Source organism: bacterium (assembly GCA_024228115.1).
Lineage (GTDB): Bacteria > Myxococcota_A > UBA9160 > UBA9160 > UBA6930.
The window spans coordinates 1-56,547 of sequence record JAAETT010000061.1; the positions used below are offsets into that span (position 1 = coordinate 1).

The following is a 56,547-nucleotide window of genomic DNA, read 5'->3' on the forward strand; positions in this document are numbered from 1 at the left end:
CGGTCGAGCCGGGAGGGCGTTCGCCCTGGGTCAAGGACCTTTCGACCCGGAAGATCTGAATCGGAATCCGGAACGGCGGGCTGCGTCGCCCCCCGGCCAAATGATCAGATTTCTACGCTTCTGAGTGAGCGTCTACACTTGTATGGCATCGATGTCATCGCCCTGATGTCCTACGACCAGGTCCAGTTCACGACTCAGGATGCCCTTTCACTGACCTATTGGACGATCGTCGGGGCCTACATCGTCCCCGCGGAGAAGAACGACACCCACACGTTGATCGACGCCGCCGTGTTCGACATCGAGAGTCGGAAGATGTTGTTCCGCGCGCCGGGCACCAGCCTCGTGAAGGGTCGAGCCGCGCCCATCGACCTTCAAGGCAAGCTCAAGCGCGATAGCGTCCGGGGTTTCGAGAAGGCCGGCGAGGACCTGATCGCAAACCTCGATGTCGCCCTCGCCGATCTCCAGCAGCGCGTGAAGGATCGGCCCGACGACTACGAGATCTCTAGCCGCCCCGGATACAGCGGTGACGCGGGCGCACTCATGGCGGCTCTGACCGCCGGGGCAGCGCTCGCTGCTCGCCTCGGGAGCACTCGCAAACGTGCGTGACCCGTTTCCGCGCAGCGTCCTGATCTCCCTGGCCGCTGTCGTCGTCGCGGTCGTCGTTCACGTGCTTCCCGACGTTTCGAGTGTGTGGATTTTCGAGCGGGACGCCATCGAGTCCTGGCAGCTCTGGCGGATCTTGACGAGCAGTTGGGTCCACTACTCGTGGACCCAACTGGCCCACAACGCCCTGGTCATCATCGCGTGTGGTGTGCTGCTCGACGACGCGGACTGGTGCCGTTACGCCGTGCTGGTGCTCGGCGGCGGCCTCGTCGTGGGGCTCGGCGTGTTCCTGCTACGGCCCGATGTCGCCCGGTTCGCGGGACTGTCTGGCGTCGCCTGTGGCGCTACGGCCTTCGCGGCATTGCGCGGGATGCGATGCGACGGCAGGATGCCCAGACTGCACTTGGTCCTGCTCGCGAGCCTCGCCGTAAAGCTCGGTTTCGAGCTGGCTACCGATACCTCGCTCCTCGACCTGGGACGACCGACGGTCGCCAACCCCTTGTTGCCGCTCAGCCACGTTATCGGCGCCGCGTCAGCGCTGCTTGTCGCCTTCGACACGGGTTCCGCACCGTCCGTCACACGCACTTGAAGTACCGCTGCCGTTGCGGCACCGGTTTCGAAACCGCACTCGTTCCCGGCAACGGGCTTGCCCCCCTCGTGTCGGGCAGACGCAGTCTACGGCGAGTCACCGGATCCGGGTGGTACCACCCGGGTACCGCCAACCGCTATGATCGGTGGATGGATCCGCTCCACGCTCTGCGCATCTTCCTGGTTTCGGTTGCCCTCGGTGGCATCCTGTACGCGTGCATCAACACAGGGCTCGGCTCACGCGAGCAGACGAACTGGTGGGGCGAACTGCCGAAGCACAAGAAGATCGCGTTCGGCGCAGGCATCGCAGCCACGATCCTGCAGACCTTCATCTGAGGGCGCGGCCACTTCCTCCTCGTGTGAGATGACGGACGCCGTCGACCGCCCTCCACCGCGCCTCGGGAACCCCAGACCTGGAGTCCTTCTCGACTTTTTGTCTGTCGTTGGATAGTATGGCGCCGAACCATTTACCGCCGGACATCGGGTCCGGCCCCACGTCCGACCCTCGGGCGGACAGTCGGCTGTCGATCCTCGATCGGAGCCCATTCCATCCATAGAGGAAATCCCCCCCCATGCGTGAAGTCGTCATCGTCGAAGCCGTGCGCACCCCTCTCGGGCGTCGCAACGGCGGTCTGTCCACCTGCCATTCGATCGACGTGCTCGGTCAGGTCCAGAAGGAATTGTTCGAACGCAGCGGTGCGGATCCCAAGGAAGTCGGCCAGGTGGTCGGCGGTTGCGTCGGCCAGGTGGGCATGCAGACCATGAACGTGGCGCGAAACGCCTGGCTCACCGCCGGGCTTCCGCTGGACGTTGCGGCGACGACCGTCGATACCCAATGCGGATCTTCCCAGCAGGCGACCAACCTCGCCTACTCGCTCGTGGCTTCGGGCGTCGTCGATTCGGCCGTTGGCTGCGGCGTAGAGCTCATGAGCCGCGTGCCCATGGGCGCCACCATCCCCAAGGGCAGCACCGGCATGCCGGTGAACAAGAACTACTGGGAGCACTATGAGTGGACGTCCCAGTTCGAGGGCGCCGAGCGCATCGCCAAACAGTGGGGCATCACGCGCGAAGACACGGATGCCTTCGGCAAGCGCTCCCAGGACCTCGCCGCCGGAGCCTGGGCGGAGAATCGCTTCGACGGTCAGATCCTCCCCATCGACGCGCCCGACGTCGACGACGAGGGCAATGCGCTCGAGACGACCCATCGGGTCGCGCGGGACGAGGGCCTGCGCGAGACCACGCTCGAAGGGCTCGCAAAGCTCAAGACCAACCAGGAAGGTGGCGTCCACACGGCCGGCACCTCGTCGCAGATCAGCGACGGCGCCGGCGCGATCCTGCTGATGACGAAGGAAAAGGCCGACGCCCTCGGCCTGAAGCCACTGGCCACGATCGTCGACGCCTGCCTCACGGGCAGCGACCCGGTCCTGATGCTGACCGGGCCGATCGGTGCGACCCGGAAGATGCTCGAGAACAACGGCATGCAGATGAGCGACATCGACATCGTCGAGATCAACGAAGCCTTTGCCTCGGTGGTGCTGGCCTGGGAGCGCGAACTCAAGCCCGACATGGCGACCGTGAACCCGAATGGCGGCGCGATTGCACTCGGCCATCCGCTCGGTGGCACGGGTTCGGTGCTCATCACCAAGGCCGTGCACGAGCTGCAGCGCAGCGGCAAGGAGCACGCGCTCGTGACCATGTGCTGCGGTGGAGGCCTCGGGACCGGAACGCTGCTGCGCCGGGCCTGATCGCAGCCCAGCGTTCGCATCCGCCATGAGCGAATCCAGCAAGCACGAGCTCGATGCACCGCCGTGGCTCCGGGTCGAATCGACACTCATGTCGCTCGCCCGGGGCATCCGGCGGGCGTACGACCTGGGCTTCGAAGAGCTTGGCCTCAACCTCTCCGAAGCCAGCGTGCTCGCCTATGCGCAGGAGCGCGGCCCTCTGATGCAGGCCGAACTCGCCAAACACATGGGCCTCGGACGCGCCGCGATGGGATCAATGGTCGACTCCCTCGAGGCGCGGGGCCTGGCGGAACGCCAGCCCAAGCCCGGCGACCGCCGCGTGTGGCTCGTCGCCGTGACGCCGGACGGCGACCAGCTGGCGAATCAGGTCGCGAAGATCGACGAGCGTCTGCGCGGAGAGTTTCGCGCGGGCATCTCCCGCAAGGAACGTCGCGAACTCGCCGGGCTACTCAATCGCCTGCGCGAGAACGTGAAAGGCGTGATTGCGGAAACCTCGGATTGAACCCCGGGCACCCCGTGTGCCCGAACCAGGAGAACTGAAATGGATGTTTCGAATAGCTCTGCCATCGTCACGGGTGGCGCTTCCGGCCTCGGCGAAGCGTGCGCGCGCCGGCTGACGGCTGCGGGCGCGAAGTGCGTGATCCTCGACATGAACGAGGAGAAGGGAAAGGAAGTGGCAAGCGAACTCGGTGGCGAGTTCGTGAAGGCCGACGTGGCCGATCCCGATCAGGTACAGATCGCCTGCGAGACGGCCGTTGGCATGGCGCCCCTTCGCGCACTCGTCAACGGTGCGGGTATCGGCAGCGCCGGCCGAACGGTCGATCGCCAGGGCGAGCCGTTCAAGCTCGAGGTCTTCGAGTTCGTGGTGCGCGTCAACCTGATCGGCAGCTTCAACTGTCTGCGGCTTGCTGCGGCCATGATGGCCAAGCAGGAGCCCCTCGACGAGCAGGGCCAGCGCGGTGCGATCGTCAACATGACGTCGGTCGCGGCCTTCGAAGGCCAGATCGGTCAGTGTGCCTACTCGGCTTCGAAGGGCGGCGTGGTCGGCATGACGCTTCCGATCGCGCGCGACCTCTCGGCAATCGGCATTCGCGTGAACACGGTCGCGCCGGGCCTGTTCGACACGCCCATCTATGGCGAAGGCGAAGGCAGCGAGGCCTTCAAGGCCAAGCTCGGCCAGAGCGTGCTCTTCCCCAAGCGCCTGGGTTACGCGGACGAACTCTCCCAGATGGTGATGCAACTCATCACCAACGACTACATGAACGGTGAAGTGGTGCGCTGCGACGGTGGCGTTCGCCTTCCCCCCAAGTGATCGAAGGATTGAATCATGGCAAATGAAGTCCTGACCGAACGACACGACCGCATCCTGGTCATCACCCTGAATCGCCCCGAGGCCCGGAACGCGGTCAACGGCCCGTTGGCCGACGCACTGAATGCCGCGGTCGAAGAACTCGACAACGACCCGGGGCTGACGGCCGCCGTACTGACGGGCGCCGGAGGCGGGTTCTCCTCAGGCATGGACCTCAAGTGGTTCGCCACCCAGGGCCCGCCCGTGGGTTTCGGCAAGTTCCTGCAGGCCGGCGCCAGGAAGCCGTTGATCGCAGCGATCGAAGGCTTTGCGCTCGCGGGTGGACTGGAACTCGCACTCACCTGTGATCTGCTGGTGGCGGCCAACAACGTGAAGTTCGGCATTCCCGAAGCGAAGCGCGGACTCTTCGCCGCCGGTGGCGCGCTCATGCGCCTTCCGCGCGTCGTGCCCCACGGCGTCGCGATGGAGATGGCGCTCACGGGCGATCCGATCAGCGCCGAGCGGGCCCTCGAACTCGGCTTGATCGCGCGCGTATCCGAACCGGGCAATGCACTCGACGTGGCGCTCGACCTGGCGAGACAGATCGCCCGCAATGCACCGCTGTCGGTCGCCATGTCGAAGAAGCTGATCGTCGATTCCTACGGCCGCACGGAAGAGGAATTCTGGTCCCACCAGGGCCCGGAGAGCGGCAAGATCTTCACATCGAAGGACGCGCAGGAAGGCGCCCGGGCGTTCGCGGAGAAGCGCGAGCCGGAGTGGACGGGGAGCTGAGCCGACTTCCCCCATACAGGCACGGAGAGCGTCTCCGCTAGAAGTTGTCCTTCCGAAGCCTCGTCTCGGTGAATACCGCGACCGGCGCTGCACCCTCCAGCCCGATCGCCTTCTGCAACCCCGACGTCGCGGGGCGGAGGAAGGGGTTGGTGCGAAGCTCGAGATCGATCGTGGTCGGGAGCGTCGGCTGGCCCGCGGCGCGGGTCTCGTCCACCTGCTGAGCCCGGGCTTTCAGGTCCGTGTTGTCCGGGTCGACACTGAGGGCGAAGGCAGCGTTGGCCTGGGTGTATTCGTGGCCACAGTAGACGCGGGTCTCGGGCGGAAGTTCCATCAGCTTCTGCAACGAGGTCCACATCGTCTCGGGCGTTCCCTCGAAGAGGCGACCGCAGCCCATCGCGAACAATGTATCCCCGGTGAACACCAGCCGGTCGTTCGGGAACCAGTAGTTCACGGCCCCCGCCGTGTGACCGGGCACATCGAACACGTGGACTTCGTGACCACCGAGATCGAAGACATCGTCCTGGCCCACGGCCTTCTGGATACCCGGGATCTTGTCCTGCTCCGCCCGGGGCCCGATGATCTCGGCTCCCGTCTTCTTCTGGAGTTCCAGGTTCCCGCCCGTATGGTCCGGATGCCAATGCGTGTTCAGGATATGGGTGAGGCTCCAGCCCTTGGCTTCGAGAGCCGCCTCGATCGGCGCGACCTCGGGTGTATCGATGACCGCCGTCACGCCGGAGTCCGCGTCATGCAGGAGCACGGCGTAGTTGTCCGACAGGCAGAGGAACTGATGGATCTCGAAATCGGCCATGGGGTCTCCCGGTTGCGAAGGCAGCGGAAAGTAGCGCGGCTGCCCACGAGAAGAAGGCGGGCCGGGCTGCGGCTGCGCCGCGGGCTACGGTAGGGGAAACTGTCCAGATGCACGATCACGATCATGGGCACGCGCATGGGCCTTCGTCGGCCCTCTCCCGGCCCCAGCAGCGAAAGCGCCTGGCATGGACGCTGGCCCTGGCAGCCACCTATATGGTTGCCGAGGTACTCGGTGGCCTCTGGACCGGCTCCCTTGCACTCCTGGCCGACGCGGGGCACATGCTCTCGGATGTTGCCGCCCTCGCCCTCTCCCTGGCGGCCCTCTGGCTGGCCGAACGCCCCGCTCCCGCAGCACGCACCTTCGGCTATCGGCGTTCGGAAATTCTCGCGGCCCTCGCCAATGGAACGGCCCTGGTGGTCGTCGCCATCTTCATCCTGATCGAAGCCTGGGAGCGAAGCGCCGCGCCGCCCGAGGTACTCGGCCTGCCAATGCTCGCCATCGCCACCGGCGGCCTCGTCGTCAACGTCCTCGGCTTGTTCCTGCTCCAAGGCGGCCGGGATGCCAGCCTGAACATGCGCGGCGCCTGGCTCCACCTGATGAGCGACGCCCTCGGCAGCGTAGGCGCAATGACCGCTGGCCTCTGCGTATGGCTCTTCGATTGGACGCTGGCCGACCCGATCGCCTCGGCGGTGATCGCTCTGCTGGTGTTGGCTTCGGCCTGGACCCTGCTGAAAGAAACCGTCGACGTGTTGCTGGAGTCCGCACCCCGCCATCTGGATGTGGCCGAGATCGGGCGGGAACTGGCGAACGCGAATGGTGTGGCCTCGGTGCACGATCTGCATGTCTGGACGATCACCAGCGGCATGGTCTCCCTCTCCTGTCATGTGGCCTGCCGCGAGGACACGCCCCCGGCCGCGCTGCTAGGCGAACTGCAATGCCTCCTCCGCGATCGGTATGCCATCGAACATGTCACGATCCAGGTGGAGCCAAAGGATTTCGAGGAGTCGGTCGAGGTCTGTTGATGCATCGCGTCCGTCCTCTCTTCCTGTTTCTGATGGCCGGGCTCGTCGCCCTTCCCGGCGCAGCCAACGCCTGCGGCAACGTCGTGACGACCCTCGTCCCGCTCTCGTTCCTCGTCCAGGAGATCGGAGGGGAACGCGTCGACAGCCTGGTCCTGGTGCCCTCGGGTGCGAGCCCTCACGCGTTCGAGCCACGGCCCTCCGACGCCGCTCGCGCTGAAGCGGCATGCCTGTTCGTTTCTGCAGGAGACGGCTCGGATGCGTGGGCCGCGCGGCTCGGCGACACACTCGCTACCGGCCGCCATCTCGCCCTCGCTGTCAGCCTCGGGTTGCCGACCCACGCCTGGCTCGACCCGATTGCGGTCCGTGACCTGTTGGCACCGCGACTTGCCGATGCGCTGGCCCTTGCAGACCCGGACGGAGCGGCAGCCTACGCCGAGCAGCTGCGGGCTTTCCAGGTCCGGCTGACGGCCCTGGATGCAGGCGTGCGCACAGAGCTCGCCGATACGGGCGGCCAATTCGTTGCCTTGCATGATGCCTGGGCAGCCTTCGCCGAGCGCTACGGCCTCGAGGCCATCGGCGTGTTGCGCCACGCAGACGGAGGCGAGGTGGGCCCGCGGAGCCTCGGCAAACTCGTCGCCAAGGCCCGAGCGGCCGGCATCCGGGCGATTCTCGTGGAACCTCAGCTTCCCGGCCGCATGGCGGAACGTGTCGCTGAAGAATTCGGAGCGAGCACGGAGAACGTCGATCCCCTCGGCGACCCGGCGGACCCGGCCCGCGCGAGCTATGAAGCGTTGCTTCGCTTCAACGCGGCGGCGTTCCGCCGCGCCATGGGGGGCCCACGATGAACGAGCGCGTCCCCCCTGTCCTCCACGTCCAGGGGCTCTACGTCAAGCGCGACGGACACCCCGTCCTCGAAGACATCACGTTCGACGTGGCGCCGGGAGAGTTTGCTGGCATCTGCGGCCCGAACGGTGCCGGCAAGACGACGCTCCTCAAGACGCTGCTCGGCAGTTTGAAGCCCGACGCGGGCGAGATCAGCGTGCTCGGTGCGACGCCCGGCCACCAGCGGGACGAAGGCATCGGCTACGTGCCCCAACGCAACAACGTGCCCGCGGGCTTCCCGGCTCGCGTGCGGGATATCGTCGCCATGGGAGGGTTGCGCGGACGGGGTTGGCGGGGTCGGCTGGGGTTGGCGACAGCGGAAGGCGAAGCCGTAGAGGAGAATCTCGAGCGGGTCGGAATCCTCCCGTTGGCGGATCGGCCGATCGGGCAGCTCTCCGGCGGCGAGCAGCGCCGGGTGGTGCTCGCCCAGGCCTTGTGCGCAAGCAGCCGCCTGTTGATTCTCGATGAGCCGACCGTAGGTCTCGATCTTCCAGCGGAGCAGGCCTTCTATCGGCTATGCCGCAAGCTCCAATCCGAGCTCGGTCTTTCCGTGATCGCCGTCTCCCACGATCTGGTGGCCCTGGCCGGCGAGGCCGATCGACTCCTTTGCATCAACCGCCATATGCATGTCCACGGCAATCCGGATGAAGTCGTTCACAGCCACGCCCTCAAGGAAGCCTACGCTTGCGAATTCGACTTCCTGCGCGGCGAAATCGACCACCACGGCCGTCACGGCCCGGGGCACTGAGCCGAATGCTCGAGCTTGTCTTCATGCAACGGGCGCTGATCGCCGCGATCGGTGTCGGCATCGTATGCGGCGGCCTTGGTTTCTTCGTCGTCCTTCGGGGAATGGCCTTTGCAGGCATCGGCATCTCTCACGCGGCCATCGGCGGCATCGCGATCGGCCTCTTGCTAGGCATGAGCCCCACCTGGAGCGGAGCGGTCTTCGCGGTCGGGACAGCCGTCGCGATCGCCTGGTCGAGACGGCGCAGTGAGCTCTCCCAGGATACCGTGATCGGAGTCTTCTTCACCGGCGCGATGGCCCTCGGCCTCGTCCTGGTGAGCCTGCGACGAAGCGCCCAACAGGATCTGTTCGGCTACTTGTTCGGCAACGTCCTGGCGATCTCGCCCTTCGAGTTGACGGCGCTGCTCGGCCTCGGCGCGTGCGTGTTGATCCTTCTCGCACTCACGTTTCGCGCGCACCTCTTCGTCGCATTCGACGACGAGATTGCGGGCGCTTACGGCCATCCGGTCGAGAAGCTGGAAATGCTCTTGCTCGTGTTGCTGGCCATCACGGTGATCCTCGGCGTCCGGCTGGTCGGTGTCCTGTTGATCGAAGCCCTGTTGGTCGTCCCGGCCGCCACCGCCGCACTCTGGGCCCGGGATTTTCGAGGCCAGGTTGCGCTGGCCATGGGCCTGGGTGCCATATCCGGTGTCGTGGGCCTTTTCGTGGCCTACCAATTCGATCTGGCAGCGGGCGCGAGCATCGCCCTGGCGACGGTTCTCCTCTTCCTGATCAGCCTGCCGCTTCGAAGAAGTGCCTGAACCTTCGAGGTCAACCCATCCATGAACCGAGCCCTCCGAACCCTCGGGTTGCCTCTGCTCCTCCTCGGGGCCCTGGTCGCCATCGGCTCCCAAGCGTGGACGGCGGCTCGCGTCGGTGCCGGGATGAGCGCCCTGGTCGCCTGCGGCCTGGTGCACCACACCGGCCTCGATCCGGAGTGGGTCATGGCGCACTACGTAGGCCCCCTGCTCGGTGCCGGCGCTAAACTGGTCGAACTCCAGCACGACCCTGGGACGGGAACCACCGGAAGCCGGGCCGCAGCCTGGGCCCGCGGACGAGCCATCGTTCGCGGCGGCGTTGGCTGCACACTCGTTCTCGACGAGGACGAGGCTGCACTTCGCAGCTTCGAGGATCCACCCCACGCGCCCCCCCTTCGACCCGATCTGCCGTGGCCGGAAGGCAGTGCCCCCCTCGACGGCCCTGCGAACCCCGCGCTCGTCGCCGCCCTCGATGAAGCCTTCGCCGAGCCTGAGAACCAGCCCGGGCGGATGCGCCAGACTCTCGCCGTACTCGTCGCCCACGGCGGAAGGCTCTTGGCCGAACGCTATGCCCCCGGCGTCGATCGCGATTCCCGATTGCTCTCCTGGTCCGCTGCGAAAAGCGTGATCGCCGCGCTGCTTGGTGTCGCCGAGTTCGAAGGCCGGCTCGATCGGTTCGGCCCTGCCCCGGTTCCCGAGTGGCGCGGGCCCGCCGATCCCCGCGGCTCGATTACCGTCGACCAGCTGCTGCGCATGTCGAGCGGCCTCGCCTTCGATGAAACCTATGGGGCCGTGAACGACGTCTCCCAGATGCTCTTCACCCACCCGGACGCAGGCGCATTCGCCGCAGGCATGGATCTCCTCCACGAACCCGACAGCGAATGGGCCTACTCGAGTGGCACGTCGAACATCCTCGCCCGCATCTTGCGTGATCTCTTCGGGCGCGACGTCGAAGCCCAGGTGAGCTGGAGTCGCACGTCCTTCTTCGACCCCATCGGAATGCGCAGCGCGGTGTTCGAAACCGACGCGTCCGGGAGCTTCATCGGCTCCTCCCTTCTTCTACGCGACTGGCAGGGACTGGGCACGCTTCGGCCAACTCCATTTGCAAGGGGGGACATGGAACGGCCAGCGCATCCTTCCCAAAGACTGGATCCGGTACGTGAGTACACCCACGCCGAAAGCACCCGAGGGCCGATACGGCGCGGGGTGGTGGCTGAACGCAGGCGATCCAGCCGACCCGACCCAGCGCATGTGGCCGTCGGTACCGCCGGAGGCCTATGCGGCCCGCGGCATGAGCGGACAATACGTGGTCATCGTCCCTTCGGCAGATCTGGTGATCGTGCGCCTGGGGCTTACCCAATCCGGCCAGGATGAGTTGCAGGGAATCGAGCCGCTCGTGCGGGCAGCCATCGACGCCGTGCAGGGCGGGCCCACATCGGGCGAGTAGGCCGAACGCGTCCGACGGTTCGCGGGCAGGCCATTCGATTCCACTCGCGCCGTCGGATCCTGGCATCCCCAGGGGACTCATGCCCCCCCCCCCGATGCCTGCGTGTTTCGAATCCCCCGCGCAAGAAACGCGCCACGTCATGGCCTTTCGGGGCACCCTTCTTCCATATGTCTCGCGTACTCCTGCGCTCTCGTAGGCTCTTCCTCCTGCTCGCTGCGTGCCTGATCGCGACTGTCGGCCCCCCGACCACGGCCTCCGCCCTCGCTGTCGTCGATCCGGGCCAGACGCCTGTCGTCATCAGCGGTGCAGGAAACGCGGAATTCTCGGGAATCGCTCACACTGGTGGCGGCCAGTTCCTCTCGGTCGCGGATTCCGGAGGGACACTCCACCCCGTTTCGATCAGCATCGATCCGGTGACGGGCTTCGTAAGCCAGGCCAGCGCAGGCACACCCGTGATTCTCGCCGGCGGGGTCGATCTGGAGGGCGTCGCCTGGCGCAGCGCTACCGGGAGCGTTTTCGTATCGGACGAGGTCGGCCCGGCGATCCGGGAAGTCGATCCCACCACCGGCGCGTTGATCCGCAACGTCACCTTGCCGCCGATCTTCGCCAATCTGAGGCCGAATCTCGGCCTGGAATCGCTGAGCCTCGCGCCGGACGGTTCCGCCTTGTGGACCGCCAACGAGGCCGCCCTCCTGGTCGACGGCCCGGTCGCGAACTTCGTCGACGGTACCTGGGTGCGCATCCAACGCTTCGACGGAACGGGAACCGCCGCCGGGCAATGGGCCTATCGGACCGAAGCCCAGGGAAGCTTCTCGGGCGTGGTCGATCTCGTGGCGCTCCCGAGCGGGGAGCTGCTCGTGCTCGAACGCGCGCTCGCCCTCGGCGGATTTCAATCGCGGCTCTTCCTGATCGATTTCAACGGCGCGACGGATACCAGCAGCCTGCCGGCCCTGGCGGGTGCCAGCTTCCAAGGCGTCGGCAAGACCCTGCTCTGGAGCCGGTTGGGCGGCGCACTGAACATCGAGGGCATGGGTCTCGGCCCGACCTTGGCGAACGGCGATACGAGCCTCGTCCTGGTGAGCGATGGGGGCGGAACGTCACCACCGAATACACTCGCCCTGCGGCTCTCCGTCCCGGAACCGGGGATCCTGCTGCTGGTCTTGTTGGGCACCGCCGGAATGCTCGGCCGATCCCGTGCCGCGTTCGCATCCCAGCTGGGCAAGTTCCATCGCAATCCCTCGCGCAGCGAGGCGACCTGCGAAGCGCTACAGCTGGACCTGATCCGATCGGGCGGGTAGGCCCATCAAGCCGAGGGGGCTCCCCCTTCCGACCAGCGAGAGAGCCGAGCGAGCGCCTCGCGTAGATCCGCCTCGGGCGCCGCATAACAAAAGCGAAGCCAGCCCTCCCCCGTGGAACCGAAATCAATTCCTGGAGTGGCGGCGACGTGCGCGCGTTCGAGCAACGCATTCGCCAAGGCGAGCGAATCCCCACTGAAGGCGCCCGCATCCGCGAACACGTAGAACGCACCCTCGGGCTCGACGGGAATGACGAAGCCGAGCTCGCGAAGACCATCGATCAGCAGCCGGCGCCGGGGCGCGAGGCTCGCCCGGGCTGCCTCGACGGTGGCGTCCCCTTGCTGGAGGGCTGCGATCCCCGCCCGCTGTACGAATTCGCTCGCGGATATGAACAGGTTCTGCTGCAGCGATTGCAAGGTGCGGATCGCGGCTTGCGGGGCGATCACGTAGCCGAGACGGAAGCCTGTCATGGCGTAGCGCTTCGAGAACCCATCCAGGACGAACGCCTGATCGGTGATTTCCAGCGCAGAGACCACGCGGGCTTCGTCGTAGACGAGCCCATCGTAGATCTCGTCGCAAACCAGAGGCACACCGAGGCTGGCCAGGGCTTCGAGCGTCTCGCGGCTCTGAATGGCACCGGTCGGATTGGCCGGTGTGCCCACCACGATGGCCTTCGTCCGGGAGGTGACGGCACTTCGCACCGCGTCCACGTCCACGGCATAGCCAGCCTCCGGAGCGCAGGCCACCGCCACCGGCTTCCCACCGCAGAAACGCACGAAGTTCGGATAACACGCGTAGTGCGGCGACGGGACGATCACCTCGTCACCAGGCTCGAGCACGAGGCCGAACACCATCAGCATCGCCGGGGATGTGCCACTCGTCACGATCACCTGGGCCGGATCCACCGAACTGCCCGTGCGGCGCGTCTTGTCCGCTGCGATCGCGTCGCGGAGTTCGGGAAGGCCCCGGCTGTCCGTGTAGTTCGTGTGTCCGGAGCCCAGGGCTTCGGCGCAGGCGCGCAGCGCCGCAGGCGGTGGATCGAAATCCGGCTCGCCGACTTCGAGGTGCACCACGTGGATCCCCGCCCGCTCCATCTCCTGCGCACGCTCCATCAACTCCATCGCGAGGAACGGCTGGACCGCCCGGATGTGAGGAGGAATTCGCACACCGGCGAGGTAGCCGTGGAGCTAGAACATGTCAACTGAGAGACGCTTGCAACCCATCGAATTTCCTACGCTTTCGCGCCTCCCGGGGTTTGACGGAAACCGGTCGAGGGGATAGCTTGCGGAGCATGTCCAAGGGGGTCCAGATCGCCATCGGCGGCGTCTTGATGGCGTTGCTGCTCGGCTGGTACGGCTCGACGCAGGTCAGCGAAGCGTCGTTTGCCTACTACCAGACCCTCGAAGAATTCGCGGCCGCAGACGGCGAAGCGAGCCGCGCGGTGCGCGTGCACGGCTACGTCGCTGATGGCTCCATCGAGCGCGACGTAGACGCCAAACAGGTGAGCTTTCGCGTACAGAGCACACCGCCTCACGCCGGAGAAGCGGACGGCCGCATGATGCAGGTGGTCTACGCGAGCCTCGAGACGCCGGACCTCTTCAAGGACGGCGCCGAGGTCGTCGTAGAGGGCCGCTTGCATCCTGCCGAGAGCGGCGGGAACACCTTCCACGCCACCAATGTCCTCGCCAAATGCCCGTCGAAGTTCGAGGGTCAGGAACCCCCGGGCTCCGGCACTTCGAGCTAGCCCGGATGAGCGAGCGGCAACCCGCCGATGAGCGGGCGACAACCCGCAGACGGGTGAGCGGATACCCGCAGATGAGTGAGCGGATGCCCGCAGATGAGTGAGGTCGGCGCCTCAGCCCTGGGGTTTGCTTTCGTGGTCGCCCTCGTCGGCGCCGTGGCGGGCGTGGTGGGAGGCGTACGCCGGGACGCGGCCTGGGCAGAAGTCGCGCGAATCGCCGTCCTCGTCCACTTCGTGTTGGCGAGCGTTGCCATCGGCAGCCTCTTCTGGGCCTTTGCCACCCTCGATTTCCAGCTCTCCTATGTGGCAAGCCACGCGGCCCGCAGCATGGCCACCCACTACCGCCTCGCCGCGCTCTGGGGCGGCCAGGCCGGCTCCCTGCTGCTCTGGCTTTGGATGTTGGCGGCCTACGCGGCGGTTGCGGTCGTCGTCAACCGCCGCAATCAGAGCTTGATCCCCTGGGTGAGCGCGATGCTGATGCTGAACGCGGTCTTCTTCGGCGTGATGCTGAACTTCGTGTCCGACCCCTTCGAAGCGGTCGCCCCGGGCCAGGTGCTCTCCGACGGCAACGGCCTCAACCCGCTACTGCAGCATCCCGTCATGATGATCCACCCGATCGTCCTGTACACGGGGCTCGTCGGTTTCGCTGTGCCCTTCGCCTTCGCCTTCGCCGCCATGGCGACAGGCGAACTCGGAACCGCATGGATGCGCATCACCCGCCGGTGGACCTTATGGGCGTGGTTCTTCCTCTCGGTCGGCATCCTGCTCGGCGGACGCTGGGCCTACGAAGTGCTCGGCTGGGGGGGCTACTGGGCCTGGGATCCGGTAGAGAACGCGTCCTTCATGCCCTGGCTCGCAGCCACTGCCTACCTGCACTCGGTGATGGTGCAGGAAAAGCGGGACATGCTGAAGGTCTGGAACCTGGTGCTGATCGGGCTGACCTACACGCTCTGCTTGTTCGGCACCATGCTCACCCGTAGCGGCCTCGTTCGATCCGTCCACGCGTTCGCCCAGACCGAGATCTTCGGAATCCTCTTCCTGGGCTACGTCGTAGCGACCGTCGTCCTCTTCTTTGGCATCCTCGCCTGGCGCTCCCCGGAACTCCGAGCCAAGCACCAGCTCGAATCCGTGCTGTCCCGCGAAGCCGGCTTCGTCGTGAACAACTGGCTCTTCATGGCGTTCCTCGGCGTGGTCTTCTGGGGCACCCTCTTCCCGAAGGTCTCGGAATGGATCACCGGCACCGAGCTCTTGATCGGTCCCGCCTGGTTCAACGGCCTCGCCAGTTTCGTGGCGCTTCCGTTGTTGCTTCTCACCGGCATCGGACCGCTGATTGCCTGGCGCCGCGCGTCCGGAGCAAACCTGCGGCGCCAGTTCGTGTGGCCCTCCATTTGCGGTTTGGCGGTCGGCTTCGCCACCGGCATCGGCACAGGCCTCTCGGGCGGTGTGTTTCCGGTGCTCGTCTGGGCGGTTTCCGGGTTCGTGGTCGGCACGATCTCGCAGGAGTACCTACGCGCGGTTCGCGCGCGTATGCGCCGCGGCGAGAACCCGGCCCGGGCGGTTGCAACGCTGATGCGAAAGAACCAGCGGCGGTACGGCGGCTACGTGGTCCACCTCGGCGTGGTGTTCATCTTCATCGGGATCGCTGGAGCCGCATTCAACGAAGAACGGCTCGAGAACATCCGTGTCGGCGATTCGATCGAAATGAACGGGTACCGGCTCGAATACCGCACGGCCCGACCGATTCCGGCCCAGCACTACGGTGGAGCGATCGCCCGGATTGCTCTCTTCCAGGACGACGAGCCGCTCGTCACCATGACTCCAGAACGCCGGGTCTACTGGCTGGAACAGCAGCCGGCTTCGATCCCGTCGGTCTACTCGACTCTCCTCGAAGACCTGTACGTCATCCTGACGGCCATCGAGCCCGACGGGTCGGCGACGGTGAAGGTCTACCGCAACCCGTTGGTCAACTGGATCTGGATCGGCGGCTACACCTTCGTACTCGGCACGATCCTCATCCTCTGGCCTCACCCGCCGTTGCGGAGCCGCTCGGAAGAGAACGAAGCGTGAGCCACGCATTTCGGCGATTCCGGGCCTGGCGGCGTGAACTCTTCATGGGCGGCCTCATCATGGCGCTGGCTTTCGCGGCGACAGCCCAGCCCCAGAATCGAACGCCGGACGTTCCGATCGGGGATGGCGTCATCCGCGGACGCGTCCTTCAGGCCGAAGGCGGCACACCACTGCCCGAGGTCGAGGTCGCCCTTTACGCGCTCTCTGCCGAGGGGCTCCCGGGAATGCGCAGGGCGACCAGCGATTCCCAGGGACGGTTCGCATTCGAGAACATCTCGCGCGATGGCAATCTCGCGTACTTGCTAGGTGCCAGTTTTCGGGGCATTCCGTTCCCCGGCGGGCGCATCACCTTCGCCGCGGGAGAGACGGAGCGTCAGGCCGACATCCGGATCGCTCCGATCTCCGCGGATTCCAGCGCGCTCACCGCCGGCACGGCAGAGCTTCGGCTGCAACGGACGGGCACGGGATTGCGCCTGATCGAAACCCTGCAGATCGAGAACCCGGGTCCCCACACATTTCACGTGGGTGCGGCTGACCGCCAGAGCGCCGCGCCCGCCCTCCGCGCGCGGCTGCCGGACAGCGCCCGCAATTTCCAGATGCCTCTCGGAGTGATCCCGGATGGCGTCGAGAGAAAGGATCGCGACCTTTCCTGGTGGGGCCCCGTGCATTCGGGCAGCCAGGAACTGTCGTTCTCGTTCGAGGTCGGAATCCCGGATTCCGCGAGCAACGAGCGGATCGATTTCACCTGGGAACTGCCGAGCGGCGCCTCGGCGCTCCGGCTCTGGATCCCGGTCGGTGCGGAACTCGAGACCCCGGGCTTCACCGCGGTCGAACTGAAGCCGGGCGAGGGCTCGGGCTTTCTGGCCTTCGAGGCTGGCCCCACCCCACCGGGTACCCGCCTGGCCATCGCCCTGAGCGTTCCCCCGGCGAAGCTCGCAGAAGACGCAGTCGTGCTGAAAGAGGTGCGAGACCTTCTGGCCGTCGACGATGCCGCCATGGCGGTGAACGAAACCCACGTCCTCGAGATCACTGGCGAAGCCCGTGTACTCGGCACGGCCGACGCGCCTCTGCATTTCATCCCGATCCCATCAGGCATCACCCGGTTGCGATTTGGCGCGGACGGGCGCGGCATCTCGTTGCTGCCCGACGAACGTGGCGGACTGGCCGTCATCGGCGAAACGCCGCCCGGCACACTCACGGTCGAAGTCACCTACCAGGTGCAGGTCGATGCATTCCCCATCGCCTTCGATCGAAGCTGGCCCGTGCGGGTACCGTTGCTGTCGATCTTCGTGGCCGATCCGGGAAATCTGGCCCCGGCATCGGACCGTCTCCACCGGCGGCGCCCGGTACGCACCTCCGACCTGACCTACATGCACCTGGAGGCCTACGAGATCGCAGCCGAGGAGGCCGTGAACCTGCGCATCGATCGCCGGCCGCCAAGAACCCAGTTGCCGACGGTCGTGTTCCGGGGCGGTATCGCGTTATGCGGCGCCCTGGTTCTGGTCCTGCTCGTGACGCCGCTGTGGCGCGAGCACAGCGGTGCAGGCCTGGCCGGCGACACGGAAACCGCGGCCGGCCGGGAACGCGAAGCGGTCGTTGCCGCCCTGCGCGATCTCGACCACGACTTCGAGACCGGCAAGGTCGAAAACGAAGACTACGGAACGCTGCGTGACGAGCTGCGCGCTCGTGCGATCGAACTGATGCGGGAAGAACGCGAAGTGCCAACATCGGCCGCTGCCCCCGGGAGCACCGCCGTCTGTAGCGAATGTGGCGCCGCGCCCGATACCAGCCACCGTTTCTGCGCCCGATGCGGAGCGGCGTTGCCGGCGGCCAACGGGTGAGCCAGGCCACCCACGCGATCGAGGCCCGCGGACTCAGCCGCCGCTTCGGTCCCCTGGTGGCGTTGCAACCTCTGGATCTGGATGTCCCCTGCGGCTCGACGTTGGCCGTGTTGGGCCCGAACGGTGCTGGCAAGTCGACCCTGTTGCGGCTCATCGCCGGCCTGGCGCGGCCCTCCGCTGGGACGATCCGCCTGGGCGGCGCCAGCGGGCATGGGGGTGCAGCCGATGATCGGATTGCTCGCCGCCGCCGGATCGGTTTGATCGGCCACGCGACCTTCCTGTATCCGGCCCTCACGGCGCGCGAGAACCTGATCCTGGCCGGCCGTCTCTGGAGCGTCGACGATCCGGAATCCCGAGCCGCGACCCTGCTCGATGAACAGGATCTCAGCGCATCGGCCGACCGCCCGGTGGGAGGCTTCTCCCGAGGGATGGCTCAACGGGTCGCCATTGCGCGGGCGCTGGTCCACGACCCGGCCATCCTGCTGTTGGACGAGCCGTTCACCGGCCTGGACCCGACCGCCGCGGATCGTCTGACGGTTCAGCTCAAGGCCGCGCGGGACGGTGGGCGAACCTCCGTGCTCGTCACCCACGATCTCTCCCGAGCCGCCGACCTGGCGGACCGTACGCTGATTCTCAAGCACGGGGCCGTCAGATCCATCGTGCCCGAGGCCCTGGCCAATCGCGACAGCCTCGACGCGGCCTATCGTGAGGCGATCGCGAGCCCGTCACCGTCATGAGTGTGTTCTGGACCGTGCTCTGGAAGGATCTCCTCACAGAGTGGCGCAGCCGCGATCGGTTGGTCGCCATGCTGGTCTTCGCCTTGCTCGTCGTCGTGGTGCTCTACTTCGCCGCGCCTCCCGGGCAGGCCGGCTCCGCACGCGAGCATGTGCCGGGCTTGCTGTGGGTGGCCTACGTCTTCGCCATCGTGCTGGGGCTGAGCCGCTCGTTCGGCATGGAGCTCGAGAACGAGGCTTTGTCGGGCCTTGCCCTCGCCCCGGTCGATCGCGGATGGATCTTCCTGGGCAAGGCGGGCGCCAACCTGACGCTGGTGCTGATCATGCAGGCCGTCGCGGCCTTCGCCTTCGCTCTTGCCTTCGGCCTCAACCTCTGGCCGGTCGCGCTACCGCTGGCCGGAATCGCCTTCCTGGGCGCGGTGGGCCTCTGCAGTCTGGGCACCCTGTTCTCGGCCATGGCCGTGCGCACCAGCAACCGGGAAATGATCCTACCCCTCCTCATGCTGCCACTGATGGTCCCGGTCCTGCTAGGAGCGGTCCAGGCGACCCGCGGGCTACTCGCGGAAGGTGAGCTCCCGTTTTCGGCCCTTCAGCTGTTGCTGGTGACCGACGGCGTGTTTCTGATAGTTTCGTTCCTCGGCTTCGAGTACGTCCTCGACGAATGACCAGGGCATGACGGCAGACTCCTCCCCCTCTCGCGCGCACACGATCACGACGCTCCTGTTGATCGGCTGCGTGGCCACCTGGGCCTTCCTCGCCTGGAATGCACCCATCGACCGGGTGCAGGGCGTCATCCAGAAGATCCTCTACGTCCACGTGCCGATGGCCATCGGCACGTACCTGGGCTTCATCTGCACGGCGGTTGGAGGCGCCCTCTACCTCTGGAAGGGTGACGAGCGCTGGGATCGTTTCGCTCTTTCGAGCGCAGAGATCGGCGTGCTCTTCGCGGTCATGATGCTGATCAGCGGCCCGATCTGGGGCAAGGGCACCTGGGGAAAGTGGTGGTCGTGGGATCTGCGTCTCACGGTGACGCTGCTGCTCTTCTTCGTGTACGTGGCCTACCTGTTGCTCCGTTCCTTCACGGAGGGCAGCGAACGAGCGGCCCGCTTCGCTGCCGTCTACGGCATCGCAGGGTTGACACTCATTCCCCTCAACTATTTCGCGATCAAGTTGGCCGCCGGCCGTTCGATCCATCCGGAGAACCTGGGGGGAGACAGCCTCGGCGCCGGAATGGGCTGGCCCTTCTTCATGGGAATGGTGGCGATGGTCGCGGTCTTCGCCTTCCTGCTGGTGCGCCGCCAGGAGGTTGGCAGCCTGCGTGCCGAGCGGAACCGCCAATTGGCCCTGGCCAACCGGGAGGGAGTGGCGTGAGTTACGTCATTGCGGCCTATGGCCTCACCGTCGCAGGCATCGCTGGCTACGCGCTGTACCTGGCACGAGAGCGTGCAGCGCTTCGCCGCGAACTCGCCTTTGGCGAAGAATCAAATCCTGGTTGACAAACAGGCGGCTCGCGGATTATAAGCAGAGTGTCCCGTAAGTCGTCGCGACAGTTCGCCTTTTCCCCCAACCAAGGCGTCCGGAGAAAAAATCCGGACCTGGTGCGCGGGAACTTGCGGACCCGCCGCGTACGGCCCGGGAGGAGGGGAATCGGATTCCCCGTTTGAGTCACACGGGATGCCTGCACAAGCAAAGTGCATGCATCCCGGCATCGGCAAAGGATCTGCAGCTAGACTCTCAAGAGCGGAAGAACGCTAGAACATCGCGCCGCGGTGCTCCCCCCAGAGCTGCATGGCACGGGGCTTGCCTATAGAAGTCGCAAGACTTCGGAGGCTCGAACGGAGCTCGCGCAAACCAAGGCGAGAGCCGGAGGCGAAACTCATGGCAAGCATGAAACGTGGCGTTGGGTATTGCGAAAATACCGACTGCGAGGATTACGCGAAGGGCGTCTTCCTCCTCAACCACGGCGATACGTTCTACTGCCCGCGCTGCCGCCAACTTGGCAAGGTGGAAAAGGAGCGCGGTTTCTACACCGGCAACTCGGACATCTTCAAAGAGGTCCGCGTCGAGTACAACTTCGATCCGATCAACAGCGTCTACCGCGAGATCGCAATCGTCCGGGACGAGAGCCTCTGGGGCCGCAACAACGTCTACACCCTCCAGTCGCCGCTGATCAAGACGGAGAAGCGCGCACTGAAGGTGGCCGAAGCCATCCTGGCCAACTTGAACCGCTACCGCGGCTTGCTGAACGGCGATGAGATCCCGCGCACCACCGAGATCATCCTCTCCTTCGACGACGCCTTCGACGAGTTCAAACGCAAGGTCCAGCAGTTGGGCAAAGAACTCGAGCAGAGCGGCCTGCGAGAGACCGGATCGTAAGCACTCGCAAGCGGGAACGTTCTTTCCGCTACCGGGCCTCGTCGTCGCTGAGGCGCATGCGCAGATCGATCGCCATTCCGGCGGCGATGGCGCGCAAGCCCTGGTGTTCGTGGCGTTCGACTGGCGGGCCCGCCTCCGCCAACCCCTGAGCCAGAGGCTCCCGGTACCAGGGAAAGAGCGTGCCGGGCAGCTCCCCAGGATTCCACCATGCCACCCTCGGCGTCTCGGGGCTCGGTGTGAGCACTCCGCCTAGAGGCCTGCACCGGAAGATCCAGGCGGCATGAGGCAAGAAGCCTGTGCGGGTCCAGCTGCCGACCTGCCGCTCGATTTCGACCGTGAGGCCCGTCTCCTCTCGCACCTCTCGCACCACGGCGGCCTCCGGTGATTCGCCCGGATCGACCGTTCCACCGGGGAGTTCCCAGCCGCGCAGGTCGGACCGGACCGTCAGCAGGACACCCTCGGCTCCGACGATCACGGCCTGGGCCACCTGGCGCGAGCCGCGTCCAGGCAGCCTATGCCCGAAAGCCCCTCTGAACGCCGTCTCGGCGTAGTCCGGCAGCAGCTGCGCCAGCCGGAGCAACCGGTTCAATGAATGATCTTGTTGATCGGGTACTCGACGATGCCTTCCGCCCCGAGCTCGACGAGCTCGGGCAGGAGATGACGCACCACGGTCTCCTCGACGATGATCTCCAGGGCAACCCATTCGTCGTCGGCGAGGGCGGAGATGGTCGGTGTACCCAGGGCGGGCAGCACTGCGAGAACCGCGTCGAGATCCTTGCGCCGCGTGTTCAGCTTCAGGCCGACACGTCCAGCGGCTGTAATCGCGCCTTTCAGCATCAACAGCAACCGATCGAGCTTGGCCTGTTTCCAGGCGTCCTTCACGGACTCCTTATTGGCGATGAAACGCGGGGTGGTCTCGAGCACCGTATCGAGGACTCGCAGGTTGTTCGCGCGAATGCTCGAGCCCGTCTCGGAGACGTCGACGATCGCATCCGCCAGGATCGGTGGCTTCACCTCGGTGGCGCCGTAGGAGAACTCGATCTCGGCCTTCACGCCGTGCTTCTTCAGGTAGCGACGCGTCAGACCAACGGCCTCGGTGGCGATCCGCTTCCCTTGTAGATCCTTGACGGAGCGGATCTTCGAACCGTCCTTGACGGCCAGGAGCCAACGAACGGTGCGGTAGTTCGGCCAGGGCGCCTTCAGATCGGCCAGCTCCTTGACCTTGGCGCCGTTCTCCTGCACCCAATCGACACCCGTGATACCGGCGTCGAGAACGCCTTGCTCCACGTAGCGCGCCATTTCCTGAGCTCGGATCAGGATGCACTCGATCTCCAGATCGTCGATCTCCGGATAGTACGAGCGCGAGGGAAAACGGATGTTGTAGCCGGCCAGCTCGAAGAGCCGGGCGGTCGTCTCCTGGAGGCTGCCCTTTGGCAGGCCCAGGCGCAGAATGCGGCGGCGTTTGGAACTCACTTGCCGTACACCTCAGCAGGATCGAAGACCTGCTCTCCATCGTCGTCCCAGTCTTCGCCATTCCAGGCCCGGAAGAAGCAGCTGCGCTTGCCCGTATGGCAGGCCGCGCCGCCCTTCTGCTCCACGCGGACGAGTACCGCGTCGGCGTCACAATCGATCCGCAGCTCCTTCAGGATCTGCGTGTTTCCGCTGCTCTCGCCCTTGTGCCACAACTCGTTCCGTGAGGTGCTCCAATACACCACCTCACCAAGCTCGAGGGTTTTCTCGAAGGCGGCCTCGTTCATGTAGGCCACCATCAGGATCTCACCGGTCGCGTGATCCTGGGCAATGGCCGTGACCAGGCCGCCCCGTTTTTCGAAGTCCGGGGGGTTCGGGCAGATCATGGGGCGGCGAGACTACCGGGAGCCCAGGGCCCCCGCCAGCCGACCGAGCAGCACCGAGAGATCCCCGTGAGCCTCGCCCGGCACATACAGAGCATCCGCGCGACCCTCGGCCGGTTGCTTCTCCACGATGCCGCGTCGTGCCAGGAGTTCCAGCGCGTTGCGGAACGTCACCGGATTCCAACCCTCCGCGCTATGCACTTCCGTAATCAGGTTGGCGCGGCGAAAGATCTCCTCGGCGGCCTTCTCCAGATGCTTGGCCGTCTGCGGCGCTTCATTCTCCGCGATCGCCGAGAAAGCCGCGTGATACGTCTCGAGCAGGCTACGGGTCTGTTCAGCAAGGAAACCGAAATAGGGCTGGCCCTTCTCGGTCGCTCGCAGTTGATCCTCGCGGCGTTCCAGCACACCGATGCGCTCGAAGTAGTCGAGGAAGGCACTGCGCTGCGCGCTCTGGACCAACGCTTTCGGCGCATAGAACTCCCCGTACAGGAGATCGAGCCAGAACTCGAGATCCCGGGTCAGCTCTCCTTCCGTTCCGCCACGCAGGAGTTGGCGAGCGATCAGGCTCGGAGCCATCAGGAAATGGAAGAGCGTGTTCCGGTAGACGATCAGGGCTCGGCGCGTGGAACCCTCGAAGTAGAGGATCTCGCCGCGGGGATCGTCTTCGGATTTGATCAGTCCGGAGCGCAGCATGAACGAGATCGATTCCTCGAACTCGGGCTCGTCGGCAGCGAAGGCCGGCGTCAGGCGGACGTCCTGGAGGTTGAGGAGTTCGACGACCTCCGCCATGCGCCGCACCAGCTCGTGACGGAAGAGTCCGCGGCGGGGCTCGCCGAGCAGCGCACAAGCGGCGACGGACGTTGCGTTGGCCACGATCGACCAGTTGATGCGCTCGACCAGATCGTTGGCGAGCCCCTCGGTGAAATCACGTCTGGCCGCAACGACGGCCGGATCATCCTCAGTGACTTCCGAGCCCTCTCCAGTGCGGAACAGATGCTCATGGCCTTCGAGAGCCTTGGCGAGTGAAACCGCTTCTCCGAAGCAGAGAAATACGCTTCCGAAACGGCGCTGGAGAACCTTCCGGGCCCGCACCAGGGCCACCATGCTCTCCTGCTGCTTACCGCCCCCCTCGAGCTCGTCGATCATCGCGCTCTCTTCGACGAGACGCTCGTAGGTGATGCCGACCGGAACGAAGATGAGATCCTTGCGGCCGCTGTCGAGGAACGCCTGGATGTTCCAGTTCAGCATCCCCATCCGCGGCGCCATGCTCTTGCCCGTACGCGAGCGCCCGCCCTCGATGAAGAACTCCTGGGTGAAACCCTCCTTCACCAGATAGGCGAGGTAGGCACGAAACACGGCCTTGTAGAGCGGATCGTCGAAGCTCTTGCGCATGAAGAAGGCGCCGGCACGACGGAAGATGAAACCGAAAGGACCAAAGGCCATGTTGTCGCGCGAGGCGATATGTGGCGGCATCGTATGCTGACCGTAGAAGAGCCACGTCAGGATCAGGAAGTCGAAATAGGAGCGATGGCTCGGCACGAGCACGACCGCCTGGTCCTTCGCATATTGCGAAACCCGTTCCATCCCGGATGTCTCGATCGATGCAAAGAGCTTCCGGAAGATCCAAGTGGCGGCAACGTTCAAGATCGCCAGGAACGTGGAGTTCATGTTGGCTGCGATCTCGCGGAAGATCTTCTCCGCCTGGGCTCGGGCAGCCTCCGGCGTCGTCTTCGGATCGCGTGCTCGCTCGGCCACCGCCTGCCCGACCTCATCGCTCGCCAGCACCAGTTCCTGGACGCGGTGCCGGGGCCGAAGCGTCGGGCCCTCGACGATACGCTCCTCCCGGAACAAGAACACCTGGATCGCGCGGCGAAGTTTTCGCACGAGCCGCGCATCGCCGTCCCCGGAGCGCGACGCCGCGAACGCCCGCACATCGATCGGGACCCCGGGCCGGATCGCGAGATCCTGATACGTCATCAGGAAGGACGTGACTTTCGCAATATCCGTCGGACGAGTCGGCGCGCCGTAAGTGAGGTTCAGGAAGCCACGGGTCGCCCGCGGACCCTTGCGCCAGAAGAGCGCCAGGGGCACGAGAGTCACCTGTTTGTCCTCATCCCGGGCCGTCTTGAGAATGTCCTCGAGGAGATCCTGGTCACGTCGCCCCTCGGCCACGGCCGCCTCGCGTCCACGTAGCAGGCTCCCGAGTCGCTGGGTTCGCAGGAAGAGGAACATCGATTCGCCGCGGCTCACGACCGCGCGTGCCTTTTCCTGCGCGCGGCGCCGGTCCTCCTCCCGTCGCTCGCTCCCGCCCACCCGGCGGCGCTTCCACCAGCATTTGATCGCGGGCCAGAACGGCTGGTAGTAGTAGAACGAAAGGCCGTTGGCGAAGGCCGAGAGCCGTAGGCCACGCCGCGCAAACAGGGTATTGAACAGGAAATAGTCGAGACGGCTCGCGTAGCGCATGACGTACACGACAGCGCCCCGCTCTTCGACGGACTTCAACGCGGTGGTCGTCGCCTCATCGAAATCCAAGTGGCCGATGTAGCGTCGCGCGAACCAGCGGAAGAAGAAGTTGTAGCGAGCTGTCATCGCCGAGTAGGGGTCGGCGACCTCCGCATCCGGAAGCCGAATCTCCACCTCCCCAGGAGGCGTGGAAACCTCCGCGCCCGTCTCGTCGTTCCCACCCAGCTCGCTCACCATCTCTCCTCGGGCCGCGCTCGGCCCTCCCCCGGAGAACGTACCGACCACGACGCAAATTGAGAAACCTGGCGACGGGCCTGGGCTCCCTGACACACCCCAGGGGCCCAGCAAGGGGCCCCGGGGGTGTCGTCTGCAACTACTCGGGCAGGAGAATCCCGTCCATCTGGTCAGCAATCTCTTGCGCCGTCCAGAGCCCGCCGTCCGCCTTCTTGGTGACACCCTCGGCCGTCACCACCTTCATCTCGGCGATCCGACCACCGCCCACATAGAAGGTCTTGTTCGTCTGATCCTTCGAGAGGTCGCTCGCCAGGTACGTCACCAGCGGCGAAACCAGGCCCGGAGCAATGCGATCCTTCAGCGAATCATCTTGCATCATCGGCAGGTCTTCGGTGAGCCGGGTCAGCGCAACCGGGGCCAGGATGAAGCACCGAATGCGGTAACGCTGGCCCTCGATGGCCATGCAACGCGTGAATCCAGCAATCCCGGCCTTGGCCGCACCGTAGTTCGCCTGGCCGAAGTTTCCGTTCAAGCCAGAAGTCGACGAGGTGTTGATGATCACCCCGCCCTGCCCCCGCGCCTTCATGTGATTGAAGGCCGGCCGGGAGACCGCGTAGGTTCCCTTCAGATGCACAGCGATCACCGGATCCCAGAGATCCTCGGTCGTCTTCGAGAGCGTCTTGTCCCGCAGGATGCCCGCGTTGTTCACGCAGATATCGAGCTGGCCGAAGGCATCGACCGCCGATTGAACGATGCGCTCGCCACCCTCGACCGAGGCCACGTTCTCGTAGTTGGCGACCGCCTCGCTACCCAGGGCCTTGATCTCATCGACGACGTCGTCGGCCATCGACTGCCCGCCGCCACTGCCATCCCGCGAGCCACCCAGATCGTTCACGACGACCTTCGCACCCTCGCGTGCCAGGGCGAGCGCATGCTCACGACCCAGTCCGCCACCAGCACCCGTGACCAACGCAACTCTTCCATCCAACAATCCCATCGGTTCTCCTTGTTGCGGGGACGTTCTTTCCGCTGTTTCCGTTGTTCCGTTTCCGCTCTGCGGAAACGGAACAACGGAAACAGCGGAAAGAACGTCCCCACCCCTTCAGACGAACAGTAGCGTTCGCAGGCGCGCGTGCGGCTCGAATCCTAGCCGAGCGTAGAGCTTCTCTGCAGCGACGTTTCCCTCGACCACGGCGAGTTGGACGTGTTCGGCCCGGTTCTCGAACGCTCGGCGGCAGAGCTCGCTCACTCCGGCCGCTCCGGCACCTTGACGTCTCACCTCGGGCCAGGTGAACACACCCTGCAAGAGCCAACCACGCGGGCATTGGACATCGGCGTAGCCCACGAAACCGAGCTTGCCTTCGCGCTCTCCGACCACGGCACGGGGAAGGCGGCCCTGGACCCAGCGACGGAAGCCGGCCGGGTCGCCCTTCGAGGGATCGGGGCGATCTTCCTCACGCAAGCTCTCCCGAGCGGCTTCGACGAGGGCATCGAGATCTTCGCTCCCTGCACTTCGCACCGTCCAGCCATGAGATGGCTCGGCTGGACGAAGCGCCGCAGGCTCGACCGCGTAGCTGATCTCGATGCGATCGAGAAGCGCGCGGTGGCCGCGCCGCTCGAGCCAATTCCAGAGTGGGCCGACCCGGTCCTCGGTGCTCTTGACCAACCCCGAGCCCACGCCCGAGAGATGTGGGAAGAGCGCTTCCAGGGCCGCCGGCTCGGCCAGCGCATCGAGCATCACGCTGGGGCGCAGCGCAGCAAGGCCCACGAGGCGAGAATCCTGCCATACCGCCATCAGCTCGGGCCGCGCTTCTCGCCGGGAGCCGGAGCCACCCAGCCGCAGGACCAGATCGATCAGAGCCAGATTGAGCCTCGGCGCGGCCTCGAGATGGGCCAACGCGGCGTGCCGATCGCGGGGGCGCAGGGCGCGGACGTTGAGCCCTCGAGCCACCCCGCTAGTCAGCGATCACGGCGAGGACAGTGCCCTCCTCGACGTTGTCGCCCTCATTCACGCGGATTTCGGAGAGTCTGCCCTCGCAGGGCGCCTCGACCGGAATCTCCATCTTCATCGATTCGAGGATCAGGATCACGTCCTCCTCCTCGACGGCATCCCCGACGCCCTTCTCGATCTTCCACACGCTGCCGGTGATCTGGGCCTCGACATCGGTCGGCATCGGATCTCCTCGGGTCATGGTGCCGGACGGGGAGATACCACAACGCGTTGTTATCCTCCTCCCCCGTTCGCAGGGAGGACCGATGCTCGAGACCCTCACCGATGGCTTCAAGCGCGCCCGGGAGCGCCTGGGCGGCGTTCGCATCCTGGATGAGGAGAACGTCAAGGAAGCGCTCGGGGAGGTGCGTTCTTCCCTTCTGGAAGCCGATGTCGACTACGCCGTCGTCAAGGATTTCCTGGCCCGGGTCCAGACGAAGGCGCTCGGCGAAAAGGTCGAGACCCGCGTCAAGGACGCTCAGGGTCAGCAGCTGAAGACCACGCCTGGCCAGCACTTCGTCGCGGTCTGCGAGGAAGAACTGGTCGCCCTGATGGGACCGGTCGATCCAGAGCTCGCGCGGGACGATGCCGGCGTCACCTCCATCATGCTGCTCGGCCTCCAGGGTGTCGGCAAGACGACCATCGCTGCGAAGCTCGCGCGCCACCTCTCGAAGGAAGGGCGCAAGCCGCTGCTGGTCGCTGCGGATGTCTACCGACCGGCGGCGGTCCTGCAGCTGCAGCAGCTCGGCGAGAGCATCGACGTGCCGGTTCACGCTGGGGCGGAAGGCGAAGCACCCGCCTCGATCTGTCGCGCTGCCCGGGAGCACGCGCGCAGCGCCGGCTTCGACGCGATCATCTACGACACCGCGGGGCGTCTCGCCATCGACGACGAGTTGATGGTGGAACTCGAAGGCATCTCCGAGGTGACGAAGCCCGCCAACGCCCTGCTCGTCTGCGATGCCCTGATGGGCCGGGACGCGGTCAACGTGGCCCAGGCGTTCTCCGAACGTCTGCATCTCGACGGCCTGGTGCTCACCAAGCTGGACGGCGATTCCCGCGGTGGTGCAGCCCTTGCCGTCAAGACCGTCACCGGCGTGCCCATCAAATTCATCGGCACGGGCGAGACCGTCGACCGCCTCGAACCCTTCCGCCCGGAAGGCATGGCCTCACGCATCCTCGGCATGGGCGACATCGTCGGCCTGGTGAAGGACTTCGAGGAGGTCGTCGACACCCAGAAGGCCGAAGAAGACGCCGAGCGCATGCTGAAGGGTCAGTTCGGAATGGACGACCTGCTGGCCCAGCTGAAGACGATCCAGAAGATGGGCCCGCTGAAGGACGTGCTCGGCAAGCTCCCCATGTTCGGAGACATGGCCGACCAGGTAGACGAGCGCGAACTCACCAAGGTCGAATCGATGATCCAATCGATGACGGTCGGCGAACGCCAGAAGCCCGCGGTGATCGACAAGAGCCGGGCCCAACGCATCGCCCGGGGAAGCGGCCGGGCGCCCAAGGACGTCACCGATCTGATCACGCGGTTCTCCCAGATGCGGAAGATGATGGCATCGCTCGGCTCAGGGGGCGGATTGCTCTCGAAGATCCCGGGGATGGGCAAGCTCTCCGGTGCCGGAATGGGGGGCGACATCGACCCGGCAGCACTGATGGGCGGAATGCCGGGCATGCCGGGCGGCAATCGGAAGATGCGCCGTGCCCAGAACAAGGGGCAGAAGAAGAACAAGCGGAAGTCCGCCCGCGCGGCCCGGCGCAAGGGCCGGAAGAAATGAAGGCCTCCTGAACGCTCCGACTGGCGGGATTCCCCCACTCGCGGCACCCGGGAGCTCTGCCCCCTACGCTCTGGCATCGCCGTTCCGCCAGGCCACCTGCGTCAGTTTCACCGCTGTCCTGCCGATGTGTGAGAGATCGATGGGTCGTTCCTTGCCGCTCCTGATCGTGATTGCCTGGGCTCTGGCCGTGGGGCCAGCGGCTGCCGATCCGACGTTTCCGAAGCCCGCCAAAATCGTCCCGCAGGTCGAGTTCTGGAAACGGATCTACAGTGAGGTCGATACCGACCACGGGTTGATGCACGACTCCCGTCAGCTGGGGATCGTCTACGAAACCGCTGCCGTTCCCGACAACCTCTCCCGGCGCGGCCGGGATCGGAAGATCAAGGCGCGGCGCAGCGCGATCAAATCCAACCTGCGAACCCTCGCGAGTGGCAAGCGCAGCGGGCTCACTGCCGAGCAGAAGCGCATCCTCGCGCTCTTCCCCAGCGGGGTGAGCAACGCTTCGCTGCGCAAGGCCAGCGGCCAGATCCGTTTCCAGCGGGGCCAGGCCAACAAGTTCCGGGATGGGCTCGTGAGGCAAGGCCGGTGGGAAGCCTATATGCGGCAGGTCTTCCAAGACCGCGGGCTCCCCCTCGATCTGACCGCCCTGCCCCACGTCGAATCGTCCTTCAATCCGAAGGCCCGTTCCCATGTGGGCGCCTCCGGGCTCTGGCAGTTCACGCGCAGCACCGGCCGGTTGCTCATGCGCGTCGACCACGTGGTGGACGAACGCAACGACCCCTACCTCGCGACCGTCGCGGCGGCTCGGCTATTGCGCGAGAACCACAAGCGTCTCGGCACCTGGCCCCTTGCCATCACCGCCTACAACCATGGGGCCGGCGGCATGGAACGGGCGGTTCGGAAGCTCGGAACCCGCGACATCGACCAGATCATCGACCGCTACAAGAGCCGGACATTTGGCTTCGCCTCGCGGAATTTCTACTGCGAATTCCTCGCCGCCCGGGAGGTCCAACACGAGGCCGCGCGCCATTTCGGAAAGCTCACGCGGGATCCGCCGGAGCGGCCCGAGAGCGTGACCCTCACGCACTACGTGAAGGCCGCCGATCTGGCGACCACCTTCGGCCTCAGTACCGAGGCCCTGCGAAGGGCGAACCCCGCGCTTCAAAGCCCCGTCTGGACCGGACAGAAATACGTTCCGAAGGGGTACTCACTGCGGATCCCCCGGGATCCCATGCGCGGCTCCGCCAAGGTCGTCCTGGCCAGCCTCGGCAGCCATCAACGGCACACCAAGCAGGTTCCGGATCGCACCTATCGGGTACGACGAGGGGACTCGCTCTCCCGCATCGCCGACCGGTTCGGAGTGCGCGAATCCCAGCTGGTGGCGTTGAACGGCTTGCGTAGCCGCCACCGGATCCGGATCGGTCAGGTCTTGAAGCTTCCCGTTCGTCCGGGCTCCGTGGTGGCCACTGCGCCGCCGGCCGCGATACCCGCTGACGGCCTCTACACCGTACGACGTGGGGATACCGTCTCTTCGATCGCTCGCCGTTACGGTGTGACCGAGCGCGATCTTCTGGCCACGAACCATTTGCGGAACCGCAATCGCATCGGTGTCGGCCAGGTGCTCGAGCTGCCGGGAGGCGCACTCAGTGCGAGTCCGAAACTTGCCCAGGCCGGCATCTACACCGTCCGGCGCGGCGACACCCTGGACGGCATCGCCCGGCGCTTTGGCGTGACTCGCGCGGCCCTCGCTTCGCAGAATGGCATCCGAAACGCCAACCAGCTGCGCGCCGGCCAGAGCCTCTCGATCCCCGCGAAGTAGCGGCGCCGGGTACGCGCCTAGCGTACCTGGTAGAGCGTCTCGTCCGGCAACCGGATCGCGGTCAAGGTTCCGCCATAAACAGCCCCGGTATCGATCCCGAGGCTGAACGGCTCGTTCCGACGCACCTGAAAATCGCTGCTGGGCGTGTGCCCGTAGACGATCGTCACGCCCAGGTTGTGGGGCAGATCCGCGGTCGAACGACTCCAGAGCAGATCCTCGGGCCGGGAGCGGCGCAAGGCGAAAGCCAGATCCCCGGTCTGGAGGGTTCGCTCTCCCAGGCCCGCGTGGACGAAGGCGTAGTCGCCCTCCAGATGGAACGGAACCAGATCGCGATAGAAGCGTTCATGGGCCGGGGGAAGGTCGAACGTCTCGGGCTTCGGGTCCGGCGAGCTGAAGTAGCCGTAGCTCGCCAGGGTCCGGTCGCCGCCATTCAAGAGGAATGCATCTCCGCCGAACCAGGCAGGCCCCTTGAAGCCGAGAAAATCGAGCAGCATCGATTCGTGATTGCCCAGCAGGAAGACGCAATCGACCCGCCGGGAGAGGTCCAGGAGGCGACTCACCACACCGGCTGAATCCGGCCCCCGGTCGATGTAGTCACCCAGGAAGATCAGGCGATCGTCATCCGTCAGCGAGAGCTGTGCCAGCAGATCATCGAGCTTGCGAAGTTCGCCGTGAATGTCACCGATTGCGTAGAGCATGCTGGAAGCTCCGTTTCGACCATCCGCGAGACCGGCCTTACCCGGCCGCCTCACGCACGGCGAGCTGGCCACACGCCGCATCGATATCCGCGCCACGACTCCGGCGAAGGGTGGTCGTGACGCCGCCCTTCACGAGTTCGCCCATGAACGCGTCGATCCGTTCGGGGGGAGGCGACGCGTAGCCCGTATCCGAATGGGCGTTCATGGGGATCAGGTTGAGCTTCGAGGGCAACCCCTGCAGCAGGCGCCCGACCTCTCGGGCGTCCGCCGGGGCGTCGTTCACTCCGTCGATCAGGATGTATTCGAAGAAGACCGGATGCCGCCGGGAGATCTGCGGCAACTCCCGCAGGGCCTTCATCAGCTCGCTCAACGGAAAGCGGCGGTTGAGCGGAACGAGGACGTCGCGCACATCGTCCGAGGCCGCGTGCAGAGAGACCGCAAGATTCACGGGCACCGCATCCAACAACTCGGCGATCTTGGGAACGATCCCCGCGGTCGAGACCGTGACCCGCCGGGGTGCCATCGCGAAAGCCTTCGGATGGAGCAGTGTTTCCACCGCGGAGATCAGGTTGGGCAGGTTGAGCAGGGGCTCCCCCATGCCCATGAACACGACGTTCGTGATCGTGCGATCGTCCGGTAGCAGCTCGCGCATGCGCAACACCTGGTCGATGATCTCGGCCGCGTCCAGGTTGCGTGTGAAGCCCAGCGCACCCGTCGCACAGAACGAGCAGGCCAGCGGACAGCCGACCTGCGTGGATACGCAGAGCGTCGTGCGTTCCTCCTCGGGAATCAGCACCGCCTCGACGAGCGCACCGTCGGCGGCCCTGAGTACGGCCTTCACGGTGCCATCGATGGAATGAGCCTCCCGGACGGGTTCGAGCGCACGAAAGGACCAATCCGCCAGGAGCTGCACACGCAGTTCCTGGGGCAGGTTCGTCATGGCCTCGGGTTCGAGCACACCGCGCCGATACACCCACTCGGCCACCTGATCGGCCCGGTAGCCGGGAACACCGACCTCCTTGAATCGCCGGCGCAGATGATCGGGCGAGAGCCCGATCAGGGCGGGCGCGCTCACGATGCGTCTCTCCGCCGGTAGCTCCAGAAGTGCAGCGGCCGGCCCTCGGCCCGCCACTGGAGCTCGTAGGCCGTGTGCAGGCGGCCCGGGACCTCCGTGCGGAACGCGACCTCCTGCGTGTTCTCCAGTAGGGGCTCGCCGCGAAGCGCGGCGTCGATCGTCTCGGCGTAGTCGACGTGATCCGTGGCGATCTCCAAGCGGCCGCCCGGAATCAGACGATGGGCGAGTTGGGCGATGAACGGCGGTTGAAGCAGACGATTCTTGTGATGGCGTTTCTTCGGCCACGGATCCGGGAAGTTGATCCAGAAGGCGCCCACGCTCTCGGGCTCGATCACCTCACGGATCGCCTGCTCCGCACCACCGCAGATCAGCCGGATGTTGGTTTCTTCTTCCCTGGCAATGCGGCGCGCCATCTTGAGCACGCGCTTAAACGAGACCTCGACCCCGACATGGGCATCGCCAGGCGCTTCAGCGGCCAGGTGGCGTAGGAACTCACCCCGTCCGAATCCGAGCTCCACCACCAGCGGCGTCGGAGACGAGACGTCTGGCGCGAAAACGGCCTCCCACCCCTTTTCGCGCACCTCCTCGACGGAAACACGACGATCGGGACCAGGAATATCGAGCTTGAGCTTGCGGGCCACGGCGGGACGGTAGCGACTACCTGCCGAGCATCTCCCAAAGTCCCCCTAGCCTCGGCAGCCGGGGATGCTCCTCGAGAACCAGGCGTTCCCCTGCGCCGAGGCCGGCCCGGTCTCGTACTTCCCTCAGGGCTTCCAGGGGGCCGCCGAGACTGTCCACGAGGCCGTGGCGAGCCGCTCCGGCGCCGCTCCACACGCGACCCTGAGCCACGGCGTGGATCTCGTCCCGGCTTCGGCCGCGGCCCTCGGCGACCCGCTCCAGGAAGAGCTCATAGAGTGCGCCCAACTCGTCCCGCAGCGCCCTCCTCTCCGATTGCGTGAAGCTCCGGGCTTCCGAATGCAGACCTGCCTGGGCACCGCGCTCCACCGCATCCCGGCCAACCCCGACGCGTTCGTAGAGTTCGGAGAAATCGAGCTTGCCACCCACCACTCCGATCGAGCCGGTGATTGTGGTGGCCTCGGCGAGGATCGCCGTCGCGCTGGCGGCCAGGAAGTAGCCTCCGCTTGCCGCGGTATCCCCCATCGAGACGACGATCGGCTTCTCCTTGGCGATGCGCGCCACGGCGCGACAAAGGAGATCCGAAGCCACCCCTTCGCCACCCGGGCTGTCGACCCGCAGCACCACACCCAACACGTCATCGCGCTCGGCCAACGGCTCGAGAAATCGACGGTAGGTATCCGCTGCGATCCCGCGAAAACCCCGCCCGCGACTGATCCCGCCGCGCGCTGCAACGTAGACGAGCTTGGAGCTCTGCTGCAGAAAGGGTCGAAAGCCAGCATCCGATGCCCGCAGGCCGCAATAGGCCGATGCGTCGAGAAGCCTCGGCTTGTCCTCCTTGCAGGCGGTGGGCGCAAGCTCGCATAACAAATGGTCGAGTTCGTCCGGATAGAGGCAGGCATCGACCAGACCGGCCTCTCGGGCCCGCGAGGCCGTCAGCAGGCCCCGATCGACGTGCCCTCGTACCTGCGCCTCGGAGAGTCCGCGGCCGCTGGCCACGTCGCGAACGAGGGTGTCGAAGAGGTCATCCGCCAACGTTTCGAGCTGAGCGCGAGCCTCCTCGGAATAGCCAGAGCGGGTCAGGATCTCGCCCGCGCTCTTGAAATCACCCACCCGCATCACGTCTGCCCGAACTCCGAGCCTTTGGAGCAGATCCCGCAGGAAGAAACCCTCGAAGCGAAAACCCAGGAGGTGCACGCTGCCGGAGGGAGGAATCACCACCTGACTCGCAGCGCTGGCGAGCCACAGCTCCTGGGTGGTGAGACTCTCGGACCAGACGACGACCGGCTTGCCCGCCTGACGCATCGCGCCGATGGCCCTGCGCAAGCTCTCGACGCGAGAAGCTCCCCCGGATGGGCCCAGAAGCCGGATGGCGACGCCTGCCACGTCCGGGTCGTCCTTGGCCACATCGAGGACCCGCAGCACGTCGAGAAGCGAGAGCTGCGGCTCCCGCTGGCCGAACCAGGCAGGCGCGGCCAGTTCGGGGACGGGCGATGCCAGGCGCAGTCGCAGCCAAGCCGATCCCCGGCCGAACATGCCGCGGGCCACACCGAGACGCGCCGCCCGCGCCACGTTTGCGGCCGCCCTGCGCGGACTGCCTCCCAGATCCATGAGCTGCGTCATCTCATGGCTCAGCGGAACCGGCTCCGCTTCTCGGCCAGGTAGTCGACCGTCAGGAACGTCCCCAGCTGGTTCGGCATGGTGAAGAATGCCCGGCCCTTGTTGATCTCGGTCATCCGCTCGACGAAGCCGACCAACTCCGGCGCGTCGTCGAGCATGAAGGTGTTGATCGTGATCCCCCGGCGTGTCACCCGGCGCACCGTCTTGAGCGTTTCCGCAACCGCATGGGGCGAGACGCCGCCGAACCCCATGGGCCATTCCACGCGCAGCTCCCGCCCTTCGAAGTAGGCGGTTGGCTGGCCGTCCGTGATCACCAGGATCTGGGGGCTCGGGCTGGGGTGCTGGCTGATCAGGCGCTCGGCCACGCGCAGCCCATCTTGGAGGTTGGTGAACGGGTCTCCCATGTCCCAACGTGCCAGCGGCAACTCCTTGATCGGGAGTTCCCGGGCCCGCGTCGAGAAACCGACGACGAAGAAATCGTCACGGGGAAAGCGCGTGCGAATCAGGTGGTCGAGGGCCAGGGCGACACGTTTCGCTGCGGGAAAGCGTCCGGCCCAGGACATGGACCAGCTCATGTCGAGGAGCAGGATCGTCGTGGTCTGGGTGCTGAAATCGCACTCGCGAACTTCGAGATCATCCACACCGAGCTGCACCGGGGTGGTCGGCCTGCCTTCGGTGACCGCACGCTTCACGCCATTCAGCACCGTACGCACCACATGAACATCGAGTGCATCCCCGAACGCCCAGGGCCGGGTCTCATCCGGCCGAGGCGTTGCGATTCCCCGGTGCAGGGTCTCGTGGCTGCCCGTACGCCCGTTGCGGAGCTTGCTGTAGACGGCCGCCAGAGCCTGGGCGCCGATCCTGCGGATGGCCCGTGGCGTGAGCTCCATTCCGTCGTCGCCCTGGCGCAGGAAGCCCTCATCCTGAAGCGCCTGTTCCATGTCACGCAGCATCACGAAGGATTGGAGTCCGTCCTCGGATAGCAGCTCGCGAAGCTGCTCCAGCGAAATTTCCTGGAGGTTCCCTGAAGCCAGGTCGCGGGCCATCTGCTGCAAGGCCTGGATCTGCTCGCGGATCTCCTGAGCTGTTTCGTAGTCCGCGGATTCGTCGCCGTGGAAGCGATCGCCGTGCTCGCGTTGGAACTCCTCGAGCTCGCGAAGCCGATCCAGCTCTTCGAGCAGCTCCCGATAGGCTTCGCCGGCTTCGTCGTCCGCGAAGCCATGGCTTCGAAACGCCTCGATGGCATCGGAGAGCGAGGCATGGTCTGCGTAGCGCCGCTCCATGAACTCGTTCACGGCCTGGGATTCCATCCCGTGCGTTTCCCGTTGCGCACGCTCCTCCTGGTCGAGGATGTCATCGAGCTTTCGGGCCAGCTCCTCGGTGGCTTGATCGATCCGATACCGGTCCTGGAGTTCCTGCACCTGCTCGCGCAGCTCCGAGATCAGCTCTTCGGCGCCCATCACCCGAAAATCCATGCCGCCGAGTTCGAAACCGCCGCGACGCATCCACTCGAGAGCCTCGTCGACATCGAGACCCTCCATCAAGAGTTCCGAGAGCGCGTCGAGTGCACTCTTCGCGTCGAGGGAGAACTCCTCCTGACTACCATCCCAACGGCTGTAGCGGTGGACCTTCATCCGCCTCCGGGCGCGCCGTAGCGCGCGCCTCCATCATTCGAACTCTTGTTCAACCGGTTCTGGAGGTGCAGGCCGTCGAGCAGGAACTCGATGGCACACGCCAGGCGCTCCGGCGAATCACCGCCGGCCAGCTGGGAGGCGGCATCGCGCAGGCCCTGGATCTCATCCAGCCCTTCCAGGTAGTCCACCGCAGCCATCTCCGCCGAGACTTCGACGTTCCACCCCTGGTTGAAGGATTCGATCACCGACGCCATCCCTTCCAGCGGGACGCGCGCGTCGAAGACCTGTCGCGTCGCCCGTGCCATGAGATCTCGCACGACTTCGACCTCGGTCCGGTCCTCGCCTGCGTACTCCAGTTCGAGCTTTCCGGCGGTGGACGTCACCAGCGCCTCGAGATCCGAAATCCGCGGCACCGCCTCCTTCTCGCCGAGGCGCAGGGCGCGGCGCAACGCATTGGCCACCAGGGTTTCGTAGTTCGCGATGGACATGCGCACGGAAACGCCCGAAGCCTGATTGACGTCCGGGCTGGCACGCGCCTGGAACGTCAACTCGGCAACGATCTCGCTCATGAAGGCCGGAACGTACGCCTGGGTATCGGGCACCTCGGGCGCACGCGCCTCTTGATGCATCACTTCGAGTTCGAGCTCGCGGGTCACGGGATAATGGGTCCGCACCTGCGCCGCGTACCGATCCTTGAGCGGCGTGATGATTCGGCCTCGACTCGTGTAGTCCTCCGGATTGGCGCTCGCGACGACCAACACATCGAGGGGAAGGCGTACGCTGTATCCCTTCACCTGGACGTCGCGCTCCTGCATCACGTTGAAGAGCCCGACCTGCACCTTCTCGGTCAGGTCCGGCAACTCGTTGATGCAGAAGAGCCCCCGATTCGCGCGGGGCAGGAGACCGAAGTGAATCGTCAGCTCATCGCCGAGGGTTCGACCTTCGGCAACCTTGATCGGGTCGACATCACCGATCAGATCGGCGATCGAAACATCGGGAGTCGCGAGCTTCTCCACGTAGCGATCGTCCCGATGCACCCAGGCGATCTCGGTAGCGTCGCCCTGCTCTTCCACATGATTGCGCGCAAACGCCGAGACGGGCGCGAACGGGTCATCGTGGATTTCGCTGCCGGCCACGATGGGCATCCATTCATCGAGGAGCGCGACCATCTGGCGGATCATCCGGGACTTCGCCTGGCCCCGTTCGCCCAGGAAGATCAGATCGTGGCCGCAAAGAAGCGCATTCTCGACCGCCGGGATGACCGTGTCGTCGTACCCGACGATCCCCGGGAAGAGCGCTTCGCCCAGCGAGAGCTTCTTCAGGAGATTGGCGCGGATCTCCTGGCGAAGGCTGCGGGCAACATGGCCGGCTTGGCGTAGTTCACCGAGGGTGCGGGCCGAGGGGGATTGCATGCTGCCTCCATGGACACGAAGTCGTCTTCGTGCGTCGGCCAGCGTAGCGCGCCTGTCAGTTCCGCAGGCGCTGCGCGGACCTTTGGCGCCTGTCAGTTCCGCAGGCGGCTGCGCCGGCTCTTGGAGGAAGAGCCGTAGCCCATCAAGAGCTCGATGCGCCGCTGAATGATCTCCAGCTTGCCGCCGTCATCCACCCGCAATCCGGGGGGCAGGTTGGCCGTCAACGTGCGCTGCCGGCCCGAATCGAGCCGCTCCTCGGGAGACGGATGGCTGGCGAGGAAGGCGGGCACATGCGCCCCCTCCTCCGAACGGAGCGTCTCGAAGAAGGTCCAGGTGCCCTCGGGGTGGATACTCGCTTTGGGCAGGAGATCGGCCGCAAAAGCGTCCGACTCGCGCTCGGCATCGCGGCCGTAGGAGTTGATGAACGCCATGGCCGAGAGCCCGCCCAACAGGTTCGCAGCGCCGGCCGCCGCACTTCCACCGGCCATGCCCGCACCCACCACCGCCGCCTGATGCACCCAACCTGTCGTCTTCGCACGGTTGTAGTTCTCGGCCGTGTGGCGATGGACGACGTGGCCGATCTCGTGAGCCATCACGCCGGCCAGCTCGCTCATGTTGCCGGCCGCAAGGATCGTCTCCGTGTGGATGTAGATCGCCCCGGCGGGCATTGCGAAGGCATTGATCTCCTCGTTCTCGACCACAGAGAACGTGTAGTCGAAGGGCTGGGGCCCTGCGGCAGCGAGCAGACGTTCGCCCAGATCCGTGATGTAGTCGTTCACCACGCGATCCCGAAACATCCGCAGATCGCGACGCACTTCGCGTTCGAGCTCACGACCGAGCTGCTCTTCCTCTTTGAGGGTGAGCGTGGTGCAACCCGTCAGCAAACAGAGAAGGCTCACTGCGCAAGCCCGGATCATCGCCTCAGGCCCCCTCGGCCCGGCTCTGCTTGCGAAGCGTCTCGGTCACGTGACGCAGGATCGAACGGACCGATGCATCGAAGTCCGAGTTGTCGACGATCGGTACGTCATACTGCTCGGCGAGCTCCAGGATGTGGTCCTGGATGCGAAGAATGGCGGAGAGATTGCCGAGATAGCGATGAGGCGGTCGGTCCCCGGCGCCGCGAGCACGCTTCTCGAAGCGCCCGCTGAAGGCCTTCTCCTCGAGCGTGGCAACGACGAGGAACACGACATGAGCCCGGTCGGCGTACTGGGCTGGATCGATCAGGTCCGGCAAGACCGCGACCCCGTCGAGAATCAGGTTCGAGTTCTCTTCGATCGCCCGTTCGATCATCGCACGGGCGCCGACGGAAACCGTCGCAGCCTGGGCGCGGAAGGCGTCGATCACCGGATCCTCAGCCTGGTCGGAAACCACGACGACTTTGTGCGCGTCGTAGGATGAAGCGTGAATCGCGGGCACGAGCTCGGGTCCCAACATGATGCGCATGACCTGACGAATCGCGTCCGTCGAAGTCACGCCCGCGATGCCGAGGCGATGGGCAACCGCCTGGGCCAGCGAACTCTTGCCAACGCCGGCCGTCCCCGCGAGCAGCAGGATCAGCGGTCGCTCGGAATCCAGGAACTCTCGCCACGCCCGGTAGCGCCCCGCCACGCGCGGCCCGAGCCGACGCTCGAGGGTCTCGGCCGCCAGGGCCCGAAGCTCGGCACGCTCGACGAAGGGCTCTCCCCGGGCGACGAGGGCGGCTTCGATCTCGCGACCCACTTCGTGGGCCTGCTCGGGCTCGATCGCGGATGCCAACAACGAGGCCGAAAGCACCCCCTTGGAGAAGGGCGAAGGCTCGCGCCCCCCGGTTACCTGGATCTCGGGCCCGACCGCGAGCGGCTTGTCCTCGAGGGCTTCAGGAAACTGCTCCGCGACCAGGGCCGCCAGCTCATCCCGCCCGATCCGATCGCTGCCGCGCAGCTTGTCCCGGATCTGGGAGGCCGCCTGAAAGGCGGTATCGAAGGACGCCCCACGCCCCATCAGCGAGTGGATCATGATGCCTCGCATGAAGGGTCGGCGTCCGTGGCTGTCTTCTACCCAGATCCGGCCACCAGAATCACGGGCTATGGGTTTGGGCTGCGTCACCGGCCGAGGCTACCTCACGGTTCGAAAGCGGGCGAACTCGGGGAAAGCCCCCGCTCAACTCGCAGAAAACTCTCGAACACATCGTTTCTCCACAGGTTTCATGTTGACCGCCTACACAACTGCGTTTATCTTCGGGGGGAAGGAACTCCCCGTTCCGTTCACATCCCCGGTTGCTCCTCCACCACATCCGCTCCAGGAGGCGACCGACCATGCGCATCCTCGCGATCGTCAACCAGAAGGGGGGCTGCGGGAAGACCACGACCGTGGTGAACCTCGCGGGCGCCCTCGCTGCGGAGTCGCGGGTGCTGGTCGTGGACATGGATCCCCAGGCCCATGCCACCCTGGCCCTGGGCTTCGACCCTGAGGCGTTGGAGGAGAACCTCTACGAGGTGCTCGTCGAGCCCGTGGGATCTTCCGGGGCCGGGCGTCTGGCGGAGGTGATCATCCCCTGGAGCGACAACCTGCACCTGGCGCCCTCGGGCATCGTTCTCTCGGCCCTCGAACAGAAGCTCTCCGGCGATCGCGCCGAGCGTCGTACGGAGCGTCTCGAAGCGGCCCTGGCCACGGTTCAGGACGACTACGATTTCGCCCTGATCGATTGTCCGCCCAACGTCGGCGTGCTCACCTTCAATGCCCTTCGGGCGGCGCGGGAGGTCGTCGTGCCTCTCGAACCCAGTGATTTCGCCATCCACGGCGTCCAGAAACTCCTGGAGACGATCGCCCTGCTCTCGGATCGCATCGGTCATGAGGTCTCGGTGCGAATCCTCCCCACCCTCTTCGACGGGCGCACACGTTATGCCCGGGACACCCTCGCCGAGATCCGCTCCCTCTTCGAGGATCTCTGCTTTGACACGGTCATCCGTTCCAACGTCAAGCTGCGTGAAGCCGCGCGCCGCGGTCGACCCATCGGGAGCTTCGCCCGAACCGCCAATGGCACCCTCGACTACGCTGCCCTCGCTCTGGAGATCTCCCTCGCTGGACCGACGACACCGCTCGGCGACGCATTGACAGAAGACCGATCCGGCCCAGAGAGAGAGGTGGTCGTGCGCTACTGCGATCCTGGGGCAACCGACGTCCGCATCGCGGGCGACTTCAATGGCTGGGTGCCGGACAAGGACGTGCGTTCCCTGGTGCGTGCCGAGGGGCCCGAACGAGTGTGGACGAAGATCCTCAACCTGCCGCCGGGCACCTACCACTACCGCTACGTGGTCGACGGCGAATGGCGGGAAGACCCGGACAACCCCAATGCCGTGCCGGGCCCCGTCGGCGGGCGCAACTCCGTCCTGGTCGTCGCCTAGCCCCGTGGCTCGCGAACTGGGAGACGTTCTCCACTACTTCCTCGATGATGCGCCGGACACCGTCCCCGACGATGTGCCCGACGCCGCGCACGAACGGGCCAAGGCCCAGGCCTGCCCGATCGTGGCCGCGCCGATGCATCCGCGCGATGCCATCCGATCGGCGCTGCTCTGGAATGTTGCGGTCGAGCTGCGCGGATTGGGCCGCGCGCCGACGCTGCTCGCGCCAGCGCTTCAGCGGGATCACTCCGCTTGGCTCGATCTGGCCAGCGAGAAGCTGGAGCCTTCCTGGGTTTCCCTTCCGAAGGGCGACATCGACCCGTTGCTCGATGCTGCGTCGGGAGCGGCAAACTCGCTTCCCCAGGAGCGTGGCCCGGTCGTGCTGGTTCACGTCCCCTCCGACACCAGCTGGAATGACGGGCACGCGGAGCTATTCGAGCGTTGTTGGTTCGTCGCGGGTGCGTCCGATGCCGATCGCCAGGAGTTCCTGGAGCTCTCCGAACGGGTCTTGACCGCAGCGCCTAGATCGCGAATCGGTGTCACGGTCCGCGGTGCCGAAACCCTCCTGGCAGCGCGACGCGTCTTCGACGCCCTGGCCGAACTCTTCGAGGCCCGCTTCGAGCGCAACCTGACGAGCTACGGCCTCCTCGTGGACGAATTGGAACTGGCGCGAGAGCTGGCGAAACGCCAATCCGTTTTCGACGGCATCCCCGCAAGCCGCGCGAAACGAGCCCTGCGCGATGTCGCCGAACTGCTGCGCGACGATCTGCATTGAGTACACCCCCCCTGAATGGCGCTGGATTTCCCGACGTGAACGCACCGGCCTGGGACCCGCCCTTCGAAGCGGGCGATCTACGCGCAGCCCTCCTCGAACTGCACGAACCCCTCGAGGTGATCGCGCGCGACGTCCTCGGTTGCGGAGGCCGCGTGGGTTGGGTGGTGCGGGATCCTGCCGGCCGGGTCGGCCTGGTTCATCGTGCTCAGGCGGGACAGGATCTCCTGGCCTGGGCCGATCTGGTCGCGCAGCTGGCCTGGCTTGCTCCGCGGCTCGCCGACTGGCACCAGTTGGCACCGGAACGCCGCCTGGATCCGTCACTCTCTCCGCGGGCTTTGTTGATTGCAGATGCCTTCGATGAACGCACGAGGCTGGCGGCCGGCAGTTCGTCGTGCCGGGTCGAACTCTGGCGTCTGGTGGCCGCCCCTGGGGGCGTGTCGTTGATCCCGGAGGGGCTCCGCGCCGCCGCGCCCACCCCGCCGATCGAGGCTTTCCGGCCCGACCATCCCCCCCCGCAGTCGCGTTTTCGGAGCCGCCTGGGCGACGAGGACCTCTAGGCGCCGCTGGAGCCCTGCCATTCCCCGCGGGGCCGAGCCCCGCATTTTTTTTCGCTCCCGGGTGACATTTCTTGACACCCGACGCGCGCAGGGGGTCACTTCCCATGACGGGGGAGGCTGTTCAGGGACAGCCCTGGCAACTGGGAAGGAAGATCATGGCAGCTGCACATGTTGAGCCGGTCACTGAGCCGAAGTTGACGAAGAGCGCGATCAACCAGCCAACCGACGAGCAACTCGTCGCGCGTGTCGTCGAAGGCGACCGGGCTCCGTTCGAGCTCTTATACGCCCGCTATTTCACCCGGGTGTATCGCTTCGTGGATCGCAGGGTGAGCAACCGGGCAGATACCGAGGAGATCGTCCAGGAGGTGTTCTTCAACCTCTTCTCTTCGCTGCACTCATTCCGTGGCGAGGCGCCGTTCGCCGCGTGGGTGTTCGGCCTGACGCGCCGAACGATTGCCTCGCGTTTCAAGCGCAAGCGACATGAGATGGTTTCGCTTCCCGAGGACGAGCATTTTCTCGGGGTCGCAGGCCAGAGCGGATCGAGCCCCCACGCGGACTACGAATGCGCAGAGCGCCTCGATCAGCTCTCCGCGACCGCCCGACAAGATCTGTCGGACGAGCAGTGGCAGCTCTTCCGCATGCACCATCTCGAGGATCGTTCGATCCAGGAGATCGCTGGCATCGTGGCGAAGACCGAAGACGCGGTGAAATCGCATCTGTATCGGGCACGGCGGACGCTACTGGCGAGGTAGGCGGCGCCTCACCCACAGAAGGCTCGGCTAGACTGCTCCCATGAGTGAAGCGGAAGAGCCCCTGTGTTCCTGGACCGAGCCCTGCGAGGGCGGGCTCCGCTTCGAGGTGACCCACCAGGGCGATTGGGTGCCCGGTCGACTCTTCCTGCCGAGCGGCTCGGGTCCGTTCCCGCTCGTCCTCGTCCAACATGGCGCGGGGAGCAGCAAGGACGACCCGGTCATGGATACGGTGACGGCGCCGTGGGTGCGCGGGGGTGCGGCCGTGGCGCGCATCGATTTCCCGCTTCACGGCGAGCGGAACGACCCGAAGCTCAGCGCCCGCGTGCTGGGCGCCCTGGCCGGGGAAGGAGAACGAACCGCGCTCGAAGAAGACCTCTGGGGGGACCTCACGCGCCAGGCGACAGGCGACCTCCGCCGCAGCCTCGACGCACTTCTGCCCCTTCCCGAGATCGACGCCAATCGCGTGGCCTACGCCGGTTTCAGCCTTGGCGCCATCCTCGGCACACCCTTCTGTGCGAACGACAAGCGAATCGGCGCCGCAGCTCTGGCCCTCGCGGGCGGAGGGCTCGCCCCGACGCCGCACGACCCTCTCCAATCCATCGGTGACATCGCCCCGAGGCCCGTTCTCTTCGTCAATGCACTCCGCGACGAACGCATCCCAAAGGATCAGGCGGAAGCGCTCCACGCGGCGGCGGGCGCCCCCAAGCAGGTCGAGTGGTTCGATTGCAGCCACAGCGAACTCCCCGGCGCTGCGCTGAAACGAATGTGGGTCTTCCTGCGCGCGGCCCTGGAGCTGTAGCGCCGTAGCGGGGACGTTCTTTCCGCTGTTTCCGTTATTCGGTTTCCCGCGAAGCGGGAAACCGAATAACGGAAACAGCGGAAAGAACGTCCCCGCTCGCTAGGGGTGGCGCACGACCAGCAGGGTTCCAGCGACGACGAGGATCGGCATCGCCAGGAAGTTCAAGCCGGGAACCGCGCATAGCCCAAACGCCACCGCACCGAACCCGAACATTGCGCCGCGGTGGCGGCCGAGCCAGGCGCGCCGCGCGGCGAAGGATTGGCCGCGGCGATCGAGCGCGTAGCTCGCATAGTCCAAAGGAAGGAAGAGCAGCGTGGCCACGAGAAGTGCCGGCGGCACCAGCAGCTGCGCACCGGGGATGATCATCCCGAGCCCAACGATGACGCCCAGGAGCATCAGATAGAAGGCCGTTCGCTTCGCTTCCTCGACGACCGAACGCAGGGCGGCCCGCACCTCCCCCCAGAACGAGTCGGCTTTCAGCTCGTCCACCTCGCCGGTCACGATGGCTTCGGCTCGCCTCGACAGCACCTCGTGAAAGGGCGCTGCCACCAGGTTGGCGAGCACGAAGGCCATCACCACGGCCAGCACGAAGCCCAGCACCAGCGCCAGCTTCGGCAACAGCCAGAACAGTGCGAGGCCGGGTCCCACCCACAACCACTCCCACCAGGCGGTGACGGAGAGCACAGGAAGTGCCTCGGCGATCCACCGATGCAGTTCGTCGGCCCAGGCGACGAATGCGCTACCGGCGGAGATCGCCACGACGGCCGCCAGCAGGACCGGCAGCAAGGCCGGTGCCCAGAGCGAGCGGTTGCGGCGCAGAAGCGAGGCCGCCTCCAACACCAGACCGCTGCCCCCGGCGCCTGCCTGGAGGGCCCCGATAACGCCGTAGGAAGGCTCCTGGCTCAAGATTTCCCACCCCACCGGAACGGTCCGCTCACGGGATCGTATTCCATTTGCTACGCATCCCTGGTCCGGGCTCCAGAACCCCGCCCGCTTCGCCCCTTTGAGAGGTCTCCATGCGTCCCCATTTCTTGCTCTCGATTCTCGTCATCTTCCTGGTCGCCGGCTGCGCCCGCATGGGCACGCCAGCCGTCTCCGGAGAATCGGGAGACTCCACCGCGGCTGCCCGGATCGACGGCGCCGAGATCACCGTCGCCGAAGTCGACGCCTGGATCAAGGACGAACTCTTCCGCCAGGCCAGCGAGGATGGTGATGGTGGCAAGCTCCACGAGCTGCGCAGCCAGGCGGTCGACAACATGATCAACGAGCGTCTGATCGAGGCCGAGGCCAAGCTGCGCGGGATCGAATCCCAGCAGCTGATGGAAGACGAAGCCAGCAAGCGGACGGGCGTCACGGAAGCCGAGGTGCTGGCCTTCTGGGAGCGCAACAAGGCATCTATGGGCGAGGTCGATTTCGAGACCGCGGCAAGCACGATTCGTCAGCATCTGGAGCGCCGCAAGGCACCGCAGGCCGCCCAGCAGTTCATCGCAGAGCTGCGCAAGGGCGCGAACGTCGAGGTCCTGATCGAGGTGCCGCGCATCGAGATTGCGGCCACCGGCGCATCCCTCGGCCCCGACGACGCACCCGTTACGATCGTCGAGTTCAGCGACTACCAGTGCCCCTTCTGCCGGCGCGCTGAGCCGATCATCGAACAGGTGCTCGAGCGCTACCCGGACAAGGTGCGCTTCGTCTTCCAACACTTCCCGCTCGACAGCATCCATCCTCGGGCTCGCGCCGCCTCCGAAGCCGCGTTGTGCGCGGGCGAACAGGACAAATTCTGGCCCTACCACGCCTTGCTGTTCGGAGAAGGCGCGGATCTCGAGGTGGCTGGCCTCGAAGCAGCGGCCGAGAAAGCAGAACTCGACCTCGCGAGCTTCCGCACCTGCGTCGAAGAACGACGCCACCGCGCCGTCGTGGACGCGGATGTCAGCGCTGGCCGAGCCGCGGGTGTAACCGGAACTCCGGCCTTCTTCGTGAACGGCATCGGCCTGAAGGGCGCTCAGCCCGTCGAAGAATTCGCCAAGATCATCGATGCGGAACTAGCCCGCGCGGGTGAAGCGACGCCCGAGGGTTAGCGGCGCCCGACCCACCGGAATTCACCGCCGACGCGCCTGCGGAGCTGACCGGTTTGCCGGCTTGGGGTTCGCGGGCTGTTGAGGGGGAACGGTCGGGGGTGCGGGGGCTCCTTCGATCCTGCGGGGCGTTTTCGCGTGGCCAACGTATGGGCGCGGCGCCTTGGCCCACATCGCCAGAGCGAAGGCCGGCTCGCGTGCGTGGCTCGGCTAGGCGGCGCTCGGGATCTCGGCCGGATCGAGGCATGGGCCAGCCCTGCGCCAACCCTCGGTCAGGAGCCATGTATGTGGCGTGGCGACCGCCACCACGTTGCCCTCAGGTCGCTCCCTTGCTTGAGCGACGAGCCCCCTGGCAGAGCGCCGCCAGCCCTCGAACCAACGCCCAGACGAGGCCGGATCGATTCGAGTACTCCTAGGCTTCGTCTTCATGTGCCTACGAGCATTCAGCAGCACGTAGCGCATCGCATTCCGCACCTGGGTCGGCGTCCGCAACACCACATGATGGAAGCGGTCCAGCAAGACACGCCCCGTCCGCCCGAATACCCGGTTCACGGCCCGTGCCAGACGAGCTCCCAGCGCATTCATTCCTCTACCAAGCGCCCCCGCATCCCTGGCTTCGACGATCAGGTGCAGATGGTTCGACTGGATCGAGTAGTGAACGAGCCGGAAGTCCGTGCGCTCGAGCACACAGGCAAACGACCGTTCCACCTCCCGCACCAGCCTCCCATCACGAAGCGACGGAACATCGGGCCGGACCTTCAAGGTCACGTGGCAGGGGTGTCGGGAAGCCAGCGGCGCTCGCTGAAGATGGGCCACTCGCGGGTTCGGGCCGCGCTTGCGGCCGGCGCCCTCACGCCTTCCACCCCAGCCATGAAGAGGAAGATCGAGCTGAGGAGTCCGACGCAGCATGGTGTTGATAATGGCATTGTTTGAATACGATGTCAAGAGAAACCAACGAATGCCGCTACCGGCCCCGGTCCGGCCGAGAACCCGCACACAACCCGCCCGACCCACGACGCCAAGCCGACCGCGGCCCCACCCATGCGGGCCAAGGCGCCGCGCCGACCCGTCGACCCAGCGAAAACCCATCGCAGGATGAAAGGCCGCCCCTCACACCCAACCCATCCCCCTCACCAGCCCCGCGAACCCCAAGCCGGCGAACCAACCGGTTCCGCAGGCGGCACGCAGCCGCCACGTCGACCCACGCGAATACGCGAACGGAACGGCCTGGTCTAGACCATGACCTCCAGGAGCCGATCCCGTTCGGTCTCCATCCGCTCCTGGCTGCGTGCCTCCACATTCAGGCGAAGGAGCGGCTCGGTATTGGACGAGCGCAGGTTGAACCACCAATCGTCGTAGCGGACCAGCAAGCCATCGAGCCGCGATACCTCCGGGGCAGCGGCATGCTGGCTCTCGACCTCGGCGATAATGGCCGCCGGATCAGCGACGCGTCGGTTGATTTCGCCGCTCGGGAAATAACGCCGCAGGGGCGCCACGAGTTCGGAAAGTGGCTTGCCTTCCCGGCCGAGCACATCGATCAGGACAACGAACGCGGCGATGCCATCGTCGGCAACCAGCGTCGGCGAGAAGCGGAAATAGAAGTGCCCGGAGAGTTCGCCCGCAAAGACGGCGCCCTCCTCGCGCATGGCGGCCTTGATGAAGGAATGCCCAACGCGGCAGATCCCAGCCTCACCCCCGGCGGCTTCGATCTCCTCGGACGTGACCCAACTCGAGCGCAGGTCGTAGAGCACGCGCCCGCCTGGATGCCGCAGCAACTGGGAGCGCGCCATGAGCGCAGTGATGAGATCCGACGACACCGGCTCACCCGTATCGTCGACGAAGATGGCGCGGTCCGCATCGCCATCGAAGGCGACACCGAAATCCGCGCCCGTCTTCTTCACCGATGCGATGACATCGGCCAGGTTTTCCACCTGGAGGGGATCCGCCGGATGATTCGGGAACGTGCAATCCGGCTCGAAGTAGAGAAGTTCCGTCTGGAGCGACAACTTCTCGAGAACCGCTCCTAGCGCCACGCCAGCCATTCCGTTGCCGCAATCGATGGCGACATGCAGGGACGGCCGCTTCTCCCCGACTGCAAGCACATGGTCGACGTAGGCAGCCAGCACGTCCCGTTGCGTCAGCTCCCCTAGCCGATCGGACGGAGCTGCGTCCTTGCGCTCGCGGGAGAGGCGCTCGATATCGACGAGCCCGCTGGCCTCGCCCACCGGGATCGCGTGTTCGCGACAGATCTTGAAGCCGTTGTATTGGGCCGGGTTGTGGGAGGCGGTGAGCATGATACCGCCCCCTGCACCGAGCGAATCCACCGCGAAATAGAGCATCGGCGTTGCGACCAGGCCGATATCGATCACCGCGACGCCTTCGTCCCGGACGCCGCGAATCAGCGCTTCTACCAGCTCCGGCGAGCTGTCCCTGGAATCGCGGCCGATCACCAGCGAATCGGTCTGGAGGAAATGCGCCGTGCCGCGGCCAATCGCGTAGGCATCACCAGCGTCGAGGTCGTCGGGGAAAACGCCCCGGATGTCATAGGCTTTGAAGATCTTCGACATGGCGTGATTCTACTCACTCTCCTGCCGGGCACCCCCCGTGCAGACGGGAAGGCCGACATGGCGCCTTGACCGCGGGTGGAGCGAAAGGCACCTTCGGGGGCATGTTTGGTCTAGGGTTCCCCGAGCTCCTCGTCATCCTCGTGATCGTCGTCGTCCTGTTCGGTGCACGGCGGCTGCCAGAGATCGGCAGCGGTCTCGGCAAGGCGATCAAGGGCTTCCGCAGCGGGGTCTCGGGCGATGAGATCGACGTCACTCCTGAGAAGGAGAAGGTGACGGAGGGCGAGGACGCCCCGTAGCAGCAGGATCGACCGAAGGGTCGATCCGAGGAGGATCGGTCCCAGCGGGCTCGAAGGGCACCGTAGCTTCGGTTCGCGCCGCCGGCATCACGGCCACACCCCGGGCGCCGGGCGGGATCCGCGCGAAGATGGCGTCGAAGGCCCCCCCGTGAAGCAGGTCATCACTGCCGGCGCCCTGCTCTTCTCGAAGACGGCCGGGATCGAGTTCCCGAAGCACTCGTTCAGCCAGAGCCGGCCCGGCCCAGGCGACGGCGCCTTCGAGCGGCTGTCCGTTCGCATCGAGTAGCTGGACTCGCAGCCCCGCAGGCCCGCTGCGACGGGGCTCGACCACGCCGCTGACGATCAGGATCGGGCCCGCGTGCAGGTTCTCGAGGTTGCGGGCGACCAGGGCCCGGACCTCGACACCGCTGAACTCCGATTGCAGGAACGGCGTTGTGGCCGCCGGCCGGGCAGCTGTTCGGAGGGTCTGGCCCAGCCCGGCCAGGATCAGCCCGATGCAGAGCATCCAACTAAACCCGCTGGCGGCGCGCTCCAGTCCGGCCCTGACCCGCGGCGACAACACGGGACGCCGAGGAGTGGTGGGGCCCTGCTCCTCGATCGCGGGGACAGGCTCTTGTACCTTCGTTTCAGGCGGTGGGGCCGGAACCGAATCCTCGAGGAAATCCCATTCGGCCGGATCTCCCAGCTCCCCGAGCTCGCTTTCCTCGGCGTCTTGAAGCCCGTGCGTCTCTTGTGGAGCTACGTCCAGAGCAGGAACCGGAGCTGCGTCGGTCGACCCGCCGACCTCCCGCGCCAACGCTTCCAGAGGGTCTTCGCTATCGAGATCTGCGGATTCCCCGAAGAGCGATGCGCTCTCGTCACTGGATGCTGCGGTTGTCGCCGCCGGGCCCGCGTCCGGCGAATCGGGATGCTCGTCGTTGAACGTCCACTCGTCCGGCGGCACTTCGCCGACGGCCTCCATCGCCTCGCTGAGCCCGGGGTTCGTCACATCGAGATCGCCGGGAGCCTCACCCTCCAGCTCGGGTTCCGGGGCCGGAATGGCCTCCTCGACAGCATCGGCCACGACGCCCTGGAGCGTGGTCTCGGCCTCCACCTCCGGCGGGCGTACGAAGAAGGCGTTGTTGCATTTCGAGCAGCGCACACGAGCGCCCCGAGTCGGAATGCGCCGCTCATCGAGCTGAAAGCGGGTACCACATTGGCCGCATGCCAGGATCATCGGAGGTGGGGCTCCCGCTCGCGCACCGCCGCGGCTCGCCGAAGCCCTGCCGACGACAGCGGGGAAGGCTTGTCGGTACCGCCCGCCAATTCCGTCCCCTCGATCCCGCGCCCCATGGGCTCGGGTGCTAGTCTGCGCCGCTCATCGGCGCGGGTCCGTTCGCTCCAACCCAACGCGGGCCGCCTCCTCGCCAACCTTCCGGAAAACCACGTCTCCGCGGGTCGTTTCGGCTTGGCCAGAGGGGCGCTTGAGCCGTCCCGACAGGCCCCTGAGGGGATTAGACCCCGAGCCGGCTTCCGCTGCTCCATTCGACCGAGGACCCTTTGGCTCAATCGCTTTCGTCCGCCAGCCCGCTGAGACCCCTGATCAGCCGCCGCCTGATCGTCGTCACGGGTAAGGGTGGGACGGGAAAGACCACGGTATCCGCGGCTTTGGCTCTAGGCGCGGCCGCACGAGGCCTCCGGGTCTGCCTGGTGGAGACCGGGCGGGATGAGGAGATTCCGCGCTTGCTCGGTGAGGCTGAGCCTCCGGTGGGCCACGCCGGAAGGCAGCTTCGTTGCGGCCCCAGTGTGATGAAGATGGAGCCCTATGCGGCCTTGGCCGAGTACCTCCGTCTTCAGCTCCGCATACCGGGGCTGGTCACGCGCCTCCTCGATCAGCCGGCCTTCCATGCTCTGCTCGACGCAGCACCCGGTTGGCGAGAGCTCATCACCCTCGGCAAGGTGTGGCACCTGCTCCAGCCGCCCGCCGGTTCCGAAGAACACATCGACCTTCTCATCGTAGATGCTCCAGCCACGGGCCACGGCCTCACGTTCCTGGATGTTCCGAGTGTCGTGGTCTCGGCCGTCCGGGCAGGGCCGCTCCAGCGACACGCGGGCTGGGTCGAGGACATGGTCCGGGATCCCGAACACACGCTCCTGCTACCCGTCACCCTTCCCGAAGAGCTTCCCGTCCGCGAAACCCTGGAGTTGGTGTCGCGCGCCCGAGACGAGGTAGGGATCGCCATCGATCGTGTCGTGATCAACGCCACCGAGGCCGAGCCGGTTCCGCCGGAACTCCTGGACCTGCCGGAACGCCTGGCCTCCCTCCCCTCATCGCCCAACGGTCTGCCCTCTCCGGCCACCCTCGCCCACTGCGTCGGGCATCGGATCGAGCGAGCCTCGCTTCATCACGAAGCGATCGACGAACTGCGCAAAGGCACGGACCTGCCCTTCGTCCGGCTCCCCAACCTGGATGTGGACGGTGGTGGCCAGAGCGTGCTCGAGACGCTCGCCGCCGCACTCGTCGAACCCGCCGAGCCCCTGCCGTGATCGCGACCCCCGCCAGCCTGCTCGAGGAGCATCCGATCGTCACCTGCGTGGGTTCCGGCGGCGTGGGCAAGACCACCTTGTCTGCCGCCCTGGCGCTGGGTGCCGCGCGCCGCGGCGCCAACGCCCTCGTACTGACCATCGACCCGGCCAAACGCCTGGCGGACGCGATGGGGCTCGCGGGGCTCGGACCCGAGCCCGAGCCCGTCCCCCGGCAAACGTTAGGCGAGCTGGGCGTCACCGAGGGTTCGCTCTCGGCGATGATGCTCGATACGAAACGCACCTTCGACGATCTCGTGCGGCGCTTCGCCCGAGATACCGCGACCCGCGATCGGATCTTCGAGAACCCCATCTACCAGCATGTGTCGGACGCCCTGGCTGGCAGCAGTGAGTACTCCGCCATGGAGAAGGTCGACGAGCTCGTGGCGTCCGGTGCTTTCGACGTCATCGTCCTCGACACGCCGCCTTCCCAGCATGCCCTGGAGTTCCTGGAAGCGCCGGAACGCCTCGTCGGCCTGGTGGATAGCCGCGTTGCGCGTCACCTCGTCCACCCTGCCATGAGCGCCGGGCGCTTCGGTCTGCGCTTGTTGCAGCGAGGGACCGAACCCCTGTTCCGGGTGATCGAGCGAATCTCCGGGATGGGTTTCATCGAAGATCTGGCCGAATTCCTGCTGCTCTTCGAAGAACTCTCCGAGGGCTTCCGCGCCCGCGCGGACCACGTTCGGGAGCTGTTGTTCGGCGGCACCACGGCCTTCCTTCTGGCGGCCGGCCCGGGGCGCGGACAGGTAGAGCAGGCCATCGCGCTGGCCGAGCGTCTCGACGAACTCGGTGCGCAGACGAGCGGCGTAATCCTCAATCGTCTACGCCTCAGCCCGGAGCCGCTCGCCCGCGGCCTGGAATGGAGCGATGCCTGGAACGAAGTGGGGCCGGCGCTGGTCGGACAAGGGCTCGACCCTCGACTCGAGCGAGCGGCCACGGAGACGGCGCGACGCTGCGTCGCAGGCTACGCTGAATTCGTCCGACGGGATGCGGTGCGAACCGAGCCCCTCGTTCATTGGGCAGAGACCGGTGACGCCTTCGTGCGTCGTGTGCCGGAGCTGCCCCGCGATGTTCATGATCTCGACACGCTATGCCGCATCGAATCGGCGCTCTTCGATCCGATGCCTACCTGACGAAGGCCCCGATGAACGACGATGCCACCCGCATTCCGCCCCATGAGCCGCCGGCCAGCGTCGAGGAAGCCCTCGCGCAGGCCCGCTTCCATGCCCAGAGCGCCGCTGCTGAAAGCGCCGCCGCTCTGGCAGCCCTGCTCGACGCCGCAACGCTGGCCGCCACCGGCCGGATTGCCCAGGAAACCCCGGCCGCCGGCCTGGGCCAGGGCCTGGAGGCGTTACGCCGTTTCGTCGAGCCCGAAGCCGTTCGAGACGGGGCCTCTCTGCTCCGGACCGTGGCCGATGCCCTCGATGCGGAGATCCGCCGCTGGGAAGAGCGAAGCCACACCGAGCCCGACGCCCGCAGCGTATTGCGAGCATTTCTCGGCGTTCGGGAGCTGCTCTGGGAGCTTGGCGTGCGCCCGTCCGAGGAAGAGCCCACCGAATTCCACGAAGAAGCCCCGAAGGAGCCGGTCCCCCGGGTCCAGAAAATCGCCGTCGAAGGCTGATCCGGCCGTGGATGAAAGTCCGGAGGGGTCTGCTAACGTCCGGCCCCCTCACACCCCCGGGGCAATGTGACCGAACCCCGCCGAGATGCTGAGCAGCCCATGGCCGTCCTGATCAAGCGGTACGCCAATCGCAAGCTCTACAATACCGAGACGAGCCGCTACATCACGTTGAAGGGCATCGCCGAACTCCTGGAGAACAACCAGGAAGTGAAGGTGATCGACAACGAGACCCGCGAAGACATCACCTCGGTGACGCTCTCCCAGATCCTGGTGGATACGGAACGCGGCGGGCGCGCGATGCCGGGCAACCTCCTCCAGGAGCTGCTCCAAAAGGGCGGCGATGCTCTCTACGATGCGCTTCGCCGCAGCGCCGACGACGCCCGCGAGAACGTCGAGGAACTCCAGCGAGGCATGCGGCGGATGCTCGGCCAGCAGGGCGAGGGCGAAACCGACGCCAACGGCGAACGTCGGGATTGGATCGCCTTCTCGCCGCCGGATCTCGAGGCGATCGTGCAACGCACGCTCGAGCGGGTCGTCCGCATCCTCGATCTACCCACCCGTGCCGATTTCGATGCGATGAACGCCCGCCTCGACAAGCTCGTCGAAGCCCTCGAGAAGCGGGATTCGGATGAAACCTAGCCGGGGACGTTGCTCGCGAACCTGCGTTGTTCGCACCCGACGACATGCCCAGGGCCGGTAGCCAAGCGAACGACGCGACGTCGCAAGCATCGTCCCCTCCCTCGCGCCGAGTCGGGATCGTCGAGGATCCCCGCTACCAGGACCATTGCGGGCCGGAAGGCCACCCGGAGCGACCCGAGCGTCTCACCGCAGTCTCCGAAGCCATCAACTCGTTCCGCGAGCAGCTCTTGCCGATCCCCGCACGACCTGCAGAGCCCGCGGAGATCCTCGCGATCCACGAAGAGAACCTCCTCCGAGAGGTGGAGACCGCCGCGAGCCAGGCCCCGGCGCGGCTCGATGCCGACACCTATGTCTCGGCCGCGAGCTTCGAAACCGCTCGCCTGGCCGCGGGCGGCTGCGTCGATCTGGTCAACGGCGTCGTTCGCGGTGACTTCACCAGCGGCCTGGCCGCAGTGCGCCCCCCCGGCCATCACGCCGAAGGCGACCGGGCGATGGGTTTCTGCCTGTTCAACAACGTCGCCATCGCCGCAAGCGCGGCCCGGGACAAAGGCATCGAGCGGATCCTGATCTTCGATTGGGACGTGCACCACGGCAACGGCACCCAACACAGCTTCGAAACCGACCCGAACGTCTTCTACGTCTCGACCCACCAGTTCCCCTTCTACCCGGGGACCGGGAGCTTTGGCGAAGTCGGCATCGGCCGGGGCGAAGGCGCCACGTTCAACATCCCGCTTCCGGCGGGTAGCGGAGACACCGAGTACGTGGGCGCCGTGCAACGTCTGGTGCTGCCCGCGGCACGAGCCTTCCAGCCAGAGCTGATCCTGATCTCGGCCGGCTTCGACGCCCATCGCGATGACCCGCTGGCGGAGATGAATGTTTCGGCCGAGGGCTATCTGGCGATGGCCGGCGCCGTGCGTGCGGCCGCCGATGACCTCTGCGGCGGTCGCCTCGCCTTCATCCTCGAAGGGGGCTACGCGCTCAGCGGGCTCCGGGAAGGCGTCGAAGCCACACTGGCCGCCGCGCTGGCTCCAACTCCGCCCGTGGCCGAGGCCGTGGAAGCCCCGGAGGGAACGATCCTTCGTCGGGTGATCGATCAGGTCGTGGCCGCTCACGGCTCAGCGATCCCGGATCTCGGCGCGGCCTAGCGCCTTCTTTCCCGCAGCAGCTCGCTTGTCTCCTCCGACGACGGGCTGAGCAAGATCGCGGTGATCAAATCTGTCAGGTGACTCGCGAAGAGTCGATCGTCGCGGCGACGCGATGACTCTGCGCGACGTGCCAGTTCGAAGTACATGATTCGCAATGCGGTGAAGCGGCGGTGCAGACGATCGACCGATGGTCCCGGCATCAGAGGGGCGACCTGCTTTCGCCATCGGTTGACGCTGCTGCGACCATCCTCCAGCGACTTGCGATCGAACTTCGGGTCCGGACGATTCATCAGCTCGGCGATCAAGCGGAGATAGTCGCGCCCTCCATCCCGATCCAGGAGCTTCGCCGCGGCGGGCACGACGAGCGCCTGTACCCACTCCCTGGCGCTCACCCCGGAACGCGCTTCGAGTTCGTCGAGCATCTCGTGGCGCTGGGCTTCCTCACGCGGCGCGTGTTTCGCGAGAATCGCGAGGACCAGGCCGCGCCGGTCTCCAAAGTGGTACTGGAGTGCTGTGGCATTGCGCTGCCCTGCCTCCCGCGTGATCTCCCGCAAGGAGACGGCCTCGATGCCGCGCTCGGCGAAGAGGCGTTCTCCGGCGCGAATCAGTTGTGCACGGGTCTCTTCGGAGTCGCGCGGCACTCCGCTCTCCAATCTTCGCCTCTTGATCGCTCGCTGGCGGGGCGAGATGTCACGCGTCGACTCGAGCTGGATCGCTCAGCCCGAGGATGACGCGATTCGCATGAAAGGTTATCATGCACGTGCATTAAAACGCACCTCCCCCGCTACCGGATCCCGAGCACGAACCTTCGGCCCGGCGTGCGACACCGTCAGGAGACCTCATGGCCATCGATTTCAGCTTTCCCGAGGACGTTCAGATTGCCGTCGACCATGTCCGGAAATTCCTGGATGACGTCGTTCGCCCCTCCGAGAAGAAGATCGCCGCGTACCAGGACTCGCGAGAAGTCCTTGTCAAGGAAGTCATCCACATGCGTCAGGCCGCCCAGGAGTGGGGCCTATGGCTGCCTCACATGCCGGAGGAGTTCGGAGGCATGGGGCTTGGGCATGTGGCCATGGCCAGCGTTTCGGCCGAAGCGGGGAAGACGCGCTTCGGCCCCTTCGCACTCAACGCCCAGGCTCCGGATGAGGGCAACATGCACACGCTCTTGCATTTTGCCACGCCCGAGCAGACCGAGAAATACTTGAAACCTCTATGCAAGGGCGTCGCCCGCTCCTGCTTTGCGATGACCGAACCCGATGTCGCCGGATCCGATCCAACCTTGATTCAGACCAAGGCCGTCGAGAAGGACGACCACTGGCTGATCAACGGTCACAAGTGGTTCATTTCGGGCGCTACCGGAGCTCAGTTCGCCATTCTGATCGCGCGTACGGAAGAGGAT

The 56,547-nt window shown here is 66.0% G+C and carries 58 protein-coding genes (1 of these 58 only partly in view); 36 read left to right on the forward strand and 22 right to left on the reverse strand.

Annotated elements, in window-relative coordinates:
• The first annotated feature begins 138 nt into the window (after positions 1-138).
• The 7 genes from rhlP (at position 139) to GY937_03300 (ending at position 5,013) form a co-directional block, all read left to right on the forward strand.
• Complete coding sequence (gene rhlP / locus GY937_03270; GenBank protein MCP5055728.1) at positions 139-606, forward strand: rhombotarget lipoprotein; 468 nt, start codon at positions 139-141, stop codon at positions 604-606.
• The gene (gene rrtA / locus GY937_03275) at positions 599-1,192 is read left to right on the forward strand and encodes a rhombosortase (protein ID MCP5055729.1); all 594 of its coding nucleotides are present in this window, start codon (positions 599-601) and stop codon (positions 1,190-1,192) included. Before rhlP ends, rrtA begins: the two co-directional genes overlap by 8 nt.
• A gap of 149 nt (positions 1,193-1,341) precedes the next feature.
• Positions 1,342-1,527, forward strand: coding sequence for a hypothetical protein (locus GY937_03280; protein ID MCP5055730.1), 186 nt, complete (start codon positions 1,342-1,344; stop codon positions 1,525-1,527).
• Positions 1,528-1,763: 236 nt separating this feature from the next.
• Entirely contained in the window at positions 1,764-2,936 is a 1,173-nt protein-coding gene (locus tag GY937_03285; GenBank protein MCP5055731.1) for a steroid 3-ketoacyl-CoA thiolase, read from the forward strand.
• A gap of 25 nt (positions 2,937-2,961) precedes the next feature.
• Positions 2,962-3,435 (forward strand): MarR family transcriptional regulator, encoded by a 474-nt coding sequence (locus GY937_03290; GenBank protein MCP5055732.1) that lies wholly within the window; start codon positions 2,962-2,964, stop codon positions 3,433-3,435.
• 39 nt (positions 3,436-3,474) lie between these two features.
• On the forward strand, positions 3,475-4,245 hold the full coding sequence (locus GY937_03295) for an SDR family NAD(P)-dependent oxidoreductase (GenBank protein MCP5055733.1): 771 nt from the start codon (positions 3,475-3,477) through the stop codon (positions 4,243-4,245).
• A 15-nt stretch (positions 4,246-4,260) separates the two neighbouring features.
• Positions 4,261-5,013, forward strand: coding sequence for a crotonase/enoyl-CoA hydratase family protein (locus GY937_03300; protein MCP5055734.1), 753 nt, complete (start codon positions 4,261-4,263; stop codon positions 5,011-5,013).
• 37 nt (positions 5,014-5,050) lie between these two features.
• On the opposite strand, the gene gloB is transcribed toward GY937_03300, so the two are convergent.
• Entirely contained in the window at positions 5,051-5,821 is a 771-nt protein-coding gene (gloB, locus tag GY937_03305) for a hydroxyacylglutathione hydrolase (GenBank protein ID MCP5055735.1), read from the reverse strand.
• A 107-nt stretch (positions 5,822-5,928) separates the two neighbouring features.
• Here gloB and GY937_03310 point away from each other — a divergent pair, with 107 nt between their 5' ends.
• From GY937_03310 to GY937_03335, 6 genes are all read left to right on the forward strand, one after another.
• Complete coding sequence (locus GY937_03310; GenBank protein ID MCP5055736.1) at positions 5,929-6,843, forward strand: cation transporter; 915 nt, start codon at positions 5,929-5,931, stop codon at positions 6,841-6,843.
• Positions 6,840-7,688 carry a zinc ABC transporter substrate-binding protein gene (locus GY937_03315; GenBank protein MCP5055737.1) on the forward strand — a complete coding sequence of 283 codons (849 nt, stop codon included), beginning with the start codon at positions 6,840-6,842 and terminating at the stop codon, positions 7,686-7,688. The genes GY937_03310 and GY937_03315 overlap by 4 nt, the downstream gene beginning before the upstream one ends.
• A complete protein-coding gene (locus GY937_03320) occupies positions 7,685-8,473 on the forward strand; it encodes a metal ABC transporter ATP-binding protein (protein ID MCP5055738.1) in 789 nt (262 codons plus the stop codon). The genes GY937_03315 and GY937_03320 overlap by 4 nt, the downstream gene beginning before the upstream one ends.
• 23 nt (positions 8,474-8,496) lie before the next feature.
• Entirely contained in the window at positions 8,497-9,270 is a 774-nt protein-coding gene (locus GY937_03325; GenBank protein ID MCP5055739.1) for a metal ABC transporter permease, read from the forward strand.
• A gap of 21 nt (positions 9,271-9,291) precedes the next feature.
• Positions 9,292-10,641 (forward strand): serine hydrolase, encoded by a 1,350-nt coding sequence (locus GY937_03330; GenBank protein ID MCP5055740.1) that lies wholly within the window; start codon positions 9,292-9,294, stop codon positions 10,639-10,641.
• 240 nt (positions 10,642-10,881) lie between these two features.
• Positions 10,882-12,012 carry an esterase-like activity of phytase family protein gene (locus GY937_03335; GenBank protein MCP5055741.1) on the forward strand — a complete coding sequence of 377 codons (1,131 nt, stop codon included), beginning with the start codon at positions 10,882-10,884 and terminating at the stop codon, positions 12,010-12,012.
• A 5-nt stretch (positions 12,013-12,017) separates the two neighbouring features.
• Here the strand turns inward: GY937_03335 and GY937_03340 are convergent, their stop codons facing one another.
• Positions 12,018-13,130 (reverse strand): pyridoxal phosphate-dependent aminotransferase, encoded by a 1,113-nt coding sequence (locus GY937_03340; GenBank protein ID MCP5055742.1) that lies wholly within the window; start codon positions 13,128-13,130, stop codon positions 12,018-12,020.
• A gap of 170 nt (positions 13,131-13,300) precedes the next feature.
• Here GY937_03340 and GY937_03345 point away from each other — a divergent pair, with 170 nt between their 5' ends.
• From GY937_03345 to GY937_03380, 8 genes are all read left to right on the forward strand, one after another.
• Entirely contained in the window at positions 13,301-13,753 is a 453-nt protein-coding gene (locus GY937_03345; GenBank protein ID MCP5055743.1) for a cytochrome c maturation protein CcmE, read from the forward strand.
• Positions 13,754-13,846: 93 nt separating this feature from the next.
• Complete coding sequence (locus GY937_03350) at positions 13,847-15,817, forward strand: heme lyase CcmF/NrfE family subunit (protein ID MCP5055744.1); 1,971 nt, start codon at positions 13,847-13,849, stop codon at positions 15,815-15,817.
• On the forward strand, positions 15,814-17,658 hold the full coding sequence (locus tag GY937_03355) for a zinc ribbon domain-containing protein (protein ID MCP5055745.1): 1,845 nt from the start codon (positions 15,814-15,816) through the stop codon (positions 17,656-17,658). Before GY937_03350 ends, GY937_03355 begins: the two co-directional genes overlap by 4 nt.
• Positions 17,625-18,395 carry an ABC transporter ATP-binding protein gene (locus GY937_03360; GenBank protein ID MCP5055746.1) on the forward strand — a complete coding sequence of 257 codons (771 nt, stop codon included), beginning with the start codon at positions 17,625-17,627 and terminating at the stop codon, positions 18,393-18,395. Before GY937_03355 ends, GY937_03360 begins: the two co-directional genes overlap by 34 nt.
• A complete protein-coding gene (locus GY937_03365) occupies positions 18,392-19,057 on the forward strand; it encodes an ABC transporter permease (GenBank protein MCP5055747.1) in 666 nt (221 codons plus the stop codon). The genes GY937_03360 and GY937_03365 overlap by 4 nt, the downstream gene beginning before the upstream one ends.
• A 7-nt stretch (positions 19,058-19,064) precedes the next feature.
• Positions 19,065-19,763 carry a cytochrome c biogenesis protein CcsA gene (ccsA, locus tag GY937_03370; GenBank protein MCP5055748.1) on the forward strand — a complete coding sequence of 233 codons (699 nt, stop codon included), beginning with the start codon at positions 19,065-19,067 and terminating at the stop codon, positions 19,761-19,763.
• A complete protein-coding gene (gene ccmD, locus GY937_03375; GenBank protein ID MCP5055749.1) occupies positions 19,760-19,888 on the forward strand; it encodes a heme exporter protein CcmD in 129 nt (42 codons plus the stop codon). Before ccsA ends, ccmD begins: the two co-directional genes overlap by 4 nt.
• A gap of 382 nt (positions 19,889-20,270) precedes the next feature.
• Positions 20,271-20,768 (forward strand): hypothetical protein, encoded by a 498-nt coding sequence (locus tag GY937_03380; protein ID MCP5055750.1) that lies wholly within the window; start codon positions 20,271-20,273, stop codon positions 20,766-20,768.
• Between the two features lie 28 nt (positions 20,769-20,796).
• Here GY937_03380 and GY937_03385 read toward each other — a convergent pair whose 3' ends face one another.
• The 7 genes from GY937_03385 to GY937_03415 form a co-directional block, all read right to left on the reverse strand.
• Positions 20,797-21,471, reverse strand: a complete 675-nt coding sequence (locus tag GY937_03385; GenBank protein MCP5055751.1) for an NUDIX hydrolase — start codon at positions 21,469-21,471, stop codon at positions 20,797-20,799.
• On the reverse strand, positions 21,354-22,241 hold the full coding sequence (locus GY937_03390) for an ATP phosphoribosyltransferase (GenBank protein ID MCP5055752.1): 888 nt from the start codon (positions 22,239-22,241) through the stop codon (positions 21,354-21,356). The genes GY937_03385 and GY937_03390 overlap by 118 nt, the downstream gene beginning before the upstream one ends.
• On the reverse strand, positions 22,238-22,624 hold the full coding sequence (gene hisI, locus GY937_03395) for a phosphoribosyl-AMP cyclohydrolase (protein MCP5055753.1): 387 nt from the start codon (positions 22,622-22,624) through the stop codon (positions 22,238-22,240). The genes GY937_03390 and hisI overlap by 4 nt, the downstream gene beginning before the upstream one ends.
• A gap of 12 nt (positions 22,625-22,636) precedes the next feature.
• Positions 22,637-25,321 (reverse strand): hypothetical protein, encoded by a 2,685-nt coding sequence (locus tag GY937_03400; protein MCP5055754.1) that lies wholly within the window; start codon positions 25,319-25,321, stop codon positions 22,637-22,639.
• Positions 25,322-25,457: 136 nt separating this feature from the next.
• Positions 25,458-26,315 (reverse strand): SDR family NAD(P)-dependent oxidoreductase, encoded by an 858-nt coding sequence (locus GY937_03405; GenBank protein MCP5055755.1) that lies wholly within the window; start codon positions 26,313-26,315, stop codon positions 25,458-25,460.
• Between the two features lie 105 nt (positions 26,316-26,420).
• On the reverse strand, positions 26,421-27,269 hold the full coding sequence (locus GY937_03410) for a GNAT family N-acetyltransferase (GenBank protein MCP5055756.1): 849 nt from the start codon (positions 27,267-27,269) through the stop codon (positions 26,421-26,423).
• A 4-nt stretch (positions 27,270-27,273) separates the two neighbouring features.
• Positions 27,274-27,492 (reverse strand): biotin/lipoyl-binding carrier protein, encoded by a 219-nt coding sequence (locus GY937_03415; GenBank protein ID MCP5055757.1) that lies wholly within the window; start codon positions 27,490-27,492, stop codon positions 27,274-27,276.
• Positions 27,493-27,574: 82 nt separating this feature from the next.
• Between GY937_03415 and ffh the strand changes: the two genes are divergently transcribed.
• Together ffh and GY937_03425 are read left to right on the forward strand one after the other, a co-directional pair.
• Positions 27,575-29,089: a signal recognition particle protein gene (gene ffh, locus GY937_03420; GenBank protein MCP5055758.1), complete on the forward strand. Its 1,515-nt coding sequence runs from the start codon at positions 27,575-27,577 to the stop codon at positions 29,087-29,089.
• 139 nt (positions 29,090-29,228) lie between these two features.
• Positions 29,229-30,908, forward strand: coding sequence for a LysM peptidoglycan-binding domain-containing protein (locus GY937_03425; protein MCP5055759.1), 1,680 nt, complete (start codon positions 29,229-29,231; stop codon positions 30,906-30,908).
• Positions 30,909-30,925: 17 nt separating this feature from the next.
• Here the strand turns inward: GY937_03425 and GY937_03430 are convergent, their stop codons facing one another.
• The 8 genes from GY937_03430 to GY937_03465 form a co-directional block, all read right to left on the reverse strand.
• Positions 30,926-31,606 (reverse strand): serine/threonine protein phosphatase, encoded by a 681-nt coding sequence (locus GY937_03430; protein MCP5055760.1) that lies wholly within the window; start codon positions 31,604-31,606, stop codon positions 30,926-30,928.
• A gap of 37 nt (positions 31,607-31,643) precedes the next feature.
• On the reverse strand, positions 31,644-32,666 hold the full coding sequence (gene rlmN, locus GY937_03435) for a 23S rRNA (adenine(2503)-C(2))-methyltransferase RlmN (protein ID MCP5055761.1): 1,023 nt from the start codon (positions 32,664-32,666) through the stop codon (positions 31,644-31,646).
• Positions 32,667-32,677: 11 nt separating this feature from the next.
• Entirely contained in the window at positions 32,678-33,322 is a 645-nt protein-coding gene (trmB, locus tag GY937_03440; GenBank protein MCP5055762.1) for a tRNA (guanosine(46)-N7)-methyltransferase TrmB, read from the reverse strand.
• A gap of 16 nt (positions 33,323-33,338) precedes the next feature.
• Positions 33,339-34,940 carry a hypothetical protein gene (locus GY937_03445; protein ID MCP5055763.1) on the reverse strand — a complete coding sequence of 534 codons (1,602 nt, stop codon included), beginning with the start codon at positions 34,938-34,940 and terminating at the stop codon, positions 33,339-33,341.
• 8 nt (positions 34,941-34,948) lie between these two features.
• A complete protein-coding gene (locus GY937_03450) occupies positions 34,949-36,571 on the reverse strand; it encodes a hypothetical protein (protein ID MCP5055764.1) in 1,623 nt (540 codons plus the stop codon).
• Positions 36,568-37,983: a magnesium chelatase gene (locus GY937_03455; GenBank protein ID MCP5055765.1), complete on the reverse strand. Its 1,416-nt coding sequence runs from the start codon at positions 37,981-37,983 to the stop codon at positions 36,568-36,570. Before GY937_03455 ends, GY937_03450 begins: the two co-directional genes overlap by 4 nt.
• A 92-nt stretch (positions 37,984-38,075) precedes the next feature.
• The gene (locus GY937_03460) at positions 38,076-38,900 is read right to left on the reverse strand and encodes a M48 family metalloprotease (protein MCP5055766.1); all 825 of its coding nucleotides are present in this window, start codon (positions 38,898-38,900) and stop codon (positions 38,076-38,078) included.
• A 4-nt stretch (positions 38,901-38,904) separates the two neighbouring features.
• Positions 38,905-40,068, reverse strand: a complete 1,164-nt coding sequence (locus GY937_03465; GenBank protein ID MCP5055767.1) for a hypothetical protein — start codon at positions 40,066-40,068, stop codon at positions 38,905-38,907.
• 209 nt (positions 40,069-40,277) lie between these two features.
• Between GY937_03465 and GY937_03470 the strand changes: the two genes are divergently transcribed.
• From GY937_03470 to GY937_03490, 5 genes are all read left to right on the forward strand, one after another.
• A complete protein-coding gene (locus GY937_03470; protein MCP5055768.1) occupies positions 40,278-41,366 on the forward strand; it encodes an AAA family ATPase in 1,089 nt (362 codons plus the stop codon).
• 4 nt (positions 41,367-41,370) lie between these two features.
• Entirely contained in the window at positions 41,371-42,138 is a 768-nt protein-coding gene (locus GY937_03475) for a hypothetical protein (protein MCP5055769.1), read from the forward strand.
• Positions 42,135-42,695 carry a hypothetical protein gene (locus tag GY937_03480; protein ID MCP5055770.1) on the forward strand — a complete coding sequence of 187 codons (561 nt, stop codon included), beginning with the start codon at positions 42,135-42,137 and terminating at the stop codon, positions 42,693-42,695. The genes GY937_03475 and GY937_03480 overlap by 4 nt, the downstream gene beginning before the upstream one ends.
• Positions 42,696-42,850: 155 nt before the next feature.
• Positions 42,851-43,447: an RNA polymerase sigma factor gene (locus GY937_03485; protein ID MCP5055771.1), complete on the forward strand. Its 597-nt coding sequence runs from the start codon at positions 42,851-42,853 to the stop codon at positions 43,445-43,447.
• Between the two features lie 40 nt (positions 43,448-43,487).
• The gene (locus GY937_03490; GenBank protein ID MCP5055772.1) at positions 43,488-44,246 is read left to right on the forward strand and encodes a hypothetical protein; all 759 of its coding nucleotides are present in this window, start codon (positions 43,488-43,490) and stop codon (positions 44,244-44,246) included.
• A 99-nt stretch (positions 44,247-44,345) separates the two neighbouring features.
• Here the strand turns inward: GY937_03490 and GY937_03495 are convergent, their stop codons facing one another.
• Positions 44,346-45,152, reverse strand: a complete 807-nt coding sequence (locus GY937_03495; protein MCP5055773.1) for a hypothetical protein — start codon at positions 45,150-45,152, stop codon at positions 44,346-44,348.
• A gap of 110 nt (positions 45,153-45,262) precedes the next feature.
• Here GY937_03495 and GY937_03500 point away from each other — a divergent pair, with 110 nt between their 5' ends.
• Positions 45,263-46,321, forward strand: coding sequence for a thioredoxin domain-containing protein (locus GY937_03500; GenBank protein MCP5055774.1), 1,059 nt, complete (start codon positions 45,263-45,265; stop codon positions 46,319-46,321).
• A gap of 207 nt (positions 46,322-46,528) precedes the next feature.
• Here GY937_03500 and GY937_03505 read toward each other — a convergent pair whose 3' ends face one another.
• Both GY937_03505 and GY937_03510 read right to left on the reverse strand, forming a co-directional pair.
• Positions 46,529-47,227: a hypothetical protein gene (locus GY937_03505; GenBank protein ID MCP5055775.1), complete on the reverse strand. Its 699-nt coding sequence runs from the start codon at positions 47,225-47,227 to the stop codon at positions 46,529-46,531.
• A 323-nt stretch (positions 47,228-47,550) separates the two neighbouring features.
• Complete coding sequence (locus GY937_03510) at positions 47,551-48,885, reverse strand: phosphomannomutase/phosphoglucomutase (GenBank protein ID MCP5055776.1); 1,335 nt, start codon at positions 48,883-48,885, stop codon at positions 47,551-47,553.
• 101 nt (positions 48,886-48,986) lie between these two features.
• Here GY937_03510 and tatA point away from each other — a divergent pair, with 101 nt between their 5' ends.
• Positions 48,987-49,181: a twin-arginine translocase TatA/TatE family subunit gene (gene tatA, locus GY937_03515; protein MCP5055777.1), complete on the forward strand. Its 195-nt coding sequence runs from the start codon at positions 48,987-48,989 to the stop codon at positions 49,179-49,181.
• Here the strand turns inward: tatA and GY937_03520 are convergent.
• On the reverse strand, positions 49,135-50,397 hold the full coding sequence (locus tag GY937_03520; GenBank protein ID MCP5055778.1) for a hypothetical protein: 1,263 nt from the start codon (positions 50,395-50,397) through the stop codon (positions 49,135-49,137). The genes tatA and GY937_03520 overlap by 47 nt on opposite strands.
• Before the next feature lie 323 nt (positions 50,398-50,720).
• Between GY937_03520 and GY937_03525 the strand changes: the two genes are divergently transcribed.
• From GY937_03525 to GY937_03545, 5 genes are all read left to right on the forward strand, one after another.
• Complete coding sequence (locus tag GY937_03525; protein ID MCP5055779.1) at positions 50,721-51,707, forward strand: ArsA family ATPase; 987 nt, start codon at positions 50,721-50,723, stop codon at positions 51,705-51,707.
• Positions 51,704-52,876, forward strand: coding sequence for an ArsA family ATPase (locus tag GY937_03530; GenBank protein ID MCP5055780.1), 1,173 nt, complete (start codon positions 51,704-51,706; stop codon positions 52,874-52,876). The genes GY937_03525 and GY937_03530 overlap by 4 nt, the downstream gene beginning before the upstream one ends.
• An 11-nt stretch (positions 52,877-52,887) precedes the next feature.
• On the forward strand, positions 52,888-53,364 hold the full coding sequence (locus GY937_03535; protein MCP5055781.1) for a hypothetical protein: 477 nt from the start codon (positions 52,888-52,890) through the stop codon (positions 53,362-53,364).
• A 99-nt stretch (positions 53,365-53,463) separates the two neighbouring features.
• A complete protein-coding gene (locus GY937_03540) occupies positions 53,464-54,003 on the forward strand; it encodes a hypothetical protein (protein MCP5055782.1) in 540 nt (179 codons plus the stop codon).
• 44 nt (positions 54,004-54,047) lie between these two features.
• Entirely contained in the window at positions 54,048-55,148 is a 1,101-nt protein-coding gene (locus tag GY937_03545; GenBank protein MCP5055783.1) for a histone deacetylase, read from the forward strand.
• Here GY937_03545 and GY937_03550 read toward each other — a convergent pair.
• Positions 55,145-55,789: a helix-turn-helix transcriptional regulator gene (locus GY937_03550; protein MCP5055784.1), complete on the reverse strand. Its 645-nt coding sequence runs from the start codon at positions 55,787-55,789 to the stop codon at positions 55,145-55,147. The two genes, GY937_03545 and GY937_03550, sit on opposite strands and share 4 nt — an antisense overlap.
• 200 nt (positions 55,790-55,989) lie before the next feature.
• Here GY937_03550 and GY937_03555 point away from each other — a divergent pair, with 200 nt between their 5' ends.
• Positions 55,990-56,547, forward strand: the start of a protein-coding gene (locus GY937_03555; protein MCP5055785.1) for an acyl-CoA dehydrogenase. It continues 645 nt past the right edge of the window; 558 of the gene's 1,203 nt are visible here — the first part of the coding sequence; its start codon is at positions 55,990-55,992; its stop codon lies off the right edge, out of view.

Bases quoted from the DNA above. Each gene is read 5' to 3' on its own strand.
- GY937_03310 (MCP5055736.1), top strand. From the start codon at position 5,929: ATGCACGATCACGATCATGGGCACGCGCATGGGCCTTCGTCGGCCCTC.
- GY937_03405 (MCP5055755.1), bottom strand. From the start codon at position 26,315: ATGGGATTGTTGGATGGAAGAGTTGCGTTGGTCACGGGTGCTGGTGGC.
- GY937_03510 (MCP5055776.1), bottom strand. From the start codon at position 48,885: ATGTCGAAGATCTTCAAAGCCTATGACATCCGGGGCGTTTTCCCCGAC.
- GY937_03490 (MCP5055772.1), top strand. From the start codon at position 43,488: ATGAGTGAAGCGGAAGAGCCCCTGTGTTCCTGGACCGAGCCCTGCGAG.
- GY937_03295 (MCP5055733.1), top strand. From the start codon at position 3,475: ATGGATGTTTCGAATAGCTCTGCCATCGTCACGGGTGGCGCTTCCGGC.
- GY937_03430 (MCP5055760.1), bottom strand. From the start codon at position 31,606: ATGCTCTACGCAATCGGTGACATTCACGGCGAACTTCGCAAGCTCGAT.
- tatA (MCP5055777.1), top strand. From the start codon at position 48,987: ATGTTTGGTCTAGGGTTCCCCGAGCTCCTCGTCATCCTCGTGATCGTC.
- GY937_03360 (MCP5055746.1), top strand. From the start codon at position 17,625: ATGCGGAGCGGCGTTGCCGGCGGCCAACGGGTGAGCCAGGCCACCCAC.
- GY937_03280 (MCP5055730.1), top strand. From the start codon at position 1,342: ATGGATCCGCTCCACGCTCTGCGCATCTTCCTGGTTTCGGTTGCCCTC.
- hisI (MCP5055753.1), bottom strand. From the start codon at position 22,624: ATGATCTGCCCGAACCCCCCGGACTTCGAAAAACGGGGCGGCCTGGTC.
- GY937_03535 (MCP5055781.1), top strand. From the start codon at position 52,888: ATGAACGACGATGCCACCCGCATTCCGCCCCATGAGCCGCCGGCCAGC.
- GY937_03425 (MCP5055759.1), top strand. From the start codon at position 29,229: ATGGGTCGTTCCTTGCCGCTCCTGATCGTGATTGCCTGGGCTCTGGCC.
- GY937_03285 (MCP5055731.1), top strand. From the start codon at position 1,764: ATGCGTGAAGTCGTCATCGTCGAAGCCGTGCGCACCCCTCTCGGGCGT.
- GY937_03520 (MCP5055778.1), bottom strand. From the start codon at position 50,397: ATGATCCTGGCATGCGGCCAATGTGGTACCCGCTTTCAGCTCGATGAG.
- GY937_03450 (MCP5055764.1), bottom strand. From the start codon at position 36,571: ATGAAGGTCCACCGCTACAGCCGTTGGGATGGTAGTCAGGAGGAGTTC.
- GY937_03340 (MCP5055742.1), bottom strand. From the start codon at position 13,130: ATGGAGTTGATGGAGCGTGCGCAGGAGATGGAGCGGGCGGGGATCCAC.
- GY937_03470 (MCP5055768.1), top strand. From the start codon at position 40,278: ATGCGCATCCTCGCGATCGTCAACCAGAAGGGGGGCTGCGGGAAGACC.
- GY937_03385 (MCP5055751.1), bottom strand. From the start codon at position 21,471: ATGGGTTGCCCTGGAGATCATCGTCGAGGAGACCGTGGTGCGTCATCT.
- GY937_03545 (MCP5055783.1), top strand. From the start codon at position 54,048: ATGCCCAGGGCCGGTAGCCAAGCGAACGACGCGACGTCGCAAGCATCG.
- GY937_03445 (MCP5055763.1), bottom strand. From the start codon at position 34,940: ATGACGCAGCTCATGGATCTGGGAGGCAGTCCGCGCAGGGCGGCCGCA.
- GY937_03335 (MCP5055741.1), top strand. From the start codon at position 10,882: ATGTCTCGCGTACTCCTGCGCTCTCGTAGGCTCTTCCTCCTGCTCGCT.
- GY937_03500 (MCP5055774.1), top strand. From the start codon at position 45,263: ATGCGTCCCCATTTCTTGCTCTCGATTCTCGTCATCTTCCTGGTCGCC.
- GY937_03505 (MCP5055775.1), bottom strand. From the start codon at position 47,227: ATGCTGCGTCGGACTCCTCAGCTCGATCTTCCTCTTCATGGCTGGGGT.
- GY937_03380 (MCP5055750.1), top strand. From the start codon at position 20,271: ATGGCAAGCATGAAACGTGGCGTTGGGTATTGCGAAAATACCGACTGC.
- GY937_03400 (MCP5055754.1), bottom strand. From the start codon at position 25,321: ATGGTGAGCGAGCTGGGTGGGAACGACGAGACGGGCGCGGAGGTTTCC.
- GY937_03330 (MCP5055740.1), top strand. From the start codon at position 9,292: ATGAACCGAGCCCTCCGAACCCTCGGGTTGCCTCTGCTCCTCCTCGGG.
- GY937_03350 (MCP5055744.1), top strand. From the start codon at position 13,847: ATGAGTGAGGTCGGCGCCTCAGCCCTGGGGTTTGCTTTCGTGGTCGCC.
- GY937_03320 (MCP5055738.1), top strand. From the start codon at position 7,685: ATGAACGAGCGCGTCCCCCCTGTCCTCCACGTCCAGGGGCTCTACGTC.
- GY937_03460 (MCP5055766.1), bottom strand. From the start codon at position 38,900: ATGATCCGGGCTTGCGCAGTGAGCCTTCTCTGTTTGCTGACGGGTTGC.
- GY937_03290 (MCP5055732.1), top strand. From the start codon at position 2,962: ATGAGCGAATCCAGCAAGCACGAGCTCGATGCACCGCCGTGGCTCCGG.
- GY937_03300 (MCP5055734.1), top strand. From the start codon at position 4,261: ATGGCAAATGAAGTCCTGACCGAACGACACGACCGCATCCTGGTCATC.
- GY937_03485 (MCP5055771.1), top strand. From the start codon at position 42,851: ATGGCAGCTGCACATGTTGAGCCGGTCACTGAGCCGAAGTTGACGAAG.
- gloB (MCP5055735.1), bottom strand. From the start codon at position 5,821: ATGGCCGATTTCGAGATCCATCAGTTCCTCTGCCTGTCGGACAACTAC.
- GY937_03540 (MCP5055782.1), top strand. From the start codon at position 53,464: ATGGCCGTCCTGATCAAGCGGTACGCCAATCGCAAGCTCTACAATACC.
- GY937_03345 (MCP5055743.1), top strand. From the start codon at position 13,301: ATGTCCAAGGGGGTCCAGATCGCCATCGGCGGCGTCTTGATGGCGTTG.
- ccsA (MCP5055748.1), top strand. From the start codon at position 19,065: ATGACGGCAGACTCCTCCCCCTCTCGCGCGCACACGATCACGACGCTC.
- ffh (MCP5055758.1), top strand. From the start codon at position 27,575: ATGCTCGAGACCCTCACCGATGGCTTCAAGCGCGCCCGGGAGCGCCTG.
- GY937_03455 (MCP5055765.1), bottom strand. From the start codon at position 37,983: ATGCAATCCCCCTCGGCCCGCACCCTCGGTGAACTACGCCAAGCCGGC.
- GY937_03415 (MCP5055757.1), bottom strand. From the start codon at position 27,492: ATGCCGACCGATGTCGAGGCCCAGATCACCGGCAGCGTGTGGAAGATC.
- GY937_03365 (MCP5055747.1), top strand. From the start codon at position 18,392: ATGAGTGTGTTCTGGACCGTGCTCTGGAAGGATCTCCTCACAGAGTGG.
- GY937_03325 (MCP5055739.1), top strand. From the start codon at position 8,497: ATGCAACGGGCGCTGATCGCCGCGATCGGTGTCGGCATCGTATGCGGC.